53 protein-coding genes and 1 pseudogene are annotated in these 57,671 nt (G+C 61.1%); 28 read left to right on the plus strand and 26 right to left on the minus strand.

The window, feature by feature from the left end; genetic code table 11:
• Both GZH79_RS03750 and GZH79_RS18915 read left to right on the plus strand, forming a co-directional pair.
• Positions 1-628 (plus strand): annotated as a pseudogene (locus GZH79_RS03750) (hypothetical protein); the annotation flags it as partial.
• Positions 629-791: 163 nt separating this feature from the next.
• Positions 792-1,007 (plus strand): hypothetical protein, encoded by a 216-nt coding sequence (locus GZH79_RS18915; protein WP_249218969.1) that lies wholly within the window; start codon positions 792-794, stop codon positions 1,005-1,007.
• A gap of 3 nt (positions 1,008-1,010) precedes the next feature.
• Here GZH79_RS18915 and GZH79_RS03760 read toward each other — a convergent pair whose 3' ends face one another.
• Positions 1,011-1,847: a DUF3883 domain-containing protein gene (locus GZH79_RS03760; protein WP_211641962.1), complete on the minus strand. Its 837-nt coding sequence runs from the start codon at positions 1,845-1,847 to the stop codon at positions 1,011-1,013.
• Between the two features lie 672 nt (positions 1,848-2,519).
• Here GZH79_RS03760 and GZH79_RS03765 point away from each other — a divergent pair.
• Together GZH79_RS03765 and GZH79_RS03770 are read left to right on the plus strand one after the other, a co-directional pair.
• Positions 2,520-2,906, plus strand: coding sequence for a helix-turn-helix domain-containing protein (locus tag GZH79_RS03765; protein ID WP_211641969.1), 387 nt, complete (start codon positions 2,520-2,522; stop codon positions 2,904-2,906).
• Between the two features lie 71 nt (positions 2,907-2,977).
• The gene (locus tag GZH79_RS03770; RefSeq protein WP_349291154.1) at positions 2,978-3,382 is read left to right on the plus strand and encodes a transposase; all 405 of its coding nucleotides are present in this window, start codon (positions 2,978-2,980) and stop codon (positions 3,380-3,382) included.
• A 25-nt stretch (positions 3,383-3,407) separates the two neighbouring features.
• Here the strand turns inward: GZH79_RS03770 and GZH79_RS03775 are convergent, their stop codons facing one another.
• From GZH79_RS03775 to GZH79_RS03795, 5 genes are all read right to left on the minus strand, one after another.
• On the minus strand, positions 3,408-4,145 hold the full coding sequence (locus GZH79_RS03775; protein ID WP_211641971.1) for an amino acid ABC transporter ATP-binding protein: 738 nt from the start codon (positions 4,143-4,145) through the stop codon (positions 3,408-3,410).
• Positions 4,096-4,809: an amino acid ABC transporter permease gene (locus GZH79_RS03780; RefSeq protein WP_211641972.1), complete on the minus strand. Its 714-nt coding sequence runs from the start codon at positions 4,807-4,809 to the stop codon at positions 4,096-4,098. Before GZH79_RS03780 ends, GZH79_RS03775 begins: the two co-directional genes overlap by 50 nt.
• Positions 4,809-5,435 (minus strand): amino acid ABC transporter permease, encoded by a 627-nt coding sequence (locus GZH79_RS03785; protein ID WP_211641975.1) that lies wholly within the window; start codon positions 5,433-5,435, stop codon positions 4,809-4,811. Before GZH79_RS03785 ends, GZH79_RS03780 begins: the two co-directional genes overlap by 1 nt.
• A gap of 111 nt (positions 5,436-5,546) precedes the next feature.
• A complete protein-coding gene (locus GZH79_RS03790) occupies positions 5,547-6,359 on the minus strand; it encodes a transporter substrate-binding domain-containing protein (protein WP_211641982.1) in 813 nt (270 codons plus the stop codon).
• A gap of 124 nt (positions 6,360-6,483) precedes the next feature.
• Positions 6,484-7,974, minus strand: a complete 1,491-nt coding sequence (locus GZH79_RS03795) for an aldo/keto reductase (protein ID WP_211641984.1) — start codon at positions 7,972-7,974, stop codon at positions 6,484-6,486.
• A gap of 79 nt (positions 7,975-8,053) precedes the next feature.
• Between GZH79_RS03795 and GZH79_RS03800 the strand changes: the two genes are divergently transcribed.
• The 3 genes from GZH79_RS03800 to gcvPB all read left to right on the plus strand — a co-directional run bounded on the left by GZH79_RS03800 (position 8,054) and on the right by gcvPB (position 12,223).
• Positions 8,054-9,166, plus strand: a complete 1,113-nt coding sequence (locus GZH79_RS03800) for an NAD(+)/NADH kinase (protein WP_211641987.1) — start codon at positions 8,054-8,056, stop codon at positions 9,164-9,166.
• A gap of 100 nt (positions 9,167-9,266) precedes the next feature.
• Entirely contained in the window at positions 9,267-10,673 is a 1,407-nt protein-coding gene (gcvPA, locus tag GZH79_RS03805) for an aminomethyl-transferring glycine dehydrogenase subunit GcvPA (protein ID WP_211641989.1), read from the plus strand.
• The gene (gcvPB, locus tag GZH79_RS03810) at positions 10,670-12,223 is read left to right on the plus strand and encodes an aminomethyl-transferring glycine dehydrogenase subunit GcvPB (protein ID WP_211641991.1); all 1,554 of its coding nucleotides are present in this window, start codon (positions 10,670-10,672) and stop codon (positions 12,221-12,223) included. Before gcvPA ends, gcvPB begins: the two co-directional genes overlap by 4 nt.
• A 20-nt stretch (positions 12,224-12,243) precedes the next feature.
• Here gcvPB and GZH79_RS03815 read toward each other — a convergent pair whose 3' ends face one another.
• Positions 12,244-13,380 (minus strand): FAD-binding oxidoreductase, encoded by a 1,137-nt coding sequence (locus GZH79_RS03815; RefSeq protein ID WP_211641992.1) that lies wholly within the window; start codon positions 13,378-13,380, stop codon positions 12,244-12,246.
• A 26-nt stretch (positions 13,381-13,406) separates the two neighbouring features.
• Between GZH79_RS03815 and GZH79_RS03820 the strand changes: the two genes are divergently transcribed.
• Positions 13,407-14,360 (plus strand): dihydrodipicolinate synthase family protein, encoded by a 954-nt coding sequence (locus GZH79_RS03820; RefSeq protein WP_211641994.1) that lies wholly within the window; start codon positions 13,407-13,409, stop codon positions 14,358-14,360.
• A 2-nt stretch (positions 14,361-14,362) separates the two neighbouring features.
• Here GZH79_RS03820 and GZH79_RS03825 read toward each other — a convergent pair whose 3' ends face one another.
• On the minus strand, positions 14,363-15,124 hold the full coding sequence (locus GZH79_RS03825; RefSeq protein WP_211641997.1) for an SDR family oxidoreductase: 762 nt from the start codon (positions 15,122-15,124) through the stop codon (positions 14,363-14,365).
• A gap of 3 nt (positions 15,125-15,127) precedes the next feature.
• Positions 15,128-16,228: an NADH:flavin oxidoreductase/NADH oxidase gene (locus GZH79_RS03830; RefSeq protein WP_211641999.1), complete on the minus strand. Its 1,101-nt coding sequence runs from the start codon at positions 16,226-16,228 to the stop codon at positions 15,128-15,130.
• Positions 16,229-16,356: 128 nt separating this feature from the next.
• Between GZH79_RS03830 and GZH79_RS03835 the strand changes: the two genes are divergently transcribed.
• The gene (locus GZH79_RS03835) at positions 16,357-17,196 is read left to right on the plus strand and encodes a sugar phosphate isomerase/epimerase family protein (RefSeq protein WP_211642001.1); all 840 of its coding nucleotides are present in this window, start codon (positions 16,357-16,359) and stop codon (positions 17,194-17,196) included.
• On the opposite strand, the gene GZH79_RS03840 is transcribed toward GZH79_RS03835, so the two are convergent.
• Entirely contained in the window at positions 17,193-17,951 is a 759-nt protein-coding gene (locus tag GZH79_RS03840) for an SDR family oxidoreductase (protein WP_211642003.1), read from the minus strand. The two genes, GZH79_RS03835 and GZH79_RS03840, sit on opposite strands and share 4 nt — an antisense overlap.
• Positions 17,952-18,064: 113 nt before the next feature.
• Here GZH79_RS03840 and GZH79_RS03845 point away from each other — a divergent pair, with 113 nt between their 5' ends.
• The 3 genes from GZH79_RS03845 to GZH79_RS03855 are packed head-to-tail and all read left to right on the plus strand — an operon-like array spanning position 18,065 to position 21,756.
• Positions 18,065-18,988: a 3-hydroxyacyl-CoA dehydrogenase NAD-binding domain-containing protein gene (locus GZH79_RS03845; RefSeq protein ID WP_211642004.1), complete on the plus strand. Its 924-nt coding sequence runs from the start codon at positions 18,065-18,067 to the stop codon at positions 18,986-18,988.
• Positions 18,981-20,642 (plus strand): 2Fe-2S iron-sulfur cluster-binding protein, encoded by a 1,662-nt coding sequence (locus GZH79_RS03850; RefSeq protein ID WP_211642006.1) that lies wholly within the window; start codon positions 18,981-18,983, stop codon positions 20,640-20,642. The genes GZH79_RS03845 and GZH79_RS03850 overlap by 8 nt, the downstream gene beginning before the upstream one ends.
• On the plus strand, positions 20,629-21,756 hold the full coding sequence (locus GZH79_RS03855) for an FAD-dependent oxidoreductase (RefSeq protein WP_211642007.1): 1,128 nt from the start codon (positions 20,629-20,631) through the stop codon (positions 21,754-21,756). The genes GZH79_RS03850 and GZH79_RS03855 overlap by 14 nt, the downstream gene beginning before the upstream one ends.
• On the opposite strand, the gene GZH79_RS03860 is transcribed toward GZH79_RS03855, so the two are convergent.
• Positions 21,753-22,709 carry an IclR family transcriptional regulator C-terminal domain-containing protein gene (locus tag GZH79_RS03860; protein WP_211642008.1) on the minus strand — a complete coding sequence of 319 codons (957 nt, stop codon included), beginning with the start codon at positions 22,707-22,709 and terminating at the stop codon, positions 21,753-21,755. The genes GZH79_RS03855 and GZH79_RS03860 overlap by 4 nt on opposite strands.
• Before the next feature lie 106 nt (positions 22,710-22,815).
• Between GZH79_RS03860 and GZH79_RS03865 the strand changes: the two genes are divergently transcribed.
• From GZH79_RS03865 to GZH79_RS03920, 12 genes are all read left to right on the plus strand, one after another.
• Positions 22,816-24,153 carry an ABC transporter substrate-binding protein gene (locus GZH79_RS03865; RefSeq protein WP_211642009.1) on the plus strand — a complete coding sequence of 446 codons (1,338 nt, stop codon included), beginning with the start codon at positions 22,816-22,818 and terminating at the stop codon, positions 24,151-24,153.
• A gap of 119 nt (positions 24,154-24,272) precedes the next feature.
• Positions 24,273-25,121 carry a sugar ABC transporter permease gene (locus GZH79_RS03870; protein WP_211642010.1) on the plus strand — a complete coding sequence of 283 codons (849 nt, stop codon included), beginning with the start codon at positions 24,273-24,275 and terminating at the stop codon, positions 25,119-25,121.
• Entirely contained in the window at positions 25,118-25,948 is an 831-nt protein-coding gene (locus GZH79_RS03875; RefSeq protein WP_211642011.1) for a carbohydrate ABC transporter permease, read from the plus strand. Before GZH79_RS03870 ends, GZH79_RS03875 begins: the two co-directional genes overlap by 4 nt.
• Before the next feature lie 3 nt (positions 25,949-25,951).
• The gene (locus GZH79_RS19190) at positions 25,952-27,088 is read left to right on the plus strand and encodes an ABC transporter ATP-binding protein (RefSeq protein WP_211642012.1); all 1,137 of its coding nucleotides are present in this window, start codon (positions 25,952-25,954) and stop codon (positions 27,086-27,088) included.
• 29 nt (positions 27,089-27,117) lie between these two features.
• Positions 27,118-28,029 (plus strand): dihydrodipicolinate synthase family protein, encoded by a 912-nt coding sequence (locus GZH79_RS03885; RefSeq protein ID WP_211642013.1) that lies wholly within the window; start codon positions 27,118-27,120, stop codon positions 28,027-28,029.
• Positions 28,030-28,035: 6 nt separating this feature from the next.
• Positions 28,036-28,821, plus strand: a complete 786-nt coding sequence (locus tag GZH79_RS03890; RefSeq protein WP_211642015.1) for an SDR family oxidoreductase — start codon at positions 28,036-28,038, stop codon at positions 28,819-28,821.
• Positions 28,821-29,513, plus strand: coding sequence for an SDR family NAD(P)-dependent oxidoreductase (locus tag GZH79_RS03895; RefSeq protein ID WP_211642019.1), 693 nt, complete (start codon positions 28,821-28,823; stop codon positions 29,511-29,513). The genes GZH79_RS03890 and GZH79_RS03895 overlap by 1 nt, the downstream gene beginning before the upstream one ends.
• Complete coding sequence (locus tag GZH79_RS03900) at positions 29,510-30,889, plus strand: aminotransferase class III-fold pyridoxal phosphate-dependent enzyme (protein ID WP_211642020.1); 1,380 nt, start codon at positions 29,510-29,512, stop codon at positions 30,887-30,889. Before GZH79_RS03895 ends, GZH79_RS03900 begins: the two co-directional genes overlap by 4 nt.
• Positions 30,886-32,358: an NAD-dependent succinate-semialdehyde dehydrogenase gene (locus tag GZH79_RS03905; protein ID WP_211642021.1), complete on the plus strand. Its 1,473-nt coding sequence runs from the start codon at positions 30,886-30,888 to the stop codon at positions 32,356-32,358. Before GZH79_RS03900 ends, GZH79_RS03905 begins: the two co-directional genes overlap by 4 nt.
• 3 nt (positions 32,359-32,361) lie before the next feature.
• Positions 32,362-33,189 (plus strand): 3-keto-5-aminohexanoate cleavage protein, encoded by an 828-nt coding sequence (locus tag GZH79_RS03910; RefSeq protein WP_211642022.1) that lies wholly within the window; start codon positions 32,362-32,364, stop codon positions 33,187-33,189.
• The gene (locus GZH79_RS03915) at positions 33,186-34,076 is read left to right on the plus strand and encodes a polysaccharide deacetylase (RefSeq protein WP_249218972.1); all 891 of its coding nucleotides are present in this window, start codon (positions 33,186-33,188) and stop codon (positions 34,074-34,076) included. The genes GZH79_RS03910 and GZH79_RS03915 overlap by 4 nt, the downstream gene beginning before the upstream one ends.
• 4 nt (positions 34,077-34,080) lie before the next feature.
• Positions 34,081-34,575, plus strand: a complete 495-nt coding sequence (locus GZH79_RS03920) for a GAF domain-containing protein (protein WP_211642024.1) — start codon at positions 34,081-34,083, stop codon at positions 34,573-34,575.
• A 10-nt stretch (positions 34,576-34,585) separates the two neighbouring features.
• On the opposite strand, the gene GZH79_RS03925 is transcribed toward GZH79_RS03920, so the two are convergent.
• Genes GZH79_RS03925 through GZH79_RS03945 form a run of 5 tightly spaced genes read right to left on the minus strand, consistent with a single transcriptional unit; the run spans position 34,586 to position 38,757 of the window.
• Positions 34,586-35,170, minus strand: coding sequence for a cupin domain-containing protein (locus GZH79_RS03925; RefSeq protein WP_211642026.1), 585 nt, complete (start codon positions 35,168-35,170; stop codon positions 34,586-34,588).
• Positions 35,167-35,961 carry an ABC transporter ATP-binding protein gene (locus tag GZH79_RS03930; RefSeq protein ID WP_211642028.1) on the minus strand — a complete coding sequence of 265 codons (795 nt, stop codon included), beginning with the start codon at positions 35,959-35,961 and terminating at the stop codon, positions 35,167-35,169. Before GZH79_RS03930 ends, GZH79_RS03925 begins: the two co-directional genes overlap by 4 nt.
• Positions 35,958-36,794: an ABC transporter ATP-binding protein gene (locus GZH79_RS03935; protein WP_211642031.1), complete on the minus strand. Its 837-nt coding sequence runs from the start codon at positions 36,792-36,794 to the stop codon at positions 35,958-35,960. The genes GZH79_RS03930 and GZH79_RS03935 overlap by 4 nt, the downstream gene beginning before the upstream one ends.
• A complete protein-coding gene (locus tag GZH79_RS03940; RefSeq protein WP_211642033.1) occupies positions 36,791-37,696 on the minus strand; it encodes an ABC transporter permease in 906 nt (301 codons plus the stop codon). Before GZH79_RS03940 ends, GZH79_RS03935 begins: the two co-directional genes overlap by 4 nt.
• Positions 37,697-37,698: 2 nt before the next feature.
• A complete protein-coding gene (locus GZH79_RS03945; RefSeq protein WP_211642035.1) occupies positions 37,699-38,757 on the minus strand; it encodes an ABC transporter permease in 1,059 nt (352 codons plus the stop codon).
• A 173-nt stretch (positions 38,758-38,930) separates the two neighbouring features.
• Here GZH79_RS03945 and GZH79_RS03950 point away from each other — a divergent pair, with 173 nt between their 5' ends.
• The gene (locus tag GZH79_RS03950; protein ID WP_211642037.1) at positions 38,931-40,520 is read left to right on the plus strand and encodes an ABC transporter substrate-binding protein; all 1,590 of its coding nucleotides are present in this window, start codon (positions 38,931-38,933) and stop codon (positions 40,518-40,520) included.
• An 80-nt stretch (positions 40,521-40,600) separates the two neighbouring features.
• Here GZH79_RS03950 and GZH79_RS03955 read toward each other — a convergent pair whose 3' ends face one another.
• The 7 genes from GZH79_RS03955 to GZH79_RS03985 all read right to left on the minus strand — a co-directional run bounded on the left by GZH79_RS03955 (position 40,601) and on the right by GZH79_RS03985 (position 48,011).
• The gene (locus tag GZH79_RS03955) at positions 40,601-41,281 is read right to left on the minus strand and encodes a glutathione S-transferase N-terminal domain-containing protein (protein ID WP_211642039.1); all 681 of its coding nucleotides are present in this window, start codon (positions 41,279-41,281) and stop codon (positions 40,601-40,603) included.
• 105 nt (positions 41,282-41,386) lie between these two features.
• Positions 41,387-42,514: a M24 family metallopeptidase gene (locus GZH79_RS03960; RefSeq protein WP_211642041.1), complete on the minus strand. Its 1,128-nt coding sequence runs from the start codon at positions 42,512-42,514 to the stop codon at positions 41,387-41,389.
• 13 nt (positions 42,515-42,527) lie between these two features.
• Positions 42,528-43,529, minus strand: coding sequence for an oligopeptide/dipeptide ABC transporter ATP-binding protein (locus GZH79_RS03965; protein ID WP_211642043.1), 1,002 nt, complete (start codon positions 43,527-43,529; stop codon positions 42,528-42,530).
• A complete protein-coding gene (locus GZH79_RS03970) occupies positions 43,514-44,500 on the minus strand; it encodes an ABC transporter ATP-binding protein (RefSeq protein ID WP_211642044.1) in 987 nt (328 codons plus the stop codon). The genes GZH79_RS03965 and GZH79_RS03970 overlap by 16 nt, the downstream gene beginning before the upstream one ends.
• Before the next feature lie 10 nt (positions 44,501-44,510).
• On the minus strand, positions 44,511-45,401 hold the full coding sequence (locus GZH79_RS03975) for an ABC transporter permease (protein ID WP_211642045.1): 891 nt from the start codon (positions 45,399-45,401) through the stop codon (positions 44,511-44,513).
• Entirely contained in the window at positions 45,398-46,375 is a 978-nt protein-coding gene (locus tag GZH79_RS03980) for an ABC transporter permease (protein ID WP_211642046.1), read from the minus strand. The genes GZH79_RS03975 and GZH79_RS03980 overlap by 4 nt, the downstream gene beginning before the upstream one ends.
• 28 nt (positions 46,376-46,403) lie before the next feature.
• The gene (locus tag GZH79_RS03985; RefSeq protein ID WP_211642047.1) at positions 46,404-48,011 is read right to left on the minus strand and encodes an ABC transporter substrate-binding protein; all 1,608 of its coding nucleotides are present in this window, start codon (positions 48,009-48,011) and stop codon (positions 46,404-46,406) included.
• A 502-nt stretch (positions 48,012-48,513) separates the two neighbouring features.
• Between GZH79_RS03985 and GZH79_RS03990 the strand changes: the two genes are divergently transcribed.
• Both GZH79_RS03990 and GZH79_RS03995 read left to right on the plus strand, forming a co-directional pair.
• The gene (locus GZH79_RS03990) at positions 48,514-49,620 is read left to right on the plus strand and encodes an NADH:flavin oxidoreductase/NADH oxidase (RefSeq protein WP_211642048.1); all 1,107 of its coding nucleotides are present in this window, start codon (positions 48,514-48,516) and stop codon (positions 49,618-49,620) included.
• Between the two features lie 331 nt (positions 49,621-49,951).
• On the plus strand, positions 49,952-51,091 hold the full coding sequence (locus GZH79_RS03995) for a hypothetical protein (RefSeq protein WP_211642049.1): 1,140 nt from the start codon (positions 49,952-49,954) through the stop codon (positions 51,089-51,091).
• 233 nt (positions 51,092-51,324) lie between these two features.
• On the opposite strand, the gene GZH79_RS04000 is transcribed toward GZH79_RS03995, so the two are convergent.
• The 3 genes from GZH79_RS04000 to GZH79_RS04010 all read right to left on the minus strand — a co-directional run bounded on the left by GZH79_RS04000 (position 51,325) and on the right by GZH79_RS04010 (position 54,324).
• Complete coding sequence (locus GZH79_RS04000; RefSeq protein ID WP_349291153.1) at positions 51,325-52,299, minus strand: L-lactate permease; 975 nt, start codon at positions 52,297-52,299, stop codon at positions 51,325-51,327.
• A 3-nt stretch (positions 52,300-52,302) separates the two neighbouring features.
• Complete coding sequence (locus GZH79_RS04005; protein ID WP_211642050.1) at positions 52,303-53,313, minus strand: 2-hydroxyacid dehydrogenase; 1,011 nt, start codon at positions 53,311-53,313, stop codon at positions 52,303-52,305.
• Positions 53,314-53,505: 192 nt separating this feature from the next.
• Positions 53,506-54,324: a DUF6880 family protein gene (locus GZH79_RS04010; protein WP_211642051.1), complete on the minus strand. Its 819-nt coding sequence runs from the start codon at positions 54,322-54,324 to the stop codon at positions 53,506-53,508.
• Positions 54,325-54,613: 289 nt separating this feature from the next.
• Between GZH79_RS04010 and GZH79_RS04015 the strand changes: the two genes are divergently transcribed.
• Positions 54,614-56,572 carry a bifunctional 2',3'-cyclic-nucleotide 2'-phosphodiesterase/3'-nucleotidase gene (locus tag GZH79_RS04015; protein WP_211642052.1) on the plus strand — a complete coding sequence of 653 codons (1,959 nt, stop codon included), beginning with the start codon at positions 54,614-54,616 and terminating at the stop codon, positions 56,570-56,572.
• Positions 56,573-57,671 lie beyond the last annotated feature (1,099 nt).

Genomic DNA, 57,671 nt, shown 5'->3' on the forward strand with positions numbered 1-57,671 from the left:
CGGCTTCGAGGTCTTCTTGTTGTGTGTCTGTTCCATAATGGGCAATTCTCCGAGAGTTTTACCCTCCGGTAAACCCGGGGCGGTTCACTGGGATCGCACCCATGCCATCCTGCAGGAAAGCCCCCGCAAACGGGCCAACAACAGCCGATCCCGGACTCCTGCTCTACTAAAGGGCCTGATCTTCAGTGACACCGGTACGGCCATGACGCCCACAAGCACCAAGAAGGGCGCAAAGCTTTACCGCTACTATGTGTCAATGGACATCATACGAAACCGCGAGACCGGCGAAGAGACCGCCCCGATGCGGCTGGCGGCCGGAATGGTTGAGGACGCGGTCGTGACCGAGGTCCGCCGTATTCTGCAAACGCCGGAGGTGGTGAAACAGGTGATTCCGGCCCTGAAGACGGAAAATGGCGCGATTTCTGAGGCCGACATCATCGGGGCACTGCATGAGTTCACCGCGCTCTGGGCGCAGCTGTTCCCAGCCGAGCAGGCACGGATCATCCAGCTCTTAGTCCGGCGCGTCACCGTCACCGCCGCAGGTCTTGAGGTGGACATCAGGCGCGAGGGGATCACAGGCGTCATCCGTGAGATGGTCGCGCCGCGCAATCTGGAGGCAGCCGAATGACCCATGCCGATGACACAATTCGCGTGCTGATACCATTGAAGGTCCGCAAGAAGAATGGTTGGCCGAAAATCCTGCCGCCTGCCGATTATCTGCCGAGCGAGGACCAGACGCAGCATCCGCATGTCCTCCGCGCCATTGGGCGGCGTGGGGTTGGCTGCGGCGCATGGACACTGGCGAATTCAGCACTATCCAAGAACCGGCCGAAGCCGTCGGGCTGGCCAAGCGCCATGTCAGTCGCCAGTTGCAGCTGGCCTACCTCGCACCGGAGGTACTCAAGCGGCTGACCTGCAGGCGCGAGCCGTTGGCGGTCAGCCTGAACGATCTGTACTTTCTCGCAGGAGAGGCTTGGCCAGAGAAAGAACAGCGCGGGTTCAGTTAGATTCTAATGAAAGCTCGCCTGAAAGGCCGTCGCGGTCAACGAGACATGGGCTCCTAAAGGCGGGCGCAACTCAAATGCTTTCGGCTCACGCGAGAAATTCCAGAGACGGAACAAGCACCATTCTGACCGGCGCTCTTCGGCGACCACCAGTTCATTGCGGGAAATGTAAAAGGGCGTTCGTTCCCAGCCATTTGTCGTTTTCACCTCGATCAAACGCTCCTGTCCGTCCGGCGTAAAGCTGGAAATGTCGTACCCGGCACCGTCACCATCCTCTTCGGAAATCCACCGCACTTTGCGCGCCAGATCATCTCGACCGGCCACTTTCAAAGCGGACCGTTCGTGTGCAACGACGCGCTCTTCTCCCGCACGTCCGAGGGCGCGGTTGCGTTCATCCCGACCCGCCACGTCGAACTTTTTAGCGACATGCAACATCTGCTCCAGTTCCAGCGGCGGCGGCTGGTTCGACAGCGTCGGTGACGGTCCAATCCAGATCTGCGCAGCCTCGCGCAAACCATTTGCTGATCGCGAGCCCGACATCCGCCCAAGCCAGGCCGGGTTCCATGCCAACCAGCGCGCCACAGCATCGACCAAGGTCATCTGGAAATTGAACGCTGGCTTGTAGCCGGGGATCCAATCTTCGCCGAGCCCCTTCGGTACCGCGCTGATATTCTGATGCTTGAACTCGATCGAGCCTTCTGTTCGGCGCCGCAAAAGGGGCATCAAACTGCGCCGATGCTGAGCCTTATTGTAGGGACGGCTCGCCATGTCCTCGGCCAGCATCGCGAAGTAATCCGCGACGATCAGGTCGTTTTCTGCATCTGTCCAAGGCCCGTTCGACATGTCGCAAGGCTATGAGCGGAAAGTCTTTTTGTCATCAACGACTTCTCGCGACCGTTCGCACAGTTTCGAAGAACCACGCCGCCTTTGAGTGTCTCCGTTTGCTTTGATAGCGGTCGAACCGGCCTCAACTGCGGCGCAACCCATTTTTGGCAAGCATCTGAAAAGACGACCATTTTTTTATGCGTCTCGATTTGGGTGAAGGGCGGGTGAAAGGAAACGCGGGGCGTTCGGAGACCAATTTCGGGCCAACGGCCAGTCTCCGAAAGTCGGATGGCTCCGCTAAACCCCTTTGAAACAGAAAGAAAAAAGGCCCGCACTGGGGCCTCGTCTCGGGTTTGCGATATGCAAGTGGCGGACAGACAGTCAGCCCTCAACATATATCCATATAAGTTATCGCAGTAAATTAAGCCAGATATAGAAAGCTCCCTCACACTTTGTGTAGCAGTATGTGTAGCAACATTTCAGACTGACATTTGGTTGCGGGAGGGCGCAACCCTCGTCAATTGCCTGAAGTCCATTATTGAAAAAACAGAGAAATCGAAAGTTCGACGAGGTGCCGCGTGAGCGAGCGCAGCCCTCGATCTGAAAGCTAAAGCGTCCGGCGCGAAACCTGAATCGTTGGGATTCCCTTGAGCGCTGATCTGTGATTCATCCTGTCTGGGAGGATGGATCATGTCAGCACCTTTGCCGGATGCGCTGCGGGCGCGGTTTCAGCAGTTGATTGAGGAAGGGTTAAGCGGGCGTGCGGCAGCGTTGCGCCTGAAACTTTCGCCGGCCACCGGGGCGCGTTGGGGGCTCTCGATCCGGCGGACGGGTCAGGCAAGGGCCGCGCCTCAGGGTCGGCCTCGCGGCAAGGGCAAGCTTGATCCGCATCGCTCCTTTTTGATTGAGCTGATTGATCAGGACGGCGACATGACCATGCCCGAACTGGCCGGAGCTTTGGCTGATGCAACCGGTGTGCAGGCGCACCCCGATGCCATTGGCCGGTTCCTCCGCAAACTCGGCTTAACGTATAAAGAAAGACACTGGTCGCTACCGAGCGGCGCCGTGCACGGGTAAGAAAGCTGCGTGACGAGTGGTTCAAGCACCGCCTTCCAGCCGTCACAGCCCAGCCAGATCGCGTTGTCTTTATTGATGAAACCTCCGTCAAAACCAACCTGACCCGACAACGGGGTTGGTCGCAGCGCGGCGAGCGGTTGGTGATAGATGCTCCGTTCGGATCATGGGGGACGCAAACCTTCATCGCAGGCCTCGGCGCCAATGCCTTGATCGCACCGTGGGTCATCAAGGGGGCGATGGACGGCGAAGCCTTTGCGGCCTACGTCACGCAAGTCCTGCTTACTGAACTGGAGCCAGGCACCGTCGTCATCTTGGACAACTTCGCCACACACAAGAATGCCGCTGCCGCCAAAGCCATGCGCGAAGCCAAATGTTCAGCGCTCTCGCGGAAATATGCGACCTCTTCTCCCCGGACGAGTGCTGGAATAACTTCAAGGCTGCCGGATATGTCTCAGGTTAAAAGTCGGATGCTTTAAGCCCGGGATGACGTTTAACTGTCCCTTAGTGTCGCAATATCTTACCGAAGAAATTGCGCGCGCGGTCTGTCTTCGGATTGTCGAACAGCTGCGCAGGCGGACCATGCTCGACGACAACTCCACCATCCATGAACACGACTTGATCGGCGATTTCGCGCACGAACGCCATCTCGTGGCTGACCAGAACCATCGTCATCCCGTCTTCTGCCAGTTGCCGAATACTGTCGAGGACCTCATTCACCAACTCGGGGTCGAGCGCGGATGTGACTTCGTCCAGCAACAGAATTTCGGGATGCAGCGCCAGCGCCCGGGCGATGGCGACACGCTGTTGCTGCCCACCGGACAATTGATCGGGAAAGGCCTGCAATTTGTCGGCAAGTCCGACCATCGCCAAAAGCCGTTCCGCATCTGCGCGCACTTCGGCCTTTGGACGTTTCTTGATCTTGGTCGGGGCGACGGTCACATTGTCGATGATGCGCATGTTCTGGAACAGGTTATATTGCTGGAACACGATCGCGATCTGGTCGCGCGCCCGGCGCAGGGATGCAGTGCTGGCAAAATCGATTCTGTCATCGTTGATCATGACGTTGCCGCCCGTCGCAGGTGTCAGCCCCACGAGCGTGCGCAACACCGTTGACTTGCCAGAGCCCGACGGGCCGACCAAAGCCACAACCTGACCTTTTTCGATTGAAAAGCTGACGCCCTTCAGAACGTCAAGTGCGCCGTATCTTGCGCGAAGTTCGTTGACCGCGAGGTGTGGCAAGCCGCTTCTCCAAATATTGGCCCAGCATGCTGAGCGGGAATGACATCAGAAAGTAGCACAGGGCGATTGTGCCGAAGACGAGGACCCCTGAGTATCCTTGGTTATTCAGTTCCTTGCCGCGAAAGGTGAGTTCGAACACACCGATCTGGCTGACCAGGGCCGTGTCCTTGATAAAACTCACGGCAAAGGCGATGGCCGGGGGAATGATGATGGGCCACGCCTGCGGCAGCGTGATGGTGAGCATCGTGCGCAATCGTCCGAAATTCATCGCCCGCGCGGCTTCCATTTGCGTTGTGGGCACGGATTCCAGTCCGCCCCGGATGATTTCTGCGGTGTAGGCGATGGCGTAGATACAGATCGAAATCACCGCGATCGTGAAGAGAGAGGCATTGGTGGCCACGGTCTGGATGAAAAACAACACCAGATAGATCACCACGAGGAACGGAATGCGGCGAAAAACCTCGACGTAGGTGACGCAGATGATCCGCAGCGGGATCGCCCACTTGCCGGGGGTCTGTCGCAGGAAGACGAGAACGAGAGCCAGCACGAACCCAATCACGCAGCCGACCAACGTCATCGCGAGGGTAAGCCCTGCGGATTGCAGCAGCAACACCATGTTGTCGGCGGTGAAGAAGCGGGGAATTTGCTCGATGATGCGGTCCATTAGAAGATCCTGACTTTCACGCGGAACGCCCACCGCCCGAGCAGGGCAAGCCCGATCGAGGCCACGAACGTCAGCGCCACATAGAGGACAGCCACGACGGAGAAGTATTCAAGCCAGCGGTAGTTGATCGACGACAGGTTAATCGCCTGTCCGGTCAACTCGTCCACACCGATCAGCGCACCGACGGACGTGCCCATCACCAGCACCACGATGAAAAAGTTCGCAAGGGCCGGATACACCGACTTGGCGATATGCGGCACGATGATATAGCGGATCTGCTGCACCACGGAGAAGCCCATGGTCAGGCCGGCCTCGATCTCGTTCTTGCGCACGGACAGGAAACCGGCGCGCAGGATCATGGTCAGATAGGCGCCTGCGTTCAACACCAGACCGATCAGGACACAGGCCTCGTTCGACCAGCGCACACCAAGTTCGGGCAGTCCGAAATAAAGAAAGTATATCTGGATCAGGGCGGGCGTGTTGGTGATGAAGACAACGTAACTGTCCACTAAGATCCGCAACGGCAGCGGTCCGTAGGTCTTGATCGAGGCGCAGATCAGCCCGATCAGGAGGCCGCCCCCGAACGCGAACACGCCCAGCTGTAACGTTAACCAGGCGCCTTCCATCAAGGCACCGAAGTTGTCCCAGACAACGCCGTATTGGAAAGTGTAGTTCATCGGATTTGGGGCACCTTGGCCCCGCCTGCGCATCGCGCAGGCGGGACGCTAGAGGAAGGATCAGAAGTAGGGCGTCGGGGTGACTTCACGCAGCATCGGCGCGCCGTAGTGCGATTCCCATGCGGCGTTCACGGCACCGGATGAATGCAGATTGTACAGGATCACGTTCAGAACCTCGGTGAGGTCTTCATTGCCCTGTGAGACACCAGCAGCACAATACGCCACGAAAATCGGTGTTTCGACGACGCGCCATTCGGTGTCGGGGAAGTTTTCGGTGAAGGCCATGAAAAAGTCGATGTTCTCGACGATGGCGTCCGCCCTGCCCTGTGCCACTAGGCGCACGGTGTCCGCGATGCTGTCGACCAGCTCGATCTCGACGTTTGGCATGTTCTCTTCGATCCAGCCGACCGTCCAGTTGCCGCGCATGTTGGCAAGTGTCACTCCTTCTGCGTTGAAGTCCTCCCAAGTGTCGCCTTCGATGGCGGCAGTGGTTAGCACGGCCAGAACCTCGGTGTGGACCGGCACGGTAAAGTCGATAAGCATGGCGCGTTCGGCGTTGCGTGTCAGCGCGCCGAGGGCGACGTCGATGCGGTCGGACACCAGAAACGGCACGCGTTGCGCGGTTTCCGTCGGCACCCATTCGACCTCGACGCCAAGACCGTTGGCAAGCTCGGTGCCGATGTCGATGTCGAACCCGGCCCACTCACCTACGTCGTTGCGGGCGCTCATGTTCGGAAAGTTGGGATTGATGCCGATCCGAATGACGCCTTCTGACAGAATTTCATCGAGGCTTCGCGCCTCGGCAGCGGTAAACGGGGTGGCCAACACGGCAAGTCCGGACAGGGCCGCGGCGATAAAACTACGCTTCAACATTGATATTTCTCCAGGTTGGCAGCGCCATTCGTGGTGCGTGGCGCCGTTTATGAAAAGGCCGCAGATGCAATCTGTGCGCAATGCGAACTTATGTTCGAATTTAGGTCACCGCTTTTCAAGTCTGTCAATCCCCGCCTGCAGATTTCGTGCCGGATATATCGGCCTCAGCCTCGATTTCGACGTCATAGGGACCGATAAGATTGACCCCGGCGATCAAAGTGTTGGCCGGGCGAATGTCCTTGAGATAAAGGGCGTGGATGGCAGAAACCGCCTCCCAGTCCGCCTCGTGACGCAGGTAGATGCGGGTGCGCGTGACATCGTCGATCGATCCTCCCAGCGCTTCGATGGCCGCTGAAATCTTGTCCAGAATGAAGGTGGCCTGTGCCGCCGCGTCCCCGGAAGCGACGGGACTTCCGTCCGGTCCGGTCGCCGTCGTGCCGCTGACCGACACCCGGTCCCCGCTGCGCAGCGCGCGCGAGAAACCAGCCTTTTCTTCCCAGATCGAACCGCTCTCGGCGCGAGTCCGGCCCGGGCGGGCCGTGCTCTCAACGACTGGAAACACCGGCGCCATCGTCGCCAGATGATGGCTTAAATCACCCGAGGCAGTCAGAAACGGCGGCTTGCGATACTCATCGCCGCAATCGCCCGGAATGGCGGGCATGGTGGACACGACGGCCTCGATCGCGGCGCGATCTTCGGGGTCGAGCACCAGCTCGAGGGCGCGCTTGTTGTCGCTGCGGTGCTCCCCCTCGCCCAGGCGGGCGCCGATGATAGTCGCGGTGATCGCGGGATGAGCCAGAGTCCATGCCGTGGCCACATTGCTGATCGAAACACCGTGCTTGTGCGCCACCTGCCCCAGAACCCCCAGCAGCTCCTGAAAGCGCGCCCAGCCGCCGCTTGCGTCGATGAAGCGCTTGTATTTCATCCGGCTCCAGTCGTCGATCCGGTCCGGCTCTGCGACGCCAAGCCATTTGTTCGACAGGAACCCTCCACACAGTGTTCCGAAGGCGAAGATCGCGACGTCGTGTGCTTCGGCGACATCGCTCAGCGCCCCTGCCGCGCGACAGTCCAAGAGCGAGAAACAGACCTGATTGGACGCCACCTCGATCCCCTCGCGAAGGACGAGGTTCAGGTGGGCCGCGTCGAAATTGGTCAGGCCGATCTCGCGGATCAGCCCCTCTTCGCGCAGTCGCATCAGATGTTTCAGCGCCGTGAGGTAGTTTGGCGATTCGTAGCGCCACCAGTGGAACTGCATGACGTCGACGACCGGCAGGCCGAGGCGCTCGAGCGCCGTTTCCACAGCGCGCCGCACTGTCCCCTCGTCCATCGAGCCGGGTTCGGGGCACCATTTTGTCAGGATCGTCGGCGCCGGATCGCCAGCCTCTGTCAGCGCCTTGTGCGCCATGCCCGCCACGACTTCAGCACTGCCGTAGTGATCGGCCATGTCAAAGGTGTCAAAACCGTCTCGGGCGTAGTGCACCAGCGCCTGCGCCGCCGCGTCGAGGTCATAGGGTTTGCCGTCCCTCTCCTGATCGGCCATCTGCCACAGCCCCGTGACTAGCCGCCGCACCGGCACGTCTCGGCCAATCTTCGCTTTCTCTGACTTCAATCTCATGGCAACCTCCTTTTGCGAACAAGTGTGCGCATTATAAACACCGCGACAAGACGTTTTGCACAAAAGGAGCAATGCCGCGATGAAAATAGGGTTGGTCGTCAATCCGATTGCCGGGCTGGGCGGGCGTGTAGGATTGAAAGGCACCGACGGGGCAGGAACGGCCTCCTTGGCGCTGGACCGTGGCGCCATTGCGCAATCTGGCCTGCGCACGCGCCGCGCGCTGCAACGGCTGGCCGACCGGGTTCCCGATGCCGCACTCACCGTGGCGGCGGGAGACTTGGGCGAGACATGGGCCGTGGGGCTTGGCATGAACATGACCACCATCGACCTGCCCGCGCCCACCGGCACACCGGACGACACAGATAAGGCGGTGCGCGCGATGGCGGCCTGCGATCTGATCGTTTTTGCCGGAGGCGACGGAACGGCGCGCGATGTCACCGCCGCCGTGTCCCCGAGTCAGGCGATTCTGGGAATTCCTTGCGGGGTTAAGATGCATTCGGGCGTGTTCGTCGTAACGCCCGAGGCGGCGGGGGCCCTGTTGGCGGATATACTGTTGAACCCCGATCAGGTGACTTGGAACGATGCGGCCGAAGTGATGGACATCGACGAACAGGCCCTGCGGGCGGGGCGTATCGCCCCGGTCCTTTATGGCCATGTCCGCGTGCCGAAAATGCGCAGCAGGATGCAGGCGGCCAAGGGTGGCCCTCGGATCTCGTCCGGCGCAGCGCTGGCCACCGCCGCCGCACAGATCGCCCGGCAGATGGACGAAGGCACCCTCTATGTCATCGGGCCCGGCACCAGCGCGGCCGCGGTGGTCGAGGCCACCGGACAGTCTTCGACACTTCTTGGCATCGACGTGATGTTGGACGGCGCCGTCATCGCGCGCGATGTGACCGCCGCGCAGATCGAAACTCTGACGGCAAAGCGCGCGGTGCGTGTCGTCCTTGGCGTGACCGGACAACAGGGGTTCCTGATTGGACGCGGCAATCAACAGATCAGCCCGGACGTTCTGAGGCGGGCGACCCGCGACGGCCTGATTATCCTAGCTTCCGAGGAAAAGTTGCGGGGCCTTGCGCAGCCGGTGCTCTGGATCGACAGCAGCGATCCGGACCTGGATGCGGAACTGGCGGGCTTTGTGCGGGTCCACACCGGTCAGGGCCGCCAAACGATGATGCGTCTATCTGCGGGTTGAAACGCAGTGTGCGTTATGCGAACTTTTGTGCAACTTTGAATTCCAGCACCAGAATCACTCGTCGAACGACGACCGTCCCAGGCAAGCAGGAGGCCCCGCAATGCCCACACAGACCAAAGCCCACCCCTGGATGGCCCTGTCCGCCCCCGGTGTGATCGACGACATGCTCGCCGCCATCGGGGTGTCCGAAATCGCCGATCTGTTCGAACAGATTCCTCAGGATCATTTTCGCAAGACGCCAATCAAGATGCCGCCTGCCCTCACCTCCGAGATGGAGCTGCGACGCGATCTGGTTACACGCCTGAAACGCAACGGCGATTGCGAAAGCAACCTCAGCTTTCTGGGCGCGGGCGTATGGCAGCACCACGTTCCGGCCGTCGTCGACGAGATCGTCGGACGCACTGAATTCGCCACCAACGTCTGGGGCAGCTACCAATCCGACCACGGGCGCAATCAGGCGTGGTTTGAGTTTTCGTCGCAGCTGGGGGCGCTTCTGAACCTCGATGTGGTGCAATTGCCCGTCTATTCATGGGGCTGCGCGATCGGCCACGCCGTGCGGATGGCGACGCGCATGACAGGTCGTACCAAGGTGCTGATGCCGCGCCTGTCGGACCCGGAGCGCCTGTCGGTCATCCGCACCTACTGCCAACCGACCGAAATGGACGGCAGCATCGACGTCGTCATGGTGGCCGCAGACCCAAAGACCGGACGCCTTGATCTGGCCGATCTTGCCTCGAAACTCGGTGATGATGTTGCGGCGATCTATTTCGAGAACCCCGCCTACCTCGGCACGATCGAAACAGAAGCCGCGCAGATCGCAAAGCTGGCCCGCGCTGCGGGGGCCGAGACCATCGTCGGCGTCGATCCGGTCAGCCTTGGCGTGATGATGGCGCCGGGGGATTACGGGGCCGATATCGTCACCGGACCCGTGCAACCCCTTGGCGTGCATATGCAATGCGGTGGCGGTGCGGGCGGGTTCATCGCCTCGCGCGATGAAGAACGCTACGTGCGCACCTACAACGGGTTTTTGGTGTCCATCGCGGACACCGCTCGCGACGGCGAATTCGGCTTCGGTCTCGCCTGTCCGCACCAGAATTCCTACGGAATGCGGGAGGACGGCAATGACTGGACCGGCAATTCCACCTACCTATGGGCCATCGCCGGTGCGGTCTACATGAGCCTTCTGGGCCCCGACGGATTTGCAGAATTGGGCCGCCTGATCGTGTCGCGGGCGCGCTACGCCGCGCGGATGATCGACGCGCTTCCGAATGTCTCGGTCCAATGGCCGGACCGGCATTTCAAGGAATTCGTCGTCAACTTCGACGCCACGGGCCGCAGCGTATACGACATCAACGACGCCTTGCGCGCGCAGGGCATCTTTGGCGGAAAGGATATTTCCGGCGAGGAATCCAACCTTGGCCAATGCGCGCTTTACTGCGTCACCGAAATTCACACCGCCGCCGACATCCGCAGACTGACCGACACCTTGAAGGAGATCCTCGCATGAGCCGCTTGCCAGAGTTTCACGCGGCCAAATGGGACGAGCCGGTCGTCATGGAGCTGGGTCGCCCCGGCGGGCGCGGCCAGATTTTTCCGGCACCCGAGGACGAGGTTGCCCAAGACGTCGGAGACGACCTGATCCCCTCCTCCATGATGCGCAAGGATCGCCCGGTGCTGCCCGAAATCACCGAGTTCGAGGCCCAGCGCCACTACCTGCACCTAAGCCAGATGACGCTTGGAATGATGGGCGTCAGCCTGTTCGGCACCTGCACGATGAAATACAACTCCAAGACATCGGAATACGCGACGCTGCGCCCCGAACTGGCCGAGGTCCATCCCTACCAGCACCCCGACACGCTTCAAGGTGTGTTAAGCATCATCCATGATTTCGACCACATCCTGCGGTCCCTGTCGGGGATGGATCAGTTCATCTTTCAGGCCGGCGGCGGGGCGGATGCGGCCTATACGATGGCCATCGTCGCGCGCGCCTATTGGGCCGACCGTGGTCTGCTGGATCAGCGCACCGAGATGGTGACCTCCATTCAGGCGCACCCGTGCAATCCAGCCACGGCCGCCGCGGCAGGTTTCAAGGTGGTAAACCTGCCCCTGGAAGAGAACGGTTATCCGTCGCTGGACGCCCTGAAGGCCGCCGTCAGCGACAAGACCGCCCTGATCATGATCAACAATCCCGACGACATGGGCATCTACAACCCCGAGATCAAGGAATGGGTCCGTGTCGCCAAAGAGGCAGGTGCGTTGTGTTTCTACGATCACGCGAACTTCAACGGCGTCATGGGCAAGCTGTCCGCGCGCGAGCTTGGGTTCGATGCCTGCATGTTCATGCTGCATAAGACCTTCGGCGCGCCCAAGGCGGGCGGCGGTCCCGCTGTCGGTGCGTTCGGCTGTTCGGATGAGCTGGCCCAATATGTCCCCTGCCCTGTCGTCACGAAAGCCGGTGCGCGATACATCCTCGATGAAGACCGCCCGAAATCGGCGGGAAAGGTCCGCGAATTCTGGGGCAACGTGCCGCAAGTCGTGAAGGCCTACGCCTGGGCGCGCGGCATGGGTGCGGACGGCATCAATCTGGCCTCCGACATCTCGGTGGTTGCCAACAACTACATGGACAAGCGCCTGTCGGAGATACCCGGCATCGCCATTTCGAACCCCGACATCACGGCCAACCGCATGGAGATGAGCCGCTGGTCGTTCGCCCCCCTGTGCGAGGAAACCGGCATCGGAACGGTCGACGTCGCCAACCGGATGGCCGACTACGGCATCGACCCGTTCTGGATGAGCCACGAGCCGTGGATCGTCGCGGAGCCGTTCACACCCGAGGCGGGCGAGCTTTGGTCAAAAGAGGACATTGATCTGTGGATCGACGTCATTGCCAAGATCGCCGACGAGGCCCGCACGGACCCCGAAATGGTCAAGTCCGCGCCACACAACCAGCCCGTGGCGCAGGTCAACGGCGACGTTTTCGAAGATCCGGGCAAATGGGCGATGACGTGGCGGGCCTACCTGCGCAAGGTCGCTTCCGCCAAGGCGAACGGCAGCTGACGGCGATGACCACTGCACCCCTAATCCGCGAGGACAGACACACCCTTGAGGGACGCGGTGTCACGCTGGTCGAGCACCAGTTCTGCCGTGACCTTGGCGGTCATTGGTGCGCCGCTGAAACCCACCCAGGGAAACAAGGCCAGATAGAAGCCTGTCGCGCCCGGCAGTTCGCCCAGAATGGGCCGCCAGTCAGGCGTGCCGTTGACCCATGCGGTCCAGCTGCGCAGCGCCCGCATCTGGCCCACACGCGGCACCACGCCTGCGGCCATCGCCATATTTCCGGTGAGACTGACAGGATCGGTGGCAAGGCTTCCGTCGCCGCGACGGGCCGCTGGCCAGCCCCCGCCGATAATGCATCCCCCATTCGGAGCCTGCTTCAACGACAGCTTTCCGGCTGCGGAATAAATCAGATGCGGTATCAACGGCGCGACGGGCTCGGTGGCTGTCACCTGAAGCGGAAATCCGTCGATGTCGATTTGCAGGCCCAGCATCGCGGCGATCTTTCCCGCCGAGGCCCCGGCCGCATTCACCACCTTGGGCGCCTGAAATTGCCCCTGAGGGGTGGTCACGCAATACCCGCCGTGCACGGCTTCGAGCGCCGTTGCCGCGCAGTCGCGCAGGATGTGAACGCCCGCGCGCTCAATACAGGCCTGGATCGCGGGCGTGACGCGCAAGGTGTTCGCCTTGCCTTCCATCGCGCAATATCCGCCGCCGATGGCTGCGTCGGACAGGTAGGGTGCAATCTCGAACAACGCCGCACGGTCAAGGACCTGCGTCTCGACGCCATGCTTTGCTTCGATGCGCGCCTTGGCGGCGATCAGCGCCATTTCGGCCCCGGTCTGCGCCACGACGATGCCGCCCCCCATCTTGACGCCGAGGTCTTCGCCCGTCCGGCGCGACAGATCCTGCCACAACGCCAGCGAGTCCTTCAGAAAACCGAGGCAGGGTCCGTAGTCGCGGGCCCAGTCCTCTCCGAACTTGGCGAATTCGGGATACTGGATCTGCAAATGCAGACTGCCCGCATTGGCACCCGACGCCTGTGCACCCAACTCACCGCTTTCCAGAAGCACTACGTCGCGCCCCGCGTCCGCCAAATTCCATGCCGTCATCATTCCGGTGATGCCCCCCCCGATCACGATCACATCCGCTTTTCTCATCTTCAAAATCGTCAAAGGACCACCTCATGACCAAAGCTCAATTCTCTGGCAGTTACACTGTGACCGTCACCCCCTTTACCGAAGGCGGTGAGGCAATTGATTACCCCGCGTGGGAACGTTTTCTGGATTGGCAGCTCGAGAGTGGCGTTCCGGGCATCATTATCCTGGGCACTACCGGCGAATTCCTGACGATCACCGATCAGGAGCGTGAAGAGTTCGTTGCCGCGACGGTCAAGCACATCGCAGGCCGCATTCCGGTTCTCGTTGGCACGATGAACGCCTACACGCCCAACGCTGTGCGCTATTCCAAACAGGCCCAAGACCTTGGCGCGGATGGCCTGATGATCGTGCCGCCATACTACTACACCCCGACCGAAGACGAGATTTACAACTACTACAAAGCCATCTGCGAAGGCTGCGATCTGCCGATCATGCTTTATAACAACCCGTTCACGTCCCACGTCGACATGAGCGCCAAGTTGGTTGGCAAGCTGACCAAGGACTTCCCGCAGATCCGCTACATCAAAGAGGCGTCGCAGTGTTGGGAGCGGATCAACGACATCATCGTCGAAAGCGACGGCCTGATGAACGTCTGGGCCGGAAGCCGCGTTCTGGAAAGCTACAAACTGGGCGCAAAGGGATATGTGAATCCGTATGGCAACTACATCCCCCGCGCGACCGCGAAGTACGTCGAATGGGCAGAACAGGAACGTTGGGATGATGTTCAATCCGTGCAATCGGTCATCTTCGAGTTCGACAAGATCATCACCGAGGGGCATCCGCTTTATGGGCACCAGTGCTACTCCAAGGCGCTTGCCGCAGCCGCGGGATATCCGGTCGGCGACGTGCGCGCGCCGATCACCACCTTTGCCTCGCTCGGCAAAGAAGGCGAGGACCGGGTCGCGAAAATGGTGTCCCTGATGGCGAAGCTGAATCGCATCGTCGATGAGATCGAGGCCCGCGACGCCGCTGCCGCCTGACCTCATCTGATGTAGGCCGCGCCGTTCAGATCGATCGTCGCGCCCGTCAGATGGCGGGCGCGACCGGTGGCCAGAAACACAGCCGTCTCGGCAATATCCGACGGTGGCACCCATTCGCCCATGGGCAGTGTTGCGGTGACCGCGTCGACCCCGCCGGTTTTTTCCGCGCTGGCGACCGACATCTGGGTGCCCACGACGCCCGGCGAGATGACATAGGCGAGAATGCCGTGTGCCGCGTAATTGCGCGCCACGGTTTTGGTGGCGGCCGAAATCGCGGCCTTCGATGCGGCATAGGCAATCGCGCCGGGGTTGCTGGTGCCCCGGGTCGAGACCCAGCTTCCGATCCCGATGATCGCCCCCATTTGATTTGCCTCGAGCCAGTCGCGCACAGCGTGGCGCATAAGGCGCGCGGGCGCGGTCACATTAACGGCGAGCGCTTCTGTCCAGACGGCATCCCATTCGTCAATCGGGTCGCTGATGCCCCCGGTCTGTCGCATGATGCCCGCGTTGTTAACCAAGACGTCTATTCGCCCCCCCGCGGCGGCTCGTGCCTCTTTCCAGAACGCATCGACCGCAGCCATTTCAGACAGGTCTGCTTGCAGAAGCGTCGCCTTTCCGCCTGTTGCAGCCTCTGCCCCTGCCCGGTCGCCCCCATAGTGGGCGATCACGGTTGCGCCAGCATCCACCATCGCCTGCGCAGTCGCGGCACCGATGCCCTTGGACGCGCCTGTGACGAGAACGGTTTTACCTGTCAGATCGTCCATGTTTCAGGTCCTTGTCACAAACGGTTTCGCGGCGAGCGCGGGGTTGCAGCGCGAATAGGGTGCGGGCAACGAAATCTCAGCGCCCAAGGCGACGGCAGCCTTCCACGGCCAGCGCGGGTCCCACAACATACCCCGCGCCAGCGCCACGAAATCCGCCTGCCCGGTGGCGACAATCGTCTCGGCCTGTATCGGGTCGGTGATCTGGCCAACCGCCATGACGGGCATGTCGGCTTCGCGGCGCAGCGTCTCGGCGAACCGAACCTGATAGCCGGGTCCGGTAACGATGGACTGACGCTGGTCCAGCCCGCCGGAGCTGACGTCCATGGCAGCGCATCCCAGAGCCTTCAAGGCCTTCGAGAATTTAATCGACCCTTCCATATCCCAGCCGCCGTCGATCCAGTCGATTGCCGACAGGCGGACCACGATCGGCAGATCGTCTGGGCAAGCCTCGCGCACCGCGGCGAACACCTCCAGCGGGAAGCGAATGCGGTTTTCAAGGCTTCCGCCATATTCGTCCGTGCGCGTGTTGGTGATCGGCGACAGGAATTGATGCAGCAGATAGCCATGAGCGGCGTGCAACTGAACGACGTCGAACCCGATCCGTGCAGCGCGGCGGGCGGCGTTTGCGAAGGCATCTTTCACACGTGTCATCGCATCTGCGTCCATGGCCTGCGGCGCGGGCCAATCCGGCAGGTAGGGCATCGCCGAGGGCGCAATCGGGGTCCACCCCTCCGCCCCTTCGATCAGGCCGCCGCCGTCCCAAGGCGACGCCGTACTGCCCTTGCGGCCCGCATGACTGAGCTGGATGCCGATCCGGCTGTCGCCCACCGACTTCATGAAAGACACGATGGCGGCAAAGGCGGCCTCGGTTGCATCGTCATAAAGGCCGGGGCAATGCGGGGTGATACGGCCGTCTGGCTCGACCCCGGTCGCCTCCACAATAATCAGGCCCGATCCGGACATCGCGAACTGGCCCAGATGCGCTTGATGCCACGCCCCGGGCACCCCGTCCTTTGCCGAATACTGGCACATCGGTGCAACGACGATCCTGTTCGGAACGGTCACGCCGCCCAGATCGAACGGAGAAAACAAGTGGCTGGTCATGTGTTTGTAACACCTTTCACAAATGAGATTGATCCGCTTTGCGGTCGCGTTATAGGGTGTGCGTTATAGTAACCTTTGTGCGTTATTTGAACATGACGCAGAAACCCTGACAAGCAGAAAGCTCGAAAATGCCTCAACATGACGTCGCAGCCAGCACCTTTCCCTTTCTCTACTCCCACAGCGGTCTGGATGCCCTCAAGCATCTAAAGACGCTGGGGTTCGACACCTTCGAGATGATGATCTTCCCGCCCCATTGTTGGCCACGTGAACTCACCACGAAGGACCGACGCGAATACAAGGCCTGGCTGAACGGCGAAGGCGGCGCGTTCTCGAGCTTTTGTTACCCCGCGCTCGACAACAACCCCAATGGCGTCGACCGGTTGATGCGTGCCTACACGCTGGACCGCTACAAGGAAGCAATTGATCTGGCCGCAGAATGGGAATGCCCCTATGTCGTGGCGATCCCGGGTCCTGTGAACAGCCTGATCAATCCCCCCCACGACTGGATGCTCAATTGGTTCGTCGAAGGAATGCAGGAGTTGCTGGCCTATTCCAAAGGCACCGGCGTGCAGCTGTTGCTGGAAAACGTGCCATTCACCTACCTGCCGACCGTTCAGGACATGATCGACACCGCCAAACTCATCGGGCCGGAGATCGGCGTGAACTATGACATCTGCAACGCGGCCTACATCAAAGAGGACCCGGCAGAAGGAATCCGATTGCTGGGCGACATGTGCAAGAACGTCCACATCTCCGATTCGGGATACGGTGAGTTCAAACACGAACGCCTCGGCACCGGAATTGTCGACCCCGCCCCCATTGCCAAAGCGCTGGATGACATCGGCTACAGCGGCATCACAGTCCTCGAGATCATCACAGACGCCTTGCAAGAGGGGGCAGATCCGGACGCGGACATCCTCGCAAGCCGCGACATTCTGGCCGCGAACGGCTGGAAAGGCCGCGGCTAACCAAGCCCCGCCTCGACGGGCAGGACCCGACCGGTCATGCCCGCCGAAGCGTCGGATGCCAGAAAATGGGCGACGTTCGCCACATCCTCGGGCGTTGCAAGCCGCCCCAAGGCGGCGTCGCCCGCAAGGCTGCGCAAGGTCTCCTCGACCGTTGGGCCACCCTGCGCATGGCGCGCCCTGATGCGCGACAGCAATGCCTCGGTCGCAATCGGCCCCGGTGCCAATCCATTCACCCTGATGCCCCGCGGCCCCAAATCAAGGGCCGCGGCGCGGATGATTCCGACCACCGCATGTTTTGATGCCGTATAAAGCGCCTGTTTGGCGTGCGCTGTGTATCCATTGATCGAGGCCATCGCGACAATCGCGCCATGGCCCGATCGCTCCAACGCGGGAGCGAAGGCCCCGATCGTTGCCGCAACAGACCAGGTGTTCACCCGCATCACATGATCCCACTCGGCGCGATCCAAGTCCTCGAATCCCCGCCACGGCGGCACGATACCTGCATTCGCCACGACAACATCGACGGTCCCCAGTTCTGCGGCAAGCGCCGCAAGCCTGACGTCGGCGTCGTCCGCAGCCAGATCAAGCGCGACCCCTTGCCACTGGGCCGGCACGACGGACATCATGTCGAGCAGATCAATCGCGACGATCCGTGCCCCTGCCGCCTCAAGGCGCTCTCCAATTGCGCGCCCAAGTCCGCGCGTGGCCCCCGTGACCACGGCCACACGTCCAATAAGTGTTTCGTCGATGCCCATCGACACGCCTCCTATTCTTGTTCACAAGGTACGCGTTGATTGTTTCGCACAGTTGTACGTTATGTGAACAAATACAAGGATATCCGTAAATGTCATTGAAAAAGTCTCGCATCGTGATTCTTGGCGCCGGGTCGATCGGCGTGGCCTTTGCCGCGACTCTGTCCGAGGCCGGCGCCTCCGTCCTGATCGTCGATCCGGATGCCGCACGCCGGATGTCCGTCCACGCCAGTCTGGCCCAGCAACGCGCGGCCATCGCAAAGGCGGGACTGTCCCGAACCGATCCCGGTCCGGTCGACGTGGCCGCCTCGGCGGAAGATCACCTCGGTTCGGCGCAAATGGTTCTGGAATGCGGCCCCGAAGACATCACCATCAAGCAGGCGATCTTTGCAAACCTGTTGGCGAATGCGGGACCGGATACCGTTCTCGCGACGGCCTCCTCTGCCATCGCCATATCGCGGATCGTGTCGGAGCCCGCGGATCAGGCGCGCTGCATCGTCGCCCATCCGGTCAACCCGCCATCGGTGCTGCGCGTGATCGAACTGGTCCCCGCCATGGGCACCGTGCGCGACACGATGACGGCAGCCGAGGGTATATTTCAGGCAGCAGGCTTTGCCACCGTCGCACTCGGGCATGAAATCGAGGGGTTCGTGCTCAACCGGTTGCAAGGCGCGGTGCTGCGCGAAGCCTACCGGTTGGTGCAGGAAGGCATCACCGACGTCGCGGGCATCGATGACATCATGCGGCTCGGCCTCGGCCCGCGGTGGGCCCTGTCCGGCCCGTTCGAGACAGCCGAGCTGAACACGCCGGGCGGCATTCGCGCCCACGCCGCCCGCATGGGCCCCGCCTACAAGCGCATGGGCGAGGCCCGTGGCGAAACGGTAGACTGGAACGACGATCTGGTGTCGCGGGTCGTTGACGAACGCCGCGCGTTGCTGCGAGATGACCAGATCGCCAACCGGGTCGCGTGGCGCGCCCAGGCGGTCGCACAGCTCATCGCGGCCAGAGACACTCTTATGAAAGACGCCGAAGATGACTGACAACCGCTTTACCTTCGACGGCCAGTCGGTCACGGCCAAGCGCGGTCAAAGCCTGGCGGCGGCCCTGACGGACGCAGGCCACCGCACGTTTCGTACGACGGCGAAATCAGCGGAGAGGGGCATATTTTGCGGCATGGGCGTGTGCCAGGACTGTCTTGTAAGCATCGACGGCCAGCCCAATCAGCGCGCGTGCATGTCACTGGCATCGGACGGCATGACGGTGACACGGCAGGTGCCCTTCCCCGCGTTCTCCGGCACGGCGGCAAAAGCGGGCGCGCCGCTCACCCTCGCGCCCGATGTGCTGGTCATAGGCGGAGGCGCGGGCGGCCTCTCGGCTGGTATTGCTGCCGCGCGCGCAGGGGCGGATGTGGTGCTTCTGGACGAGCGCAAGGTGTCCGGTGGACAGTATTACAAACAGGCTGCAGATGGCGTGGTCCTCGATGGCCAACAGCGCGACGGAGCCGACCTAGTGGCGGCCGCCAAATCGGCGGGAATCACCATTTTGTCCGGCGTCGAGCTTTGGGGCGCGTTCGATGATCTGCTGTTCATGGCCCAACAGGGTGACAGGGCGATCATCGCCCGTCCCAAAACCGCCATCGTGGCAACCGGCGCCTATGAACGGCCGGTCATGGTGCCCGGTTGGACCCTGCCGGGCGTAATGACGACCGGTGCCGCGCAAACGCTGTGGCGCAGCTACCAATCGCTTGCCGGCAAGCGGCTGGCAATCTGTGGATCCGGGCCATTGAACCTGCAGGTCGCCGTAGAACTCGCGCGTGGAGGGGCGACCATAGTGCGTCTGGCCGAACGGGCCGCGCACCCGGTCACGCGTCCGCTGCAGGCAGCAAGGATGGCCGTGTCGGGACCTGCCCTTGCGATGAAGGGCCTGAAGATGGAGTGGGCGCTCAGACGGTTAGGCGGCACAGTGCGATACGGCAGCGATCTTATCGGTGTCGCGCAATGCGGCAACGCTCTGGCGGCGACGTTCCAGTCCTCGGACGGCACGCGCGACACGATCGAGGTGGATGTCGTATGTATGAACGCAGGGTTCGAGCCGCAAAACGAAATCCTGCGACTTCTGGGCGTTTCGATGCACTATGACCCTGCGATGGGCCATCTTCGCTGCCACACGGACGACGCGATGCAAACCAACATTCGCGGCCTCTACGCCGTCGGCGACTGCAAGGGACTTGGCGGAGCACCAGCGGCCTGCGACGAAGGTGTCATCGCGGGCACCCATGCAGCTGCGGCAGCGGGGTTTGGCGACGCCTACGATCTTCACAGTGTGCGCCGTCGACTTACTGGTCATCGCCGCTTTCAATCACGGCTCTGGCCGCTTTATGATATCGCGCCACGACAGGCGGCTGACATGCCGAGTGACACGATCATCTGCCGGTGCGAAGAGTTGACGCTGGATGACATCCGCACGGGTCTGGACGACAAACCCGGACACGCAGGCACGCTCAAGCGCGCGACGCGGGTCGGAATGGGTCGCTGTCAGGGCCGCTATTGCGGCCCGGTCGCGGCACGGATGGTGGCGGAGACGACCGGAAAACCCATAGAAAACCTGAGCTTTTTTGCCCCACGGGTGCCGATCAAACCGGTTGCTATCTCTTCGATCTTCGCTGCGGAAGAGGCTGTTCGTGAAAAAACCTGAAGTCATCGTCATCGGTGGCGGTGTGACCGGGACCGTGGCAGCCCTGACGCTCGCCGAGGCCGGGGCCTCGGTCATGTTGATCGACGAGGGCGTGAATGCCGGATCGGGCGCGAATGCGGGGTCGCTGCATGTCCAGATGCAAAGCCGGTTTATGCGGCTTTATCCCGATCAGGTTCCCAACGTCGAAGCGGCGCTGCCTTTCTACCGTATGGCGGCAGAGGAATGGGTGCGTCTGGACAAGGATCTCGGGGGGATCGAGCTTGTCCGCAAGGGCGGCCTGATGCTGGCCGAAACCGAGGAGCAACTTGCTTTTCTGTCAAAGAAGGCAGAGCGCGAAGCTGCGCAGGGGCTGTCCGTGGAGATCCTAAACCGAGAGGCTCTCGACAGGATCGCGCCGTGGCTGGGGCTGCAGATCATCGGCGCGGAACTTTGCCGGGACGAAGGAAAACTGAACCCGCTCATCGCCAACCGTCTGCTTGGCGCCCGCGCTGCGGCGGTCGGGGTGCGTCGATTGGCGGGGCGCGTCACCGCCCTGCGACCGACCCCGCAGGGCATCGAACTGGAGACCGCGCACGAAACCCTGACGGCGGACAAGGTCGTCGTCGCGGCGGCGTGGGGGGCCGGTGCGCTCGTGCACGGATTTGGCGTGAGCTTGCCCACCAAGGCCGAGCCTTTGCACATGAACATCACAGAACCGGGTGCACCCGTCATCAACCATCTTGTCCAGCACGCGGAGCGATCCATAACGCTTAAGCAATTCAGCACCGGGCAGATCGTGATCGGCGGCGGTTGGCCAGCCACAACCGCAGGCTGGAGCGCGCCCCCCACGGTCATTTCCGGATCGATGCTTCAGAACGTGGCGCTGGCGGCGCACTTAGCCCCCGCCATTTCCAATCTGCGGGTTATTCGCACATGGGCGGGCATGAACACCACGATCGACGGGGCTTCCGTGATCGGCCCCCTGCCCGCTTCGGATCGCATCGTCATGGCGGTGCCCGGCGACGCGGGTTACACACTCGGACCGCTCGTGGGGCGAATTGCGGCACAACTGGCGATGGGAGACATGGGCGAAATCGACGTCGGACGGTTCTCTCCCGCGCGGTTCGCGACCTAGCGGCGCAGCGCGTTCGAAATGTCGTGCACCGTTGCCTGCAACTTCGGCAAGATCTCGTTGACCATGCCTTCTGGGGTCATGCGCAGGGTCGGAATCCCGACATTGACGGCGCCGATGATGCTCCCCGATGAGCGGTAGACGGGCGCCGCAATCGACATCAAGCCCACTTCGAGTTCCTGATCGACCAAGGCCCATCCCTTTTCGCGGACACCCTGAAGTATTTTCGAGAATTCCTTCTTATTGGTCACGGTCCGGTCGGTCATGCGGGTCAGCGTGATGCGATCGAGCATCGCGGGCCATTGATCGTCCGGCAAGGCGGACAGCAGGACCCGCCCCGTGGCGGTCGCATGCGCGGGAAAGCGTCGCCCAACGGTGATACCGACGCTGATCACGCGGTGGAATTGCGTGCCACTGACGTAAACCACGCTGTCGTCATCCAAAACGGCGGCGGACACGCTTTCCCGGATGTCTTCGGACAGATGCTCGATAAAGGGGCGCGCGATATCCCACGCACCTTTCGACGAAAGAACCGAGAATCCAAGCTCGAGAACCTGGGGTGTCAAATCGAACAGGCGGCCATCGGCGACGGCATACCCTTCCCGAACGAGCGTCAGCAGGATGCGCCGCGCGCCCGCGCGGGTGTTACCGGTTTCAGTGGCGACTTCGGACAGGGTCATCTTGCGGCGGGTCCGGTTGAAGGCGCGCAGCACCTCAAGCCCACGTGCAAGCGAACTTACGTAATCGCGCGAACTGACCACATCATCGCCAAGGCTTTCTTCGACATCGGCGGCAGCCGTCATCAGACCGGAGCGCGGACCGATTTTACCGCTAGATTTTTTCTTATTCTTTTCCGACGCGTCTGTCATTCGGTGTCCTTGCTGCTCAGTTGCGGAACTGCCCAGGTCCATTCCCGCTCGTTGGTGTCCAATCATTAGTATCACAAGAATCTGCAAGATCGCATCTGCAGTTTATAAATTTTGGGCTTGCGCGACTCGCGATTAAGAACAACTATCGCACAATAGTTCGTTATGCGAACAAACCAACAAACGGGAGATTAAATTGACCACGCATTCAATCACTGCGACCAGAATTTCGCGCCGCACCGCACTCATGGGTCTGACCGCATCGACGGCCATGGCCGCCATGCCGATGAGAGCGCGCGCCCAGTCCGCCGCTACGATCCGCTGGTGGTCGCCGCAAGGCGCCCCGGCGCAAGTCGCGGCCTATGAATTCCAGATCGCAAAGTTCCAGGAGCTGCACCCGGAAATCACCGTCGTGTTCGAAACCACCTCCGACGAGGGCTATGCGCCGCAACTGGCGGCCGCCTTTTCCTCCGGTGAAGTGCCGGACGTCGTCACGCACCTGCCGTCGTTTGCGGTCCAGTCCTATTACGCCAATGGCCTTGTCGAACCCTTCGACGACGTGATCAACGCCATCGGCGTCGAGGACTTCTATCCAGGCGCCAACGACGTGTTCCGCACCGCGGACGGCAACTACTGCGGCACCGGGATCGGCAACTCGGCAGCCAACATGATGTGGCTGCGGACTGATCTGATGGAGCGAGCCGGTATCGAGAAGTCCCCGGTCACCTGGGACGAGATGCGCACCGCGCTGGCCGCGATGCAGACAGGCGGCATCTACGGTGCGCCCCTGCCCTACGGCAGCAACTCGATGACATCGCTGATCTTTATCGGGTTTATCCATCAGGCGGGCGGTCAGGTGTTCACACCGGACCTGCAGGTGGCACTTGACAACGAAGGCACGCGCAATGCGCTCGAGTTCTACCGCGAGCTGCGCGAATACTGCCCTCCCGGTGCGACGAACTATTCGTGGGGCGAAAGCCTGACCGGTTTCGTTTCAGGTGCGACGGCGACCGGCATCTACACCGGCCGTGTTCTGGCAAACGTGCGTGATCAGAACCCGTCCATCGCCGACAGCATCACTTGCGTGACCTACCCGCGCATCTCCGAAGATGTGGCACCGTGGACCTTTAACGACTTTCCTTCCGTGTTCATTCCGGCCCAGTCGCAAAACAAGGATGCGGCCAAGATGTTCGCTGCGTTCCTGTTCGATCCCGAAGGCTATATCCAACAGCTCCACGCCGCGCCGGGCCACGTTCTGCCCGTGCTGGAATCGATCAACAGCAACCCGATGTATCAGGACAACGACATCATTCAGAAATACTCGCAAGAGGTTGATCTGATGGCCAGCGCAGCGGCAGGCGGGTTCAATCTGGGCTATGAGAGCACCGAACACCAATCCAATGACAAGGCCGGAGAGATCATCGGGTCCAATATCATTGCGGACCTGGTCCAGAAAGTCGTTCTGAACGGTGACAATGTGGACGAGGCGCTCAGCACTGCATCCGCTGCCATCGAAAACATCGTGCGGGGCTGATCGGCGCTGCGCTAGCACCATAATAGCGGTCGCTCTTTTACGAAAGAGCGGCCGCCTGACGAAAGTACTTTATGTCCACTCAAAAAACCTTGCTAGAGCGGCGCTACGCCACCCTTGGTATGGCCCTGATCGCACCCACTGTCCTTATTTTCTGTGCCGTCATCGTGTATCCCCTCTTCTCTGCGATCTATCTGTCGTTCTATAGTGTCTTCACGCCGACACTCGAAGGGGAGTGGGTCGGACTGAGCAACTATTCCGAACTGCTTCAGACCGGACGCTTCTGGAATGCCTTGGGCAACACGCTCATCTGGACCATCGGCAGCCTCTTCTTGCAGATCATATTGGGGATCGGGATCGCGTTGGTCCTCCACCAGAACATTTGGTTTCGCAGTCTCGCGCGGTCCTTGATCCTTTTTCCCTACTTCATCTCGACCGTGGTTGCGGTGCTGGTTTGGAAATGGCTGTTCAACGATCTCTACGGGATCCTAAACCACTTGCTGATGAAAGTCGGGATCATCGAGTTTCCGATGGATTTCCTTGGCACGATGCCCAATGCGATGATTTCGGTCATTCTGGTCGGCGCTTGGAAGTATTTCCCCTTCGTAGTGATCGCCGTTCTGGCGCGGCTGCAATCCATTCCCGAATCTCTATATGAGGCGGCCAAGATCGATGGCGCCGGCCCCGTCGCGCGCTTTTTCGACGTCACACTGCCGCAGCTGCGCGACGTTCTGGTCGTGATCATCATGTTGCGCGCCATCTGGGACTTCAAGGAATTCGACATGATCTATCTGCTCACCGGCGGTGGACCACTGGACGACACGCAAACCCTGCCGCTTCTGGTTTACCAAGAGGCTTTCGCACTCAATGACATGGGAATGGCCTCGGCCTATGCGGTCGTGATGATGCTGATCATGCTGGTGTTCATGCTCGTCTACATCCGCCGCACCAAAGATGATGGGGGTGTATGATGCCGACCTTCAAGAAAATCCTTTTCAACCTGTTTGCGTGGTCCATCGTGCTGGCCGTGGCGTTTCCGCTGTTCTGGATGCTGGTCACATCGGTCAAACCGGGGTTCGAGCTGTTCCGCCGTCCGCCGACGATCCTGCCCGAGACGTGGACGCTGGAGCACTACTGGAAACTGTTGAGCGAGACCAACTTCCTTATCTATTTCCGCAACTCGATCATCCTATCGACAGCCACCACTCTGGTCGTCGTTGCGGTTGCCACGCTTGGGGCATTCAGCCTTGTGCGGTTTAAATACCGGGGCCGCGAAAGCCTCGCATTTCTGGTGTTGTTCACCTACCTGCTGCCCTCTGTCGTGCTGATCATTCCGCTCTATCTGCTGATGGTGGGACTGGGCCTGTCAAACACGATCTTCAGCCTCGTGATCGCCTACACGACCTTTGCGCTGCCATATGCCCTGTGGCTGTTGCGGTCATTCATGGCGGGCATTCCTGAGGATCTGGAAAGTGCCGCCCTATGCGACGGAGCCACCCGCATGGGTGCCTTTCGGGACGTGATCCTGCCGCAACTTCTGCCCGGCATCATCTCGACCGCGCTGTTCACTTTCATCCTGAGCTGGAACGAATACCTCTACGCTCTGGTGCTTGTGAACTCCGACGCGTCACGCCCCCTGACAACCGGCGTCATGAACATGCTGATCTCGAGCTTCAACATCGAATGGTCCCTGCTTATGGCAGCGTCCGTGATGATGTCGGTGCCGCTGATCATCGTATTCGCCTTCCTGCAAAGCTATCTGACCCGCGGCTTCGGTGCCGGCGGTGTGAAAGGATAATCCATGGCCGAAGTGGTCTTTTCAAACGTCCAGAAGAAATTCGGCACCTTTACGGCCGTTCACGGTCTGGACCTCAATATCAACGAAGGCGAGTTCGTCTCTCTGCTCGGGCCATCGGGGTGCGGCAAGACGACAACGTTGCGCATGCTCGCGGGGTTGGAGTTTCCAAGCTCGGGCGACATTCGCATCGGGTCGCGCGTGGTCAACGACCTTGCTCCGGGCGAGCGCGACATCGCGATGGTGTTTCAATCCTACGCGCTTTATCCGCATATGACTGTGGGCGACAACATGGCCTATCCGCTCAAGAAGCGCGGGGTAAAGAAGGCCGAGCGTGAGGCGGCAGTCGCCAAGACAGCCGAGCTTTTGCAACTGACGCCTCTGCTGTCGCGCAAACCCCGCCAGCTCTCGGGCGGCCAGCAGCAGCGGGTTGCTCTGGGTCGCGCTTTGGTGCGTGATCCGCAAGTGTTCCTGCTGGACGAACCTCTCTCGAACCTCGATGCGAAGCTGCGCGGCTACATGCGGGTCGAACTCGTCGAACTGCATCGCCGCCTTGGCCGCACCATGGTCTATGTAACCCACGACCAGCTTGAAGCAATGACCATGTCCGACCGGATCGCGGTGATGGAAGGTGGCAAACTGCAGCAATTCGCACCCCCAGCAGAGGTCTACGCCGAACCGGCCAACCGGTTCGTGGCGAGTTTCATCGGAACGCCCGGCATGACCCTGATGGATGGCGATCTGACCCGGCAAGACGGCTGCTGGACGTTTTCCGCACCGGGCCTGTCGCTGCCGGTCGGCCCGCTGAAAGACATCGCACAACCGGGACCTGCGTGTTTCGGCGTGCGGCCCGAACATGTCCGCATCGGCGAAGGCCCCGTGTCCGGTCTCGTTCAGGTGGTCGAAAAGACTGGCCATGAAAACATCGTCATCATCGGCCTCGAGGGCGGCCAGCGGCTGACGGGGCGTGTGCCTGCACCGCAAAGCTGGACGATCGGAGAGTCCGTCCGGCTGTCGTTCGACACCGACTTTGCCCACATCTTTGCCGCCGGCACCCATGGAGAGAGATTGAACCTCACGCAGGCGCCCCGCTCGGCCAATCACCTCAATCTCACGACCGTAAAGACGGAAACCCAGTCATGAACAGAGACAGTATTTCTTGGGGCGGGCCCATGCCCGCCGTCACAACCGCATTTCGCGACGATTATTCGCTGGATGAAGACAGTTACACCGCCAACGTCGACCGTTTGCTGGACGCGGGAGCCACAGGGGTTGTCGCGGCAGGTTGCACCGGTGAATTCTGGGCGCTGTCCTTTGCCGAGCGGTTGCGCCTGACGGAACTGACGGTCGCCTCGTGCAAGGGACGCGGCACGTCGATCGTGGGCACCGGCGCGGTGACCGAAAGCGAAGTGATCGAGCAGATCGACGCTGCACGGGGCGCGGGTGCAGACGGGGCGCTTGTTCTGCCGCCCTACTTTGCCCATCTCACCAAATCAGAGATCATCGCCCATTTCGAAGCGGTCAGCGACAAGGCGACCCTTCCCGTGGTCCTCTACAACATCCCCGGAAACGCCGGCAACGCGATCACGCCCGACATCGCCGACATTCTGGCGGATTTGGATAATGTGGTCGCCATCAAGGAAAGCAGCGGCGACTGGGGGAATTTCCATCGCACACTCGCTGCCGTGAAAGACCGCATTCGCGTCTTCTGCGGCCCCTCATCTACCTTGGGCGTGGCGGCTTCACTGGCCGGTGCCGACGGACACATCGACTGCTTTCCGAACGTCTGGACCGACTGCATGCAAATCTGGCACGCAACGGCTGCCGGTCGCATTGACGACGCCTGGGCGCTTCAGAGGACCGGCATCGCCATGACGGATCTGTACACCGCCAACGGTCGCACGCTCTACCCCGCGACCAAGGCGGTCATGAACGCCAACCGCCTACCCGGTGCAGGTGCCTTACGCCCGCCGCTCCGTCCGCTTTCTGGCACGTCGCTGGAAGAATTGCTGTCGGGCATGGAGCAACTGGTCGCCCCCAAACAGCGCGTCGCTCGAGGCACGCAGAAAATATTCAAGGAGTAATGAAAAATGGATCTCGGTTTAAAAGGACGCAAAGCCATCGTCGCCGCCGCTAGTCGCGGGCTTGGTTTTGCAGCTGCGCGGTCACTTGCACGCGAAGGTGTCTCGGTGATCATGAACGCCCGAACGCAAGGACCGCTGGAAGAGGCGGCACAATCGATCCGTGATGAGTTTGGCGTCGAGGCAATCGCGGTGCCTGCAGACTTTAACACCACTGAGGGCCGAGCAGCCATTCTCGATGCCGCAGGCGGGGCGTGCGATATCCTCGTCAATAACCCCGGCGTGCGGCAGGTCCCCACCCCTTACGACCAGATCACCGCCGAAGACTGGCGATACTGGATGGAAGTGCACTTCATGTCCTCGATCGAGATGATCCAAGCGGTAGCGCCCGGTATGAAGGCGCAGAAGTTCGGACGCATCGTCAACATGTCAGTGAGCTTCATCAAGTTTCCACAGGTTGGCTTTGCGCACACCCACGCCGCGCGCCTTGCGCTGTCGGGGGCCACGGCTGCGATGACCCGTGAACTGATCGGCCACAACGTAACGATCAATTCGGTTTGTCCCGGCCTGTTCGACACGGACGCCTTGCAGACCAACCTGCACGGCCACGCGGAACGGGGCAACACCACCTACGAGGCCATCGTCCAGAACCGGCTGGAAAACTGCCCCGCCGGCCGCTTTGCCGATCCGGCGGAGTGCGGGGACCTGATTGCCTACCTGTGTTCCGATCAGGCGGGGTTCATGTCCGGCCAGAACATCGTCAACGACGGTGGCGTCTATCAGGGACTGTTCTGATGGCAAAAGTCGTCATGGTGTCCGGCGGGGGCCGCGGCCTGGGTGCTGCGATCACACGGGCTCTGATCGAGGCCGACTGGACCGTATCGCTCGGCCTGCGCGATCTGTCCCAGGCGGACGCGTTCGACGGGGCTGTCTCCGCGCATCCGTTCGATGCAATCGATCCAGCATCGGCGCCCGCGTGGGTGGACGCCACGGTGGCTCGGCACGGCCAGCTCGACGCCATCGTCAATAATGCGGGTATCTTGCGCATGGTCGATTTTGACCAAGGCACCGAGGACGATCTGGACGACCTTTGGGCGATCAACGTCAAGGCTCCGTTTCGGCTGATCAAGGCGGCCATGCCCCATCTGCGGACCTGCGGCACGGGACGGGTCGTCAACATCGCCTCGACGGATGCCAAACGGTTCCGTCAGGGCACGTCGATCGGCTACTCGATGACCAAGCACGCGCTCCATGTGCTGACCCAAGCCACCCGCGCGGCGGGCTACGATGACGGCGTGCGCGCCACGGCGCTGTGCCCCGGCGCAATCGACACCGATCTGATCGCAAACATTCCCGGCGTGACGCCAAAGGCCGATCGCCTGACACCGGAAACCGTGGCAGGCCTCGTGACAATGCTTCTGGCCCTGCCCAATCAGGCCAGCGTGCCGGAACTGGTCGCCAACACGAGATATGAGAGCCTGATATGATACCCGACGCCCAACTGAACGACACCCTCGCCGCATGGGACCGCGACCACCTGTTGCATCCCACCACGCACACCGCCAACCACGCCAACGGAACCGTGCCCGGCCGGATCATCACCGGAGGAAAAGGCGTCTATATCACCGACCGCAACGGCACCGAATACCTGGATGCCTTTGCCGCGCTGTATTGCGTGAATGCAGGCTACGGCCGCACCGAAATCGCCGATGCCATCGCCGAGCAGGCCCACAAGCTGGCGTTCTTTCACGCCTTTGCCGGTCACGGAAACGAGCCTGCCATCACGCTCGCGAAGATGGTTATGGACCGCGCGCCCGATCATATGTCGCGCGTGTATTTCGGTCTGTCCGGATCGGACGCAAATGAAACGAACGTCAAGTTGGCATGGCATTACAACATCCTGCGCGGAAAGCCTGAAAAGCGGAAGATCATCAGCCGCTGGCGCGCCTACCACGGCTCCGGCCTCGTGTCGGGTTCGATGACGGGGCTGGCAGCCTACCACGCGCGGTTTCATTTGCCGCTGGACGGGTTCTTGCACACCCATTGCCCTCATTATCTGCGCCGACCCGACCGCGACATGACGCAGGCGCAATACCTCGATTTTCTGATCGCCGAGCTTGAACAGATGATCCTCGATGAAGGGCCGGAGACGGTCTGCGCCTTCATCGGAGAGCCTGCGATGGGCACCGGAGGGCTGATCCCGCCGCCCGAAGGCTACTGGGCCCGCGTGCAAGAGGTGCTGGACCGCCACGACATCCTGTTGATCGCGGACGAGGTCGTTACCGGTTTTGGACGCACCGGCTCCATGTTCGGCTCTCAGCATTACGGATTGCGGCCCGACTTCATAGCCATCGCGAAGGGTCTGACCTCGGCCTACGCACCGCTGTCCGGCTCGATCCTCTCCCAGCGGGTGTTCGACGTGCTGAAACAGGGCTCGGACGACTTTGGCGCATTGGCGCACGGCTGGACCTATTCCGCCCATCCGTTGGGCGCTGCGGCCGGCATCGCGACGCTCGATCTGGTGGACAATCTGTCTCTTGTTGACAACGCGCGCGACACCGGCGCCTACCTGCTGCAGGCCATGAAATACGCCGTCGGCGATCATCCCAACGTCGCCGAGGTGCGCGGAGTCGGCCTGATGGTGGCGGTCGAATTCATGAAGGACCCCGCAGAACGCGAATGGTTCGAGCCCATGACCGTCGGCCCGCAAATCTCAGAGGCAATGACCCGCCTCGGCGTCATCGCCCGCGCCATGCCCGAAGGCAACATCGTCGGCTTCGCCCCGCCCCTTTGCATCAACCGCGACGAAATCGACATCGTCGCAAAGGCGCTGTGCGCCGCAACACACGAGATCTTGTCATGAACGCCCCCCTCCGCCACGCCGACAAAAACTTCGCCCCTCTGATCCGTCAGCAAAACCTGATCGATGGTCGCTGGGTGGATGCTGATTCCTCTGCAACCTTCGATGTGACCGATCCGGCCACCGGCGAGGTCATCGCCACCGTTCCGAATTCCGGAGCCGCAGAGACACGTCGCGCCATCGACGCGGCACACGCCGCCTTTCCGGCCTACGCCGCGATGCCCTTGGGCGAGCGCGTGGCGTTGATGCGCAAGTTGCATCAGGTCATTCTCGACAACCTCGAGCCGTTGGCCGCAATGATGACGGCAGAACAGGGCAAACCCCTGGCCGAGGCGCAGGCGGAAGTGGCCTCCTCTGCCGCCTATGTCCTGTGGTTCGCCGAAGAGGCCCGCCGCGCCGATGGTGCGGTCATCCCCTCGCCAGTGGCGGGACGCAAGCTGATGACCACCCGCCATCCGGTCGGCGTGGTCGCGGCGATCACGCCATGGAACTTCCCCTCGTCGATGCTGGCGCGCAAACTGGGGCCCGCTTTGGCCGCCGGGTGCACCGTGGTCATCAAACCGGCAAGTGCGACGCCGCTGTCGGCCCTCGTCTGGGGCCATCTGGCAGAGCAGTGCGGCTTCCCCCCCGGCGTCGTGAACATCGTCACCGGTAGTGCACGTGCCATCGGCGCCGAAATCACGTCCAACCCGAAGGTCCGCAAGATCACTTTCACGGGGTCCACCGAAATCGGAAAGCAACTGTTGGCCGAGGCATCAGGCACCGTGAAACGGATGTCGATGGAACTGGGCGGTAACGCGCCGTTCATGGTATTTGACGACGCCGACATCGAGGCGGCGATCGACGGCGCCCTGATCGCCAAGTTTCGCAACGCAGGCCAGACCTGCATCTGCACCAATCGCCTGTTCATTCAGAGCGGCATCTATGACCGCTTTGTAGAGGCGTTCTCTGCCCGCGTGGCGGCGCTCAAAGTCGCACCGGGGAACGAGGACGGGGCAGAGCAAGGCCCGCTGGTCGACGCGCAGGCGCTGACCAAGATCGAAGCCATGGTCGCCGATGCCCTGGCCAAGGGCGGCACGCTGGTCACGGGCGGGGCCGCGCACGAACGCGGCGGGCTGTTCTTCCAGCCGACCGTGATCGCCGATGCGACCCCCGACATGCGTGTCACCACCGAGGAAATCTTCGGCCCGCTGGCGCCGATCTACCGGTTCGAGACTGAAGACGACGTCATCGCCGCCGCCAATGACACCGAATTCGGGCTGGCTTGCTATGCCTACACCAAGGACATGGCCCGCATGTTCCGCCTTCAGGACAAAATGGAATACGGGCTGATCGGGATCAACGAGGTGTTGATCGTGATGCCGGAAATCCCGTTTGGCGGGCTGAAGGAGTCCGGCCTCGGAAAGGAAGGGTCCTGGCAGGGGATCGACGACTACCTGGAGACGAAATACACCTGCATCGGCGGCCTTTGATCCATGACAAATCCCTGCATCATCTGTGTCGCGATCACCGGATCGATCCCCACCAAGGCGGCCAACCCGGCCGTGCCGATCACCATTGCCGAACAGATCGAAAGCACCCACGAGGCGTTCGAGGTCGGGGCCTCCATCGCCCACTGCCACGTGCGTGACGACGACGGCAAACCGACGTCCGATCCCGAACGCTTCGCCCGCCTCAAGGAAGGGATCGAACGGCACTGCTCCGGCATGATCGTGCAACTGTCCACCGGTGGGCGGTCCGGTGCGGGCAAGGATCGCGGCGGCATGTTGCCGCTGTCGCCGGACATGGCGTCGCTCTCGGTGGGGTCCAACAACTTTCCCACGCGGGTCTACGAAAACAGCCCCGATCTGGTCGACTGGCTGGCGTCCGAAATGATTGCCCACGACGTGAAACCAGAAATCGAGGCCTTCGATCTCAGCCACATCGTGCAGGCCACCCGCATGGCCGCCGACGGTCGCCTCAAGGGGCCGCTTTACGTGCAATTCGTCATGGGCGTTAAAAACGCCATGCCCGCGGACGAGCGGATTTTCGACTTCTACATCAAAACCCTGAACCGCCTCGCACCCGACGCGCAATGGTGCGCCGCAGGCATCGGGCCGGATCAGTTGACCGTCAACGAATGGTCCATCACCAAGGGCGGCCACACCCGCGCGGGGCTCGAAGACAACGTGCGGCTGGACCGCGACACGCTGGCCCCGTCCAACGCGGCCCTCGTCCAGCGCGCCGCGGACCTGTGCGAGAAATATGAACGCCCCGTCGCCACCTGGCAACAGGCCCGCGAGATTCTGGGGCTTGCCTCATGAATGACGGCATGGCCCCTCAGGACTGGCCCGAAGATCTCTGGCGCGGCCACGTCAACCACGTTCGCGCAGGCAAGCGTCTCGCACCGGACGGCTGGCCCGGCGGCTGCAAGGCCGCCCTCGCCCTTTCGTTCGATTGCGATCATGAAACCTTTGAGATGGGCGCCGGAAAACATGCGGTCGGGCGTTTGGCGTGGGGCGAATTCGGACGCCGCGTCGGCGTGCCGCGCATCCTTGATACATTGCACAAACACAGCGCACAGGCATCGTTTTTCATTCCCGCTGTTTCCGCCCTGATCGACCCTGACGAGCCGCGCCGCATCGTCGGGGCTGGCCACGAAATCGGTGTGCACGGCTGGATTCACGAACCCAACGCGACCCTAACTGAAACCGAGGAACGCGACCTGCTTCACCGGTCCCGTGACACGCTCGAACGGCTTGGCGGGCAACGACCCGTCGGCCATCGCGCGGCCCATTGGGATCTGAGCGACAACACCATCCGACTGGTCGCCGAAGCGGGGTTCCACTACGACACCTCGATGATGGCAGATGACAGCTGCTATGAGCTTTTGTGCAACGGCACGCCTACCGGATTGGTCGAGGTGCCTGTCGACTGGGTGCGCGATGACGCGGTCTATCTGCTGTTCAACCGAACGCCCCCGACGCGCCCGACCCTCACGGCGGACGATGTGCTCGCGATCTTTCTGCGCGAATTCGATGCCGCCTGCGACGAGGGCGGTGTTTGCCAATTGGTCATGCACCCTTTCGTGATCGGTTATCGGTCGCGCATCTGGATCCTCGACGAACTGCTGCGCCACGCCCGTGCGCGCGGCGATGTCTTCATCGGCACTCACGCAGCGATTGCCGCCTACGCAAAGGAAAATGGATAGACCCATGACGCAGGACAGTTTTGCACGTTTCGATCTGGCGCTCGACGCCGCCAAGACACCCGACGACGCCTATCGCGCCCTAGACAGACTTGTGCGCGACACAGTCGGTGTCGATCTGTTCACCATCATGACGATGGATCTGGACGCCATGGAAGCGCGGCGCATCTACACCTCCGACGAGGATAGATATCCCGTGACGGGCACCAAGCAAATTACCAAGGACCGTTGGTACAATCACGTCGTGACCGAAGAGAAAACCTTTGTCGCCAACACGCTCGAAGACATTGCGACCGTGTTTCCGGATGCAAAACTAGTCGGCAGCATGGGCCTTGGCTCTGTGGTGAACATCCCCGTGCGCGAGAACGGCACGCTCATCGCGACCGTCAACATCTCGGACGTGGAGCATCATTATACACCGGAACGTGTGGCGTTCTGTGAGACGGAATTATCAGCCCCAGCGGCGCGAACGATCCAGCGCGGAAAAGAGCTGCAAGGCTAGGCCTGCGCGCCTACTCGGGCTCGGGGCGGTCCTCGAACAGATCGATCGTTCCCGTCCAAAGCAGGCGCACTGTCTTGTCCGACATGTTCGACCAACCATGCGGGCGGGCGGCGTCATAATGGGCGCTGTCGCCCTCGGCCAAGACCATCTTGTTACCGTCGATCGTCAATTCCAGCGCACCGGTAAGGATGAACACAACCTCTTCGCCGCTGTGCGTAACGATCTCGGACGTGTAGCCGGGTTCGAGAACCATGATGAACGACGTGAGTTCATGCCCCGCGAAACTTGCACCGAGGCGTTCGTAGCGGACTTGCGTCGTCCCCATCAGGAATTGCTGACGGTCCTTGGCATGGCTGACGCATTCATTCGGCGTTGGACGGGAAATGAAAAACTCTATTCCGACGCCCAGTGCCTTTGCGATGCTGGCCAGCGTTGTCAGCGTCGGGATGGACTTGTCCCGTTCGATCAGGCTCACGTAGCCGATCGACACACCGGCGTCATCCGCGACCTCTTGCAATGTCAGCTTCAGCTTCTTGCGACGGGCGCGGATGGTTTCGCCCATCCGCAGGCCGGTTATCTCGGTGACTTCATTCAAACGTCTTTCTCCGTCTCAGGGGCCATGGGCAGGCTCTTTTGTCGAGCACGGTCTCCGGCCCCTAGGCTCGATGCGTATAGCTCTTGTGCGTAGGGTTTGGCAAATGTGCCCTCCCTCAACACTTCGATGCCCGCCTGCTCGACCATCCCGCCCTGACGCAGAACACCCAGCCGGTCGCACAGAAAACTGACGACAGGCAACGAATGCGTCACAAGCAGATAGGTCAACCCGCGTTCCTGTCGCAGGCGGACCAGCAGGTTCAGGATTTCGGCCTGCACGCTCACATCGAGGGCGGAGGTCGGTTCGTCCAGCAACAGCAGGTGCGGCTCAAGCATGAGGGCGCGCGCAATGGCGACCCGTTGCCGTTGCCCGCCCGACAACTGATGCGGGAACCGGTAGCGGAACCGGCGGTCCAGCCCGACGGCCTCGAGCATGTCCGCCACCTTTGCCGACCCACCGCCGATGCCATGTATTTTCAACGGCTCCAGCAAGGTGGCGTCGACAGTGCGGCGCGGATGAAGCGAGGCGTAGGGGTCCTGAAACACCATCTGGCAATGGCGCGCGAAGTCGAGGTTGCCATAGGCCACTTGCGTTTCGCCGTCGATCAGCGTTTTGCCGCGCCAGTCCGGGGCCATTCCGACGATCGCACGCAGGATCGTCGACTTGCCGGAACCGCTTTCCCCCACCAAAGCGTAACTTTTGCCTTTGGCCACGGAAAACGACACGCCCTTGACGACGTCGACCCGTCCATAGCGGACAAACAGGTTTTCTACGTGCAGCGCCGGGTTCATGTTTCGTATACCTCGGAGCGGTCCATCACCGGAAGCACGGTGCGCGTCTCGTTCATGCGAGGCACAGCCGCCAAGAGCCCCTTCGTGTAGGGATGGCGCGCCGCATGCAACTGGTCTGCCGCCAATTCTTCCACGACCTCGCCCTGACGCATCACCAGAACGCGGTCGCAATACCGTGCGACCAGTTCAAGGTCGTGACTGATCAGAATCAAACCCATTCCGTTTTTCAGAATCATCTGCTCGATCAGGTCGAGCACCTGCGCCTGCACGCTCACATCAAGGGCAGAGGTCGGTTCGTCCGCGATCAGGATGTCGGGCTGCGGGATCAGCATCATCGCGATCATCACGCGCTGTCCCATCCCGCCGGACACCTGATGCGGATACAGTTTCATCACGTGTTGAGGATCATCGATGCGGACCTGTTCAAGCATGTCACAGACACGGGCGTGTATTTCGCGGCGCGGAAGCTTTTCGTGCAGGCGCAGGGCTTCGGCGATCTGGACACCGATCGTCATCACCGGATTGAGCGAATACTTCGGGTCCTGCATCACCAACGAAATCCGTGCACCGCGCACGGCGCGCATTTGGCGTTCATTGAGCGACGGAAGGTCCATGCCATCGAATACCAGCCTGTCTATCGTGACCCGCGCGGGCGGCTTCAGCAGCCGCAACAAGGCGCGCCCGGTAAGGGATTTACCCGAACCGCTCTCTCCGACGATGCCCAGACGTTCGCGGCCCAGATCGAAGGACACGCCTTTGACGACGTCCACCGGACCACGCGGGCCGGAAAAGGAGACGCGCAGGTTGCGCAGTTGTAGCAAGGGCGCGCTCATCGCCCGTCCCTCTGGCGCGGATCAAGCACGTCGCGCAGCCCGTCGCCCAGAAAACAAAAGCCGAGACTGATGATGATGATAGCAAGTCCGGGCATCGTCGCGACCCACCATTGATCAAGGATGAACGACCGCCCGCGCGAGATCATCGCCCCCCATTCCGGCAAGGGCGGCTGCGCGCCGAGGCCCAGAAAGCCCAGCCCAGCGGCCGTCAGGATAATGCCGGCCATATCAAGGGTCACGCGGATGATCGTGGACGACATGCACAGCGGCAACACGTGCAGCCCGATGATGCGCATGTTCGAGGCGCCTTGCAGTTGAACCGCCGCGATGAATTCCGAATTGCGAAACGTCAGCGTTTCGGCCCGCGCGATCCGGGCATAGGCGGGCCATGCCGTCACCGCAATCGCGATGATCGCGTTCTGCAATCCCGCCCCCAGTGCCGCCACGAACGCCAGCGCCATGATCAACTTGGGCAGCGAGAGGAACACGTCCGTGACAGCCATCAGGACGCGGTCTGTCCAGCCTCCGAAATAGCCCGCGATCGCACCGATCAGCAGGCCCAGCGGCGCAGAGATCACGGCTACCATGACTACGATCAACAGCGTGATGCGCGACCCGTGAATGATCCGGCTCAGGATATCGCGGCCCAATTCGTCCGTGCCCAGCCAGTTCTCGGCACTGGGTGGCATGAGCCGCATCGAAAGGTTCTGGCCAGTCGGCGAATACGGCGCAAGCCACGGCGCGAACATCGCGACCAGCACCAGCAAACCGACAATCACCGCCCCCAGCATCGCCAGTGGATTGCGCGCAAAACTGCGCGAGATCGCGTAGATCTGGCCCGCCTGTGCCTGCCAACGAGAGTCAGGCGCATCGGCCGTCAACCAGAGCTTCATGGCCCCCATCGTCAATGGCTCCTCGGATCGAAGATATGATAAAGCACGTCGGACGTGCGGTTGATCACGATGAACACGGCGCCGATCAGGATCGTCGCCCCAAGGACCGCGTTCATGTCCGCCGTCAAAAGCGCCGTCGTCAGGTAATTTCCGATGCCGGGCCAAGAGAACACGATCTCGACCATGACCGACCCTTCCAGAAGAACCGCGTAGGACAGCCCGATCACGGTGATCAATTGGACCCGGATCGGATAAAACGCATGTTTCCAGATCACGGCCCGCTCACTCGCGCCTTTGACCCGCGCGGTGGTGACAAATTCCTGCTGGAGCTGTTCAAGCATGAACGACCGTGTCATGCGCGCGATATAGGCCAGACTGAAAAAGCCGAGGATGGCGGACGGCAACACCAGATGCGACAGCGCGTTTCGCAGAATCACCCAGTCGCCTGCAAGGATCGCATCCACCGTGAGGATGCCTGTCACCGTGGGCACCAGCCCGTCGTAGAAAATATCAAGCCGTCCCGGCCCTGCGGACCAGCCAAGCCCCGCGTAGAACACGGCCAAAGCGACCAGCCCCATCCAGAATGCAGGCACCGCATAGCCCAGCAAACCGAGCACCCGGATGATCTGGTCAAGCCAGCTTCCGGCATGGGCCGCCGCAACCACACCCATCGGCACGCCAAGCACCACACCGATCAGGATGCCGAACGTTGCCATTTCGAAGGTCGCGGGAAAGTAGCGGATCAGATCCTCCATCACCGGACGGCCCGTGGACAGCGACATGCCGAAATCTCCCGTGACGACATCGCGCACATAGATGGCGAATTGCTGGATCAACGGGCGGTCCAACCCCATTTCGAGGAATGTCGCATCGTAAACCTCTTGCGAGGCACGGTCGCCGACGACCGCAACGACGGGGTCGATCGGAACGACGCGCCCGATAAAAAAGGTGATCGCAAGCAGGCCAAGAAATGTCATCGCCGTCACGACCCCGAACCGCGCCACGATGCCCGCACCGCCCAGCAGACGATGGGTGCGGCGCAGATCGCCATCAGGTGTGAGGGCACTCATGCTTGCCAACCTCCAGACACAGGAATGTTCGCATTACGAACAAAAGTTCTTTGAATGTAAAGTCATCTTTGCTAGCATTAAAGAAGTTTTACTGCCGCCGTTTGTCAAGGCATCAGAATCGGCCCTGACTGTTCAGGTTCCGTCGACGTTCGATCCAACATGGAGTTTCAATCATGAAGACATTCACCCGCACCATCGCAGCAGCGTTACTGACCGTGCCGCTGCTTTCGACCAGCGCTCTTGCGGAAACGCCGCCCGGCGTGCTCGTCGTGGCGCAAAATATCGACGATATTGTCGCCATCGACCCCGCGCAGGCCTATGAATTCACATCCAGCGAAATCATGGCCAACGTCTATGACCGACTTGTCCAGTACGAGGCCGAAGACACCACCCTTCTGGTCGGCGGTTTGGCCGAAAGCTGGGAGGCTGACGCCGAAAGCAAGACCATCACCTTTACGCTGCGCGACGGTGTGTCGTTTCACTCGGGTAATCCCGTGCGCGCGGAAGACGTGGTGTTTTCGTTCGCCCGCGTTGTAAAGCTTGAAAAGAACCCGGCGTTCATTCTGACCCAGCTGGGCTGGACCCCCGAGAACGTCGAAGAGATGGTCACAGGCGAAGGCAACACCGTGACGGTTCAATACACCGGCGACTATTCACAGAACTTTGTGCTCAACGTTCTGGCGGCGCGGCCTGCGTCAATCGTGGACCGTGAATTGGTCATGGAAAACGAGGTCGACGGCGACCTTGGCAACGCCTGGCTGAACCAGAACACCGCCGGATCGGGGGCCTTCGTTCTCGATGCGTACCGCCCGTCGGAACTGCTGCGTTTTGCCGCAAACCCAGACTATTACCGTGGCGCGCCCGCGATGGATCAGGTCATCGTGCGCCACGTGGCAGAGGCGGCAACCCAGCAATTGCTGTTGCAGCAAGGTGACGTCGACATCGCCCGCAACATGACGCCGGAACAGATCGCCAGCTTGCCCGACGACGGCTTCGAGGTCGGGACGTATAAACAGGCGACCGTGCATTTCATCGCGTACAACCTGAAAGTGGACGCGTTGAACAACCCTGCCCTTTGGGAAGCATCCCGTTACCTGATCGACTATGACGGTCTGGCCGACACGCTGCTTTTGGGCCAGATGGAGAAACACCAGGCTTTCTGGCCGACCGGTTTCCCCGGCGCTTTGGAAGAGACCCCGTTCAGCTACGACCCTGAACGCGCCAAGCAGATCCTCGAAGATGCAGGCGTTGAGCTGCCGATCACGGTCGAACTGGATGTGTTCAACTTCGCCCCTTTCACCGATGTAGCGCAATCCATCCAGGCAAGCTTTGCCGATGCCGGTATCAACTTCGAAATCACGCCGGGTACTACCGCAGGCATCATCACCAAGTATCGTGCCCGCGAGCATGAAGCGATCATGCTGTACTGGGGGCCGGACTTCAACGATCCACACTCCAACGCAAAGGCCTTTGCCTATAACGCCGACAACTCGGACGATGCCTATATCTCGACGACGACATGGCGCAACGCGTGGGCCGTGCCGGAAGAGTTCAACGAGCGAACAATGGCCGCGCTGGTCGAGTCCGATCCGGAGGTGCGCAACCAGATGTATCTGGACCTTCAGAGTGACGTGCAAAACGCCGCGCCCTTCTTCATCATGTTCCAGGGGACACTTCAGGTCGGCATGGCTGACAACGTGGAAGGCTACGTCCACGGCGCAAGCTCCGACCTCGTCTTCTACCGCCTGGTCGAGAAAAGCTGATCTCGCCCGACCTTCAAAATGCGAACAGCCGCCGGATGTCCGGCGGCTGTTTCTTTTTGTGAAGCTGATGCGCGAAAAACTTACTCGTCGCTGAAAATCTGCGGATACATGAACCGGATCGCGGCGGCGTCCATCTCGGTCTTGAACGGGTGCTGACCCGGCAATGCAAGGGCACGCTGCGCAGCAGGCCGCTCGTTCAGCTCGTCCATAAGACCTTTGATGTTGGTGAAGCCTGCTGCGGAGTCGTTGTCCAGCATGAACGGAATACGCGGCGCCCACCCCCAAACCGCCATGTCGACGATGGTATAGTCATCGCCCAGCATATAGCGTCCCTTGCCCAGCTGGTCGTCTATGATCTGCCAATGACGGCGCGCCTCAAAGCGGTATCGCTTGACGGCATACGGGCTTTTGTCGACGGCGAAATGCTGGAAATGCACCGCTTGCCCGGAATACGGCCCGACGCCGGAGGCCACGAAAAAAAGCCACGACAACATCGGTCCGCGCAAAGCGGCATCTTGCGGCAGAAAAGTTCCTGTCTTCTCGGCCAGATAAAGCAGGATCGCATTACTATCAAACAGTGACACCCCGTCGTCGATCAGCGCCGGCAGCTTGGCGTTCGGATTGATCGACAGGAATTCAGGCGTGTGCTGCTGGCCCAGTTTGGTGTCCAACGGTTTGGCGCGATACACAAGGCCGCTTTCTTCAAGGAACAGCGCCACCTTCATCGGGTTCGGGGCGGCGTTGAAATAGAAATCAATCATTGGATGTACTCTCGGGGATGCGTGAAAAATGAAAAACCGCGCCCGCCGTCCATGGTCGGACAGGCGCGCGCGGTCTGGAGGTGTCAGTCCGGTCCCGACATCAGGTCATTCGATGATGATCAGGTCCTGAAATCCGGATGTCAGCGCCTCGCCACCGTGGGGGCGGGCAACGATGCAATCCTCGACACGGGCGCTGACCGATCCGTCCTGGAAGATCGACGGCTCGATCGTAAAGATCATCCCTTCTTCGACCATTGTCTTGTCGTCCTTGGTCAGGAATGGCGGTTCGTGAACGTCCCACCCGATCCCGTGACCCAAACGGTGGCGGAACTTGTCGCCGTAGCCAGCGTCATCAATGACGTCGCGTGCGGCTTTGTCGACCGCTTCACATGTGACCGAACCGGACTTAAGCGCCTCGATGCCGGCACGTTGGCTGTCCATGATCAGCTTATGAACCAGCACCTGTTCCTCGCTCGGCTGCCCGAAGCAGACCGTGCGCCCAAAGTCGTAGCACATCCCGTCCAGGATCGCGCCGAAATCGAACAACACAGATACCGGCGGCGTCAGCACCCGGGGCCAGCTCGCTAGTTTATCCCCGAACTTTAGCGGGTGGTTCGGCCCGGTGTTATAAAGCGACGTGGTGAAAGACGGCCCCAGAGAGCCGTGCTTTTTCATCTGGTAGTCGATCTCGGAAACGGCATCGAGTTCGGTCATCCCGATCTTCATCTGCGCCACTGTCGCGGCAAACGCTTTTTCGGTAATCACTCCGGCCGCCCGCAGCTTTTCGATCTCGTCCGCATCCTTGATCACCCGCATAGGGCGCAACAGATCGGTGCCAGAGGCAAAGCGCACGCCAGAGATCAGGTTTTGCAACTCAATCAGAGATTCAGCCTCGGCATCGTCGCTGACCGCAACGGTGGCGCCATCTTTGACGTTCAGGTCGGCGATGATCTTGCGCACCATGTCGCGCGGGTCATCCCAGTCGCCCAAGACCCGCACGTCCATGCCATCGGTGCCTCCGATCTGTCCGAACTCCGCCGTCATACGCGGCAGCGTCAGGATCGGGTCGCGGCCGGGCGCGATCCACATGCCCTCCAGCCACATTCCGGGATGCAAGTTGCGTCCATAGGTCGGAATTTCGCGGTGAATGCCGGTCACATAATCCAGATCGGTTCCCATCGGGAAAAAGATCAGATCGGCCTTGCCGTCGATCAGTCCGAGAAACTTTTTCATTCTTTGTGCATAGCTAGCCAATTGAAAACTCCTTTTTGGCATCTGTCTCGAAAAGGTGGCAGGCCGCCTGACGGCCAGCTGCGATGTCGCGCAACAAGGGGCGTTCGGTGGAGCACCGCGCGTGTGCCAGCGAGCAACGCGGGTGGAAATGGCAGCCTTTGGGGGGATTGATCGGTGACGGAATGTCACCCTTGATGGGCGCGTAAACGGTGCGGCGACGGTCCAACCTCGGCACGCCGTCGATCAGAGCACGGGTGTAGGGGTGTTGCGGGCTCGCGAAAATCTCCTCCGCAGGTCCGCTTTCGACGATCCGGCCAAGGTACATCACCACGATCCTGTCAGAGATATGTTCGACCACTCCAAGGTCGTGACTGATGAACACATAGGTCAGGCCGAATTCATCCCGCAGGTCCATGAACAGGTTCACGATCTGCGCTTGGATCGAGACATCGAGCGCGGACACCGCCTCGTCACACACGAGGATTTCGGGCCGGACGGCCAAGGCCCGCGCGATCCCGATACGTTGGCGCTGACCGCCGGAAAACTGGTGGGCGAACCGGTCACGGTAGCTCTTGTCGACGCCGCATCTCTCCATCATATCGGCGACATGGGCGTCAAGATCCGGGCGCGGCACGATGCCATGGACGCGCGGCGCTTCACCGATCAGCTCCGACACGCGTTTGCGCGGGTTGAGGGATGAAAACGGATCTTGGAAAATCATCTGCATCGGCAGTGCACCGCTGGTGGCCCCGCTGGCTTTCGCGACAACTTCGCCTTCGGACGGCTCGAGCAGGCCAGCGACCATGCGCCCCAGCGTGGACTTGCCGCATCCGGATTCGCCTACAACGCCAAGGACCTCGCCCTTGTGTAAATCGAACGACACATCCTCGACCGCGTGCACCACCGCACGCGGTGCGGCCAAGCCCAGCCGGTTGAGCCCACGGGCAATCAGATCGCCGCGTCCGCCGAAGCGTTTGGTCACATTGCGGACAGACAGGATCACCTCATCGCCCATAATGCGCGCTCCATCAAAGGATGGAAACAGCGCACCGAACGCGTCGGACCAAAGGCTTCCATATCGGGAAGTGCGGCGCAGGCCGCCGTTGCATGCTCGCAGCGCGGCGCGAAGGAACACCCGTCGGGCAGATCCGCCAAAGATGGCATCCGTCCGGGGATTTGGTTGAGCCGCTTACCGCGTTGGCCGCGGGCCGGAACGGACTCGATTAGTCCGCGCGTGTAAGGGTGCGCTGGCGCATCGAGCAGGTCATCGACGGGGCCCACCTCGACCACGCGGCCTGCATACATCACCGCCAGACGGTCGGCGATGCCGGCCACAACAGCCAGATCATGGGTGATCCAGATCAGGGCGGTGCCCCTGTCACGGCACAAGCCCTGCACCAGTGACAGGATCTGGCCCTGAATGGTGACATCGAGCGCTGTCGTCGGCTCATCGGCAATGATCACGTCGGGCTTGTGCAGCAGGGCGATGGCGATGGCGACCCGCTGCCGCATGCCGCCGGACAGTTCATGGGGGTAGCTGCGCAGGCGGCTTTCGGGGGCCGGAATGCCGACCTCGTCCAATGCGGCGATGGACCGTTTGCGCGCCTCTGCCTTGCCAATCTTTTCATGCGCGCGCAACGCATCGCGCATCTGTGTCTCGATCCGCAGCACGGGATTGAGCGTCATCATCGGGTCCTGAAAGATCATCGCGATCCTCCGACCACGCAACTTGCGCATCTTTTCTTCGCTCAAAGTGAGCACATCTTCTCCGTGCAGCATCACCTGCCCGCCCACCACCTCACCGGGAGGGCTGATCAGCCGGTTGATAGAAAATCCGGTCAAAGTCTTGCCTGATCCGCTTTCTCCAACGAGCCCGAGGATTTCCCCCTTTGCGACAGACAGCGATACCCCTTGCAAAGCCGCGACTGTCAGCCCTGGCGTGATGAACGACGCGTAAAGATCCTTGACGTTTAGAACGGCTGTCATGTGCGGGTCCTCACAGTCGCGGGTTCAGAATATCGCGCAGGCGGTCGCCCAGCACATTGGCGCTGATGATAATGGCAAGCAGCACGACACCTGGCAGGACACTGATCCAGTAGCGGCCCGATTGCAGGTAATCGAAGCCGTTCGCGATCAGCAGACCCAGCGACGGCCGCGTCGGCGGCAACCCAAGGCCAAGGAACGACAGCGTCGCCTCGAGCGAGATCGCCATCGCCATCTGCATGGTCGCGACCACCAGAATAGTGGGCAGGCAATTGGGCAGGATGTGCAGGAACAGAATACGCATCCCGCCAAGCCGCAGCCCGCGTGCCGCGTCCACATATTCACGCGCCCCTTCGACAAGAGCGACGCCGCGCACAGTACGCGCGAAATAGGCCCATTGCACGACGACCAGCGCGAAAATGATCTTGTCGACGCCGCGCCCCAAGATGACCAGCAGGATCAGCGCGACCAGAATGGTCGGAAACGACAACTGCAAATCGACGATCCGCATCAGCAGGGTATCGACCCAGCCTCGACGGTAGGCCGCAATCAGGCCGACAAACGTGCCGAACACCAGCGCAAGAACCCCCGACAACAACCCAACGATAAGCGAAATGCGGATCCCGTAAAGCATCGCGCTGAGCATATCACGCCCCTGCCCGTCCGTGCCGAGCCAATAGGTCAGCCCCGTATAGCTCACGCTGCCCGGAGGCATGAGGCTATCCAGGATATCGACCTGTCGCAGGTCATAGGGGTTTTGCGGCGCGATCCACGGGGCCCCAAAGCCAAGGATGCAGAACAGAATGAACACGCTTAAAGCGATGACCGCACTGGGGACGGACAGAAACCGGCGCGCCAGTTCGCGCGGCGAGCCTGCGATGGGTGCGTGCGACAGCGTGGTCATGTCTGGTTGCCCCCCAGCCGTACTCGCGGATCAAGGAGCGAATACAGGATATCCACCAGAAGATTCAGGACCACGAACATGAAGACCACGAAAATCAGGTAGGCGACGATCAGCGGACGGTCGAGGACCCCGATCGCATCAATGAGCATCTTGCCCACCCCCGGCCAGCTGAAGATGGATTCCACCACCACCGCAAAGGCGATGACACCGCCGAATTCCATGCCGAGCACCGTAACGATCGGGATCAGCAGGTTTTTCATTACGTGGGTCGACAGGATACGCCGTTCACGGATGCCATTGGCGCGGGCGAACTTGATGTAATCGGCAAAAATCACTTCGCGCATCCCCGCACGCGTCAGCCGGATAACAATCGCCATCATGATCAGCGATAAGGTGAAGGCGGGCATGGCCAGATGGTGCAGCCCGTCGGGGGTCAGCAGGCTCAGGTCCGCGCCGAACACCTCGACCGTGTCACCGCGCCCGATGGCGGGCATCCAGCCGAGTTGAACCGAAAACGTCAGAATCATGATCAGACCGATCCAGAACACCGGAAGAGAGAAAGCGATCATCGAAAACGCCATGATGCAGCGGCTGATGAAGGTGTCGGGCCGCAGTCCGGCCCAGACGCCCAAGGGCAGCCCGATGCCAAGCGCAAGGGCCAGCGCGCAAAAGGCGAGCTCCAGCGTGGCAGGCAACCGCTCGAAGATCAGAGACAGGGCCGGAATGCCGTGGGTAAAGGAATTGCCCAGATGGCCTTGCAGCAGGTTCCCTAGAAAAACGAAGTATTGCTCCCACAGCGGGCGGTCCAGCCCCAGCTCCGCGATGGTTTTCGTCAGGCAAGCCTGATCGCATTCGGATGAGGCAAAGATGTAGACCGGATTTCCGATCACGTTGACGCCGAAGAATACCAGCACTGTCATGACAAACAGGACGATCATCGCCTGTAGCACGCGTTTGATGATAAATTCCGTCATCTTTTCCTTGCCTCACCCGGTGTTGTGGTTAGTCGACCCGCGATACATCCATCGCCATGGTGCGTTCATTGGTCCGTGGCTGATGCTCGAGACCGGCGCGCATGGCCCAGTTGTTCACCTGGAAGTGAAGCGGGATATAAGCGTAGTCATCCATGCCGATGGTGATCGCCTCTTGCAGCAGGCGCAGGCGCTCATCGGCATCCACCATCTGCTTGGCCAGAACCGACCGCGCGTCGATTTCGGGGTTGGAATATCGGCCGAAGTTGCCGTTTCCGCCGCCCGTCGCCGCGTTATACGTCTCGAGCGTGCCGGACACGGTATAGGTCGCCTCGCCCGCCACAGTGCCCCAGCCCGTCAGGGACATGGAGAACTCCGGCACATCGAAACCCGGGATCGTCAGTTCATCGCCACGGATCAAGCGCGAAAAGAAGATGTTGCGCGGCATGGCGTCGACTTCGGTGGTGATACCGACACGGCTCCACATCTGTGCGACCACTTCGAGGATGCGGGCATCGTTGACATAACGGTCGTTGGGACCGTGCAGCACGATGTTGAACCCGTCGCCATAACCCGCCGTCTCGAGCAGGGCCTGTGCCTCCTCGAGATCGTAGGGGTCCGCTTCGAGCGCGTCGACGTAGCCGAAAAAGCCCGGTGGAACGATGTTGCGCGTCGGCAAGGACGCCCCGCCCATGACACGGTCACGGATCGTCTCGCGGTCGATGGCAAGGCTGAGAGCGCGGCGCACACGCCAGTCACGCAACGGGTTGGGCACCATGACGTTGCCATCGTTGTCGGTGATGAACGGCTCGACATGCTTGTAGCCGGGCATCAGATAGATCAGCCGGTCCGCCGGAATGGTCGAGACGGTGAAGTCGGGATCTTCCTGAAGTTGCGGCAAATCAATGGTCGGCGGATAGTCGATCATGTCGACGTCGCCGTTCAGCAGTGCGGCCAGACGCGATGCATCCTGCGTGATCGGACGGAACACCACTTGATCCCACTCGATCTCTCCGCCCCACCAGTTCGGATTCTGAACGACGCTGGCAAGGTTGCCCGGGCTGTATTCCTCGAACATGAATGGGCCGGTGCCGATCGTCGCAAGGCCGCTGTTGAAATCGACCGATTCCGTCACTCCGGTGGCGGCGTGTTCGGCCACGATCGCCAGCATGGCAAGGTCTTCTGCAACGGTGGGATAAGGTTCGGACGTGGTGATGTGAATGGTGTAGTCGTCAATCCGCTCCCACTGCTTGGCCCCTTTTTCCAAGTGGAAGGCTGGCGAGGCAGGCGCGCCGGAAATTCCTGCCCGCAGGCGGTCGAACGAAAAGATGACGTCGTCGGCATTGAACACTTCGCCGTCATGCCACGTCACACCTTCGCGCAGCTTGAATTCCCACGTCAGCTCGTCGATGGGCGCCCACGAGACGGCGAGGCCAGGAATGGGCTGCGACGTCGCATCTAGCGCGACCAGCTTCTCGAAAATATGTTCATGCACCTGAACGTCAGCGGACAGCTGGGTCCAATGGGGATCGAGCGAACTGGTTTCGGACCGCACGCCGATCGTCAGGACCTCTTGCGCGGCGACTGGCAGGGCCAGCATCACGGCCGCGGCAAACAGGCCGGGTTTCAGAAAGGTCATCTATAGTGTCCTCCGTGTTGTATAAAGGGAGCGACCCCCGCCCCACATGTGAAACGGCTGCGCGTGACGGATGACATTGCCTTCAAAATCGCCGCCTCGATTCGTGATTATTTACCGTCAGTAAAATTATTTTAGTGGTGAAGTGGCGGCCGTGTCCATCGATAATTCATATTGCGAACAAAAGTTCGTATATGCAACACTTTGAATCTCTCATGAGAGTCCTCCGAAAATGCGGCAGGAAACTGACAATCTGATTATAAATATTAATTTATTACAACATTTTGGCAAAAAATACGTTGACCTCGGCCCCCCACTGAAGGTTTTGACCGTGCCGCCTGATGACGTACCTTCACGGCGCTCTAACGGGTTGAGGCGACCGTCGAGTGCGCTATCGTAACTTCTGTACTCAAGACGTGCGGCGGCACACCCATCCGGTTTCTTTAGTCAGGATCGGGCACATATGCGTCCTCGCCTCTCACTTTGAACAGAAAGCAGTCCCTCAATGACACAGGTCCCAGCCTTGTTCACGCCCTTCACTGTACGCGGCGTGACATTTCCCAACCGCATCACACTCGCGCCCATGTGCCAATATCAGGCGATCGACGGTGTCCCCAACATCTGGCACCAGGCGCATCATGGACGCTACGCGACTTCCGGTATAGGATGCGCGATCGTCGAAGCCACGGGCATCAGTGCCGAGGGACGGATCAGCCCCGGATGCGTCGGGATCTACACCGACGCGCAGGTCGAGGCTTGGAAACCGATCACCGCCTTGTACCGTGCTCAAGGCATTCCCGTGATCGTGCAACTCAACCACGCGGGCGGCAAGGCATCGACGATGCGACCTTGGGACGGGGGCGGCCCGCTCGACCCCCAAAGTGACGAACCACCGTGGGACACCGTCGCTCCCTCCCCAGTGCCCGCCCGCGACGGCTGGCACACACCCCGTGCCCTCGAGGTGTCAGAGATGGCGGGGATCGCCGCAGACTTCGCGGCGGCGGCAAAACGCGCCTTGGACGCCGGTTTCGACGGGGTCGAAATCCACGGCGCACACGGCTATTTGTTGCACAGCTTCATGTCGCCCTGGTCCAACCGGCGCACAGATGCCTATGGCGGCACGCTGGAGGGTCGGATGCGACTCCCGGTCGAGGTCGCTCGCGCCGTGCGCGCGGCTGTGCCGGACACCGTGCCGGTGCTCTACCGCGCGTCCTGTGTCGATGGCGAAGGCGGCGGACTGACCCTCGACGATACGGTCGCCTTATGTGCCAAGCTGAAAGGCGCAGGGGTCGATCTGGTCGATGCGTCCGGTGGCGGCATTCCCGCAGGAATGCGCATGGCGAAGATGAAAACGCCCGCAGGCTTTCAGGTGCCCTACGCCGATCGCATCCGTCATGACATCGGACTGCCAACGATGGCCGTTGGCATGATCACGGAACCCGAGCTTGCAAACCGCATCGTGGAAGACGGCAAGGCAGACATGGTCGCCCTCGCCCGTCAAATGTTGCGGGATCCCGCATGGCCCTACCGCGCCGCACAAGAGTTGGGCCATCCGGAACCGGCCTCGATCCTGCCAAAGCTCTACGCGTTCTACCTGCGCATCTCCGCATGAGGGTGGATCAGGTTGCTGTTCATTGCGTAGCGCCGCGCCACCTGAGCAACCGAAACACCAGGCGCGCGCTGCCTGTGCGCAGATCAGGCGCTTCTCATCATCCGACCAGAACCGCCGCTTTTGCCCCTTCTTGCCCGCCATCGCCCACCTCAAGGTGTCCAAATCCATGGTGGACATCTAGCAGGCGCTCCATCGCGCCGTCAGAGCGGGGGCATCGTACGGATACTGCGATACAGACGCGCTGAAATCGGGAACCGTCTGCGCCACCTCGCAGTTGAACTTTACCGTCTTTAAGGGCGGTTTATTCAAATCATCCGCAGGGAGCGTCACCATGGACAAGGCCACCGAGTTCAAACGGCCCGTGCCGATCATTCTCGCCATCGTGGCCGCAATCGGATGGATCTTCGCGCTTTACCAGGTTGGTGTCAGTTCCAACCTTGACTCCCGCCTCGAATCCCAGACGCAGGCAACCGGAACGCTCGAAAGCCTGCGCAGCGAGGTTGCCGTGATCACGACTGAGCGAGATCGCCTGACCAGCGATCGCGATGCTGTCGCAGCCGATCTCGCGGAACAGCAACAAGCGCTGAGCGACGTGCAGCAGCAACGCGAAACGGCCAGCGATGATCTGGCCCGGGCGCAGTCTGACCTCGACCAGGCGCAGCAGAACCTTGCACCGATGCGAGAGGAGATAGCGAACTTCGACAGCGCGCGCGCCGAGGCGGAGCAGCGCCTGGCCGAAGCGACGCAGGAGTTGGCAGACACCGGCGACCGCTTGACCGAAGCACGCGCTACGGAGGCCGATCTTCAGCAACAGCTTGCGGAGCTGACGCAGCAGACATCAAGCCTGACGCAGGAGGCGTCTGAAGCGGAAGAGCGGGTGCAGGAAGCCCGGGACGCCGAGGCTGCCTCTCAGTCCGCCGTCGCCGAGGCGTCGGCTGAACTCGACAGGCTGACGCAACAGCGGACCGAGGTGTCGTCGGATTTGGAATCTATGACCCAACGGCGCGAGCAGCTTTCGGCGGATAACGCCGCGGCGGAGGAGCAGCGCCAGTCGGTGCAAGCGCTGGTCTCGCAGCTGTCCGATGACCTCGCCGTCCGCAGCCAGCAGCTGTCGGAGATCGAGCAGCGGATCGCCGACCTTCAGGCCCAAGCGACCGGGGCCCAAGAGGCCGCATCGGACACGGGCACGTCACCGACGCTCAGCCCCGGCTCCTATTCCGGCGGGCCCTTCACGCTGACGCTGAACCCCGACGGCACGTTCGAAGCGTCTAACGACAGCATCGGTGAAATCGTCACAGGCAAGTACACGGTCCAGGACGAGCGTCTGACGCTGTTGGACGCCGAAGGCGATGTGGACCCGGCCTCTTTACCGATCGTCTGCGGCATTGCCAAAGCGGATCAGGGCTTCACACTGTCGGATACGACGGACAAGCCCTGCCCTCTCGACGGTTTGACCCTACAGGCGCAGTAAACCTTACCTGAAATCGGGCCAGCATAGGCCCGGCGCGCAGCTGCTGGTCACGAAAAGATATGAGGTATGCAACCTGGTGTTCGAAGCATGGCTCACCTTAATGACACCTGGCCCGGCGCGACCCTCCCGATGCTGCGCGATCCCTTCCGCTAGACACCAAGTCTGACACGGATATCAAAAAGATATTTAGCCGCGTTGTGACACGAGAGGTCCGGGAGATGGAGAGAGATACTCTAGAAAGTTTTTCTTAGTGCCCAACCCAATCTGGAGATTGGGACTGCCCACATTTTATTGCGTTTTCTACAAATAGGCATATCGCTGGGCTTACGGCTGCTTATTGCACCGTTCCCACGGGACGGGTCGAGGACGATGCCACTGATTTCGGACGCAAATGCTGCTATCAGGTCTTCGGCCAGATTCTGGGGCGTAAAGACGAGATCGGCATCTGCGTCGTTCTGCTCAGGCACCAGCCGTTTCGAGGGGACGGCCAGAACCTCCATGATGCGAAGAACACGCAAGTAGCGGCGCAATGTGTCGATGCGTCCGCGGAACCGGGTTTCGAGAGTGACGACGGTTTGCGGGCCCCGCCCCGCCCCGCCCGCCATAACGAACAGAACGATAACCAGAGCGGGACCGACGAGGCTGTGAAGGATCGCCGCGTCCCGCGCGAGTGTGACGGAGGACAGGCCGGTCGCCGTCACAAGCGGCACAACCGGCGTCCCGATGGCCCCGAAGGAGACTCCGGCCGCGTGACCGATCAGGGCCAGCGTCAAGGCACGCACGGGCGAGAAGCCCAACCCCACGAGAATCGGCGCCGCCAAGGCAACCGGCGTGCCGAACCCCGCCACGCCCTCCATGAATAGCCCGAAGAACCAGGCCACCAGAAGCACCTGAATGCGCGGATCGTCCGACAGCCCCGCCAGCGCATCACCGATCACGTCGAAAGCACCGGACCTTTGCTGCGCCTCGTAGATGCAGAGCGCCGGAAAGATGATCCACAGGATCGTCGTCGTCGTAAACAGCGCCTCGGCCATCGCACCACCGACGGCAACCGCAGGGCCAAAGGTTGCGCCAAGATCGAAAATCCAAACACCCAGGATCAAGGCGCATGCCAGTCCCATCAGACCAGCGGTCGCCGCACGCCAACGCAGCCCCGCCATCGCAAGGATCACCAGCGCGATCGGCACAGAGGCCAGAAGTGCCTGCACCGGTCAGCCTTTCGCCAGCTTCTCGGTCGAGACCTCGTGCAGCGCTGTCCCGGTCTGGGCAAAGGCGCCGATGTTGTCGATGGTCGTCTGCGCGATCTTCGTCAGCGCCTCGCGGGTGAAAAACGCCTGATGGCCGGTAATCAGAACGTTGGGAAAGGTCAGCAGGCGGGCGAAGACATCGTCCTGGATCATACCCGCCGACAGGTCCTCAAAGAACAGGTCCCCCTCTTCCTCGTAGACGTCCAGTCCGAGGCTGCCGATGGTGCCGTCCTTCAGCCCCCGGATCGCCGCGCGCGTGTCGATCACCGCGCCACGGCTGGTGTTGATCAGCATCATGCCGGGCTTGAGCAGCGGCAGCGTGTCGGCGTCGATCATGTGGTGGGTCTCGGGCGTCAGCGGACAATGCAGCGACAGGATGTCGGACTGCGCGAGGATCTCGTCGCGCGACACATAACGCATCCCCAGCGCCGCGCACTCCAGGTTGACCGCGATGTCATGGCCCAGCAACGTGCAACCGAAGCCCGCCATGATCCGCGCGAGCACCGCACCGATCGTGCCGGTGCCCACGATCCCCACCGTCTTGCCGTGCAGATCGACCCCCATCAGCCCGTCGAGCGCGAAGTTGCCCTCGCGGACGCGGTTGTAGGCGCGGTGGATATTCCGGTTCAGCGAAAGGATCAGGGCGACGGTATGCTCGGCCACCGCATGGGGGGAATAGGCGGGCACCCGCGCCACGGTGATCCCCAGTTCTCGCGCCGCCACCAGATCCACGTGGTTGAACCCGGCACTGCGCAGCGCGACAAGGCGCGTGCCGCCTTGCGCGAGTATCTCCAGAATGGACCGGTCGGCGGTGTCGTTCACGAAGATGCAGACGGCATCGCTGCCCCGCGCCAGCGGGGCCGTGTCCATCGAAAGACGCACGTCGAGAAACCGCAGATCGTGGCCCGTGTCGCCGTTCGCCGCGTTCAGGAACTGACGGTCATAGGGCTTGGTGCTGAAGACGGTTAACTGCATCGGGGCACCTTTGTGGCTGGCGTGACAGACTGCCCCAAGCTCATACCATTTGGCAGGCCGTGTGAAGAGCCCGTTCAAGGCCTGCCACTGATGTGGGCTGACATCGGACACTCATCGCAGATTTTGTGAACACCACGTCCGGGATGTTTTTCGCTTACATGGAGGATACCCAGGTGCCTTGAGAACGGGCACTCAGCCGTCGACCAAGGACCAGAAGCCATAATTGCGGGCGTGTTTTTCCCGAAGCGCTGCGACAAACTCTTGATGGGTCAGGACTGCGCCAAAATCGGTAATAGCCTGATCCGAGGCCTGGCACTCCGCCAGATGGCGCACCGCGTGGCGGTAACGGGTGGATTTTGCACCGTTCAGCGTGTCCTCGATCATCGCGCGGCGCAAAAGTGTCGCGGCCAACGGGTAGCGCGCGTCCAGTGCCTCTGCAGCGGTGGTCAGCGTCGTGTAGCCATCGCCGTCAAGCTCACCCCTACGCGCAAGCACGACCCGCGCGGCACGCTCAAGCGCGGGCCATTCGACGAGGAAACTGATGGTCGCGGCAAGCCGAGGATAGGCTTCGACAACATCAAGCGCAGTCTCCTCGGCCTCGACATCGTCAAAATCCGGCAAGAGCTTGAGGTAGTCACGCAAGGCCCGCGCGCTCAGGGAATCTTTGAACCTGGTCCAAAGATGCGCCTTCAGTTCATCCAGCTTGCCCATTTGGTTCAAGCAGTCCTCATACACCTCATCCATCTTGGAATTGAACGCCTGGAACGAAGTCTGCGCCTCGCGAGTCATGGACGCGCGCAAAATGTCGTAGGCTTCCGACGCCCGCCCCGCGGCGATCAGACGACGTGCCACATCAGGGGCGATGGTGCCATAGGTCGAGAACGATACCCATAAACCGTGAGAGAGGACAGAGTGAGCCATCAAAGATCCTGACGCCAAACCGGCGTATCGCAGAATAGGCCGAAACGCTTCGTGATTCCTGACATCACATGCTCCGATCCCCTCGGCCAACTGTGGCCCTCTGGCGTAGGGCTCGTGATCCGCGGACTGCGAGCGCTGCCGTCGCGGACCTGAAGTCCATACCTTCCTCTACCCGAACGAAAGCTGCAGCGCAGCTCTGCCCACGCTCTGAAAAACGAGGCATTAGGGGGCATAAGACCCCGTCCACATCCATTCCAGCATTTCGACAATTGCAGGGTAGGCTTCGAGAGAAAAGCCTTGATCGGTTGGCACAGTCAGGGAATCTTGAAGCTGAACGGCAGTCCACTTCAGGAATGTCAGAAACAGACGAGGGACATCCATGCCAATCACGTTGAACCGCCGCCATTTTCTGGCGTCCACCGCCGCCTTCGCCACGCTTCACCCTTATTCCGCCTCTGCGCAGGCTGGGCAGGCTCACCTGCGCCTGATGGAGACGACGGACATTCATGTCCATGTCTGGCCCTATGACTACTATGCCGACCGTTCCGTCGACACCCTTGGCCTGTCCCGCACCGCATCGCTGGTCGAGCAGATCCGCGCCGAAAGCACCAACGCAATGCTTTTCGATAACGGCGACTACCTGCAGGGCAACCCGATGGGCGACTACATGGCCTATGAAAAAGGCATGGACGACGAGACGGTGCACCCTATCATCGCCGCCTTCAACGCGCTGGGTGTCGAGGGCGCGACTGTCGGCAACCACGAATTCAACTACGGCCTCGACTTTTTGATGAAGTCCGTGGACGACACCAACTTCCCTGTCGTTTTGGCCAACGTCGTGACCAGTGAGGGTGCAACGCCGCTGGAAGACGAGACCCTTTTGCCGCCCTATGTGATCCTCGATCGCGAAATCACGGATGGCGCGGGCGAAACGGCCCCTATCAAGATCGGCATCATCGGATTCACGCCGCCACAGATCATGAACTGGGACCGCAAGAACCTTGAAGGACGGGTCACCGTGCGGGATATCGTTGAAACCGCGCAAGCCTACGTCCCGCAGATGAAAGACGAAGGCGCCGACATCATCATTGCTCTCGCCCACTCTGGTATCGGTGCCGCCGACCATGAACCCGGCATGGAAAATGCCGCGATCCCCTTGGGCGGCGTCGACGGGATCGACGTAATTTTCAGCGGTCACTCGCACCGCGTCTTTCCCGGCCCCGATTACGCCGAATGGCCAGGCGTGGACAACGAGGCTGGCACGATTGGCGGCAAGCCCGGCGTCATGGCCGGGTTCTGGGGCAGCCACATGGGCCTCGTCGACTTGATGCTGGAACGCGACGGTGACGGCTGGCGCATCGCTGACTTCTCGGTCGAAGCCCGCCCGATCACGCAACGCGCGGAGGATGGCGACGTCACTGCGCTGGTCGAAGACCAGGAAGCGGTCCTCGAAGCCACCCAACACGAACACGACGCCACTCTGGACTATGTTCGCGCGGAGGTCGGCATGACCGATGCGCCGCTCTATTCCTATTTTGCGCTGGTCGCTGACGACCCCTCTGTGCAGATCGTCTCCAACGCCCAAACCTGGTATGTGCAGCAGCAGATGGTGGGCACCGACTACGAGGGTCTACCGATCCTGTCGGCGGCGGCGCCCTTCAAGGCTGGTGGCCGTGGCGGACCCGACTATTTCACCGACGTGCCCAAGGGTCCGGTGGCGATCAAGAACGTGGCCGACCTCTATCTTTATCCCAACACCGTCCGCGCGGTGAAGGTCACGGGCGCGCAGGTGAAGGACTGGCTGGAGCGGTCCGCCGGCATGTTCAACCAGATTGAGCCAGGGGCACAGGATGCACAGCTTCTGAATCCCGATTTCCCGTCCTACAATTTCGACGTGATCGACGGTTTGACCTACCGGATCGACCTGAGCGAGCCGTCAAAGTTCGACGCCGACGGCGGCATGTTGAATCCCGATGCAAACCGGATCACCGATCTGCGCTTCGAGGGCGAACCAATCGATCCCGCGCAGGAGTTCATCGTGGCCACCAACAACTACCGCGCATCTGGCGGCGGCAGTTTCCCAGGTGCGGACGGATCCACGGTGATCTTTGAAGGCCCGGACACCAACCGCGATGTGATCGTGCGCTACATCGTCGAACAGGGGACGATAAGCCCCGAGGCCGACGCGAACTGGAGCTTTGCACCAATGGACGGCACCAGCGTGCTGTTCGAAACTGGGCCGGGTGCGGCGGAGTATGCCGCAACGCTGGAAAGCGTGAATGTAACTCCGGCGGGAAACACAGACGCGGGCTTCGCACTCTATCGCATTGCCCTCTGAACGCAAAATGGGGCCGGCTGCTGCAGCCGGTCCCATCATCATGGCGACATTGATCGGCAACTGTCGAGGACGACGTCATCAAACCAAGGGGGGGTCAGAGGTAGGCCCGAAAACAGACTCCATCCTTTCCCCAAGCAAACCGGCCGCGAGGTCACGTTGAGGTGCAATATCCAGTGCTTCCTGAATGTCGGTGTTGGGCGGGATCGCGTCAGGGCCCGAGCTTACTGGCCGCCGCAGCAACGCTTGTATTTCCGCCTTGAACCATAGGGGCAGAGTTGGTTTCGACCTACCTTTTTGTCAGCAGCGGACCGACCGCGATCACAGACGCATGAAATGCGCGCCGCGGTGGGTGTGTGCCTCCGGTCGGGCTACGCCCTCCCTCCGTCACACACCCACCGCGGCGTCTCATCCAGATTGACGCGGAATCTTTGCCTGATTGTCGCGCCGCAGCCGTTCCCGACAATGGCTCAACTGTCAGCCGAGATGCCCAAATCGGTCTGACGATAATGGGCGATACTGTGAGGAAAGAAAATGCAGGTCGGAGGTAAACATACAGCAATCGCGGCACCTCCTGCGAATGGGACGTGGTGTTGCCGTATGCGATCTCCGATCAAGCGCGGAGCCATGTATAGTTATTGCGCGGCGACACTGAAGTAAGAACGCCAGTCCAAGGACAAGTCATATAAGAGGCGATATTGTCATGCGGCGCATAAGATGGCTTTGATGATGTGACCGCCCCCCTCGACGGAATCAATGTTCCGGGTTGGGTCTACGATAATCGATAGGTGAAGACGGTCATGTCAGACCTTATCAGCCCCTCTCCCGGCCTGTCACAGCGGCGAGCGCCACCCATCCCAAATAGTTTTCCACAGGCACGTCGTCCGGTGAGTCGGAATCACTCTGCAAATTTCGCTTGGGTCGGTTAAGGTCATGTCAAGCGGCATCTGATGCCATTGTTAAAAACAGATCGATAGAGCGCCCCGGATGTGATGTCGGCGGTGACCGGAGGACCACGTCATGGCGCGTGAACACAAGAGGCTTGCCGAAAGCCAGGCGGCGAAGAAGACCGAAGCGCGGGATCAGGACCTGTCAGATTTGA

Origin of the sequence: Loktanella sp. SALINAS62, from assembly GCF_018263905.1 — a bacterium.
GTDB lineage: Bacteria > Pseudomonadota > Alphaproteobacteria > Rhodobacterales > Rhodobacteraceae > Loktanella.

Coding starts and splice junctions, on each gene's coding strand:
- GZH79_RS03895 (WP_211642019.1), top strand. CDS start 28,821: ATGGCAAAAGTCGTCATGGTGTCCGGCGGGGGCCGCGGCCTGGGTGCT.
- GZH79_RS03945 (WP_211642035.1), bottom strand. CDS start 38,757: ATGAGTGCCCTCACACCTGATGGCGATCTGCGCCGCACCCATCGTCTG.
- GZH79_RS03940 (WP_211642033.1), bottom strand. CDS start 37,696: ATGGGGGCCATGAAGCTCTGGTTGACGGCCGATGCGCCTGACTCTCGT.
- GZH79_RS03760 (WP_211641962.1), bottom strand. CDS start 1,847: ATGTCGAACGGGCCTTGGACAGATGCAGAAAACGACCTGATCGTCGCG.
- GZH79_RS03990 (WP_211642048.1), top strand. CDS start 48,514: ATGACACAGGTCCCAGCCTTGTTCACGCCCTTCACTGTACGCGGCGTG.
- GZH79_RS03765 (WP_211641969.1), top strand. CDS start 2,520: ATGTCAGCACCTTTGCCGGATGCGCTGCGGGCGCGGTTTCAGCAGTTG.
- gcvPA (WP_211641989.1), top strand. CDS start 9,267: ATGCCCACACAGACCAAAGCCCACCCCTGGATGGCCCTGTCCGCCCCC.
- GZH79_RS03780 (WP_211641972.1), bottom strand. CDS start 4,809: ATGGACCGCATCATCGAGCAAATTCCCCGCTTCTTCACCGCCGACAAC.
- GZH79_RS03820 (WP_211641994.1), top strand. CDS start 13,407: ATGACCAAAGCTCAATTCTCTGGCAGTTACACTGTGACCGTCACCCCC.
- GZH79_RS03930 (WP_211642028.1), bottom strand. CDS start 35,961: ATGAACCCGGCGCTGCACGTAGAAAACCTGTTTGTCCGCTATGGACGG.
- GZH79_RS03885 (WP_211642013.1), top strand. CDS start 27,118: ATGCCCGCCGTCACAACCGCATTTCGCGACGATTATTCGCTGGATGAA.
- GZH79_RS18915 (WP_249218969.1), top strand. CDS start 792: ATGGACACTGGCGAATTCAGCACTATCCAAGAACCGGCCGAAGCCGTC.
- GZH79_RS03785 (WP_211641975.1), bottom strand. CDS start 5,435: ATGGAAGGCGCCTGGTTAACGTTACAGCTGGGCGTGTTCGCGTTCGGG.
- GZH79_RS03965 (WP_211642043.1), bottom strand. CDS start 43,529: ATGGGCGATGAGGTGATCCTGTCTGTCCGCAATGTGACCAAACGCTTC.
- GZH79_RS03815 (WP_211641992.1), bottom strand. CDS start 13,380: ATGAGAAAAGCGGATGTGATCGTGATCGGGGGGGGCATCACCGGAATG.
- GZH79_RS03870 (WP_211642010.1), top strand. CDS start 24,273: ATGGCCCTGATCGCACCCACTGTCCTTATTTTCTGTGCCGTCATCGTG.
- GZH79_RS03915 (WP_249218972.1), top strand. CDS start 33,186: ATGAATGACGGCATGGCCCCTCAGGACTGGCCCGAAGATCTCTGGCGC.
- gcvPB (WP_211641991.1), top strand. CDS start 10,670: ATGAGCCGCTTGCCAGAGTTTCACGCGGCCAAATGGGACGAGCCGGTC.
- GZH79_RS03960 (WP_211642041.1), bottom strand. CDS start 42,514: ATGAAAAAGTTTCTCGGACTGATCGACGGCAAGGCCGATCTGATCTTT.
- GZH79_RS03955 (WP_211642039.1), bottom strand. CDS start 41,281: ATGATTGATTTCTATTTCAACGCCGCCCCGAACCCGATGAAGGTGGCG.
- GZH79_RS03920 (WP_211642024.1), top strand. CDS start 34,081: ATGACGCAGGACAGTTTTGCACGTTTCGATCTGGCGCTCGACGCCGCC.
- GZH79_RS03900 (WP_211642020.1), top strand. CDS start 29,510: ATGATACCCGACGCCCAACTGAACGACACCCTCGCCGCATGGGACCGC.
- GZH79_RS19190 (WP_211642012.1), top strand. CDS start 25,952: ATGGCCGAAGTGGTCTTTTCAAACGTCCAGAAGAAATTCGGCACCTTT.
- GZH79_RS03980 (WP_211642046.1), bottom strand. CDS start 46,375: ATGACGGAATTTATCATCAAACGCGTGCTACAGGCGATGATCGTCCTG.
- GZH79_RS03975 (WP_211642045.1), bottom strand. CDS start 45,401: ATGACCACGCTGTCGCACGCACCCATCGCAGGCTCGCCGCGCGAACTG.
- GZH79_RS03790 (WP_211641982.1), bottom strand. CDS start 6,359: ATGTTGAAGCGTAGTTTTATCGCCGCGGCCCTGTCCGGACTTGCCGTG.
- GZH79_RS03825 (WP_211641997.1), bottom strand. CDS start 15,124: ATGGACGATCTGACAGGTAAAACCGTTCTCGTCACAGGCGCGTCCAAG.
- GZH79_RS04015 (WP_211642052.1), top strand. CDS start 54,614: ATGCCAATCACGTTGAACCGCCGCCATTTTCTGGCGTCCACCGCCGCC.
- GZH79_RS03795 (WP_211641984.1), bottom strand. CDS start 7,974: ATGAGATTGAAGTCAGAGAAAGCGAAGATTGGCCGAGACGTGCCGGTG.
- GZH79_RS03970 (WP_211642044.1), bottom strand. CDS start 44,500: ATGACAGCCGTTCTAAACGTCAAGGATCTTTACGCGTCGTTCATCACG.
- GZH79_RS03950 (WP_211642037.1), top strand. CDS start 38,931: ATGAAGACATTCACCCGCACCATCGCAGCAGCGTTACTGACCGTGCCG.
- GZH79_RS03875 (WP_211642011.1), top strand. CDS start 25,118: ATGATGCCGACCTTCAAGAAAATCCTTTTCAACCTGTTTGCGTGGTCC.
- GZH79_RS04005 (WP_211642050.1), bottom strand. CDS start 53,313: ATGCAGTTAACCGTCTTCAGCACCAAGCCCTATGACCGTCAGTTCCTG.
- GZH79_RS03830 (WP_211641999.1), bottom strand. CDS start 16,228: ATGACCAGCCACTTGTTTTCTCCGTTCGATCTGGGCGGCGTGACCGTT.
- GZH79_RS03985 (WP_211642047.1), bottom strand. CDS start 48,011: ATGACCTTTCTGAAACCCGGCCTGTTTGCCGCGGCCGTGATGCTGGCC.
- GZH79_RS03905 (WP_211642021.1), top strand. CDS start 30,886: ATGAACGCCCCCCTCCGCCACGCCGACAAAAACTTCGCCCCTCTGATC.
- GZH79_RS03800 (WP_211641987.1), top strand. CDS start 8,054: ATGAAAATAGGGTTGGTCGTCAATCCGATTGCCGGGCTGGGCGGGCGT.
- GZH79_RS03890 (WP_211642015.1), top strand. CDS start 28,036: ATGGATCTCGGTTTAAAAGGACGCAAAGCCATCGTCGCCGCCGCTAGT.
- GZH79_RS03935 (WP_211642031.1), bottom strand. CDS start 36,794: ATGAGCGCGCCCTTGCTACAACTGCGCAACCTGCGCGTCTCCTTTTCC.
- GZH79_RS03840 (WP_211642003.1), bottom strand. CDS start 17,951: ATGGGCATCGACGAAACACTTATTGGACGTGTGGCCGTGGTCACGGGG.
- GZH79_RS03835 (WP_211642001.1), top strand. CDS start 16,357: ATGCCTCAACATGACGTCGCAGCCAGCACCTTTCCCTTTCTCTACTCC.
- GZH79_RS03995 (WP_211642049.1), top strand. CDS start 49,952: ATGGACAAGGCCACCGAGTTCAAACGGCCCGTGCCGATCATTCTCGCC.
- GZH79_RS03910 (WP_211642022.1), top strand. CDS start 32,362: ATGACAAATCCCTGCATCATCTGTGTCGCGATCACCGGATCGATCCCC.
- GZH79_RS03850 (WP_211642006.1), top strand. CDS start 18,981: ATGACTGACAACCGCTTTACCTTCGACGGCCAGTCGGTCACGGCCAAG.